Here is a 42,408-nt window from a genome sequence, read left to right on the forward strand (position 1 = left end):
TGGACTGACACCTCTTAGTCATAGTTAAGATTATTATTACTGCTACACTAAGAGACGTCCACTATTAATTCTAAGAGCATTCTTCGACTTATTCCCTTGCGCAGACCTCGGTTATCTCCTGTATGTCGATTTCTTTGACTTATTCCCCTGCGCAGAGCTCGGTTATCTCCTGTATGTCGATTTCTTCGACTTATTCCCTTGCGCATGCCTCGGCTCTCTCCTGTATGTCGATTTCTTCGACTTATTCCCTTGTACAGACCTCGGTTATCTCCTATACGTCGATTTCGTCGACTTATTCTCTTGTGCAGACCTCGGTTATCTCCTGTATGTCGATTTCTTCGACTTATTCGCAGCCTTGTTTTCTGCTCGAGTTAGTCAGGCTATATTACTGCTGCAACGCCCGGTTCTACTTGAGTTAATCCGATTTTCCGACTATCTCACCTCTGCGACGCCCGATTCTACTTGAGTTAATCCGATTTTCCGACTATCTCACCGCTGCGAGGTCCGATTCCGCTTGAGTTAATCCGATTTTCCGACTATCTCACTGCTGCAGACCCGATTCTACTTGAGTTAATCGGATTTTCCGACTATCTTACTGCTTCGAGACCCGGTTCCACTTGAATTAATCGGATTTTCCGACTATCTTACTGCTGCGAGGCCCGGTTCCGCTTGAGATAATCGGATTTTCCGACTATCTCACCGCTGCGGGGCAAGGTTCCTCTCGATAGAGTCGGATTTTCCGACTATCCCTCATTTAAAAGGAGTAAGCCGCGCTTATCCCCAAAAATAAAAAAAGCGACCACTCCCTCACAGGAATGATCGCCTTTCATTATCTTAAAGCAAGCTTCGATTATCCGTGGGATGCCGCGCGCTTTAATAGTGCAATCCCATTCACCGGCAGATCGATTTCTCCTCTTACCGCTTCATTCGTCTCCAAGTGGGTGTAGCTTCTGTCGTCAAGAGAAACGCGTTCCGCTTGTCCACTGAAATTCATGATAAACACATAATCAGATGAACCATCCGTACGCACCTGAGCGGTTACTCCCTGTGGGAGGTCCGTATTCATCGCTCTAACTACGCCAGTTTGCTCAATGATTTTCGTATAAAATGCCTGCAGAAAATCTGCCTTCAATCTTGTCGCCATATGATAAGCTTTCCCTTGGCCAAAATGATTTGCCGTCAGTGCCGGTTGCCCTGCATAAAAGCTGTCCGTATAGACACCCAGCACCTCTGCGCCTTCGGTATGGATCATTTCACAGATCTCATGCGACTCGAAGGTCCCTGTCAACCCGAGTTGGTTATCAGGCGACATCGATAAGCCATTGCGGTCGTAATCATATAATCCCTCAATCTCTTCTGCCCAAATACCAAGCGTTTTCCGAAGTGGTCCTGGGAAGCCACCCAAATGGCATAAGTCATGTTCGTTAACAATGCCTGACCAATAGGTCGTTACCAGCGTTCCACCTTGCGCTACAAAGGTTTCGAGTTTACGCCCCGTTTCCTCTCGGCAAAGATATAACATAGGCGCAACAATGAGCTTATATGCAGATAGATCATCCTCTGATCCAATCACGTCTACCGCGACACCTTGCTCCCAAAATGCTTGGTGATGAGCAAGAACGGTTTCCTCATAATGAATGCCCATATTGCGCGGACCTTGGGCGTCTTTCACGGCCCAGCGGTTATCCCAATCAAACAAAATCGCTGTTTCCACAGGCGTGGTTGTGCCAACCACTTCGGAGATCGTCGATAAAGTCTGACCCAATTCTGCTACATCCTTAAACACACGTGTATGCTCATGCCCCGCATGGTCAACGACGGCACCATGGAACTTCTCACTGGATCCTCTGCTTTTACGCCATTGGAAATATTGCACAGAATCCGACCCATGCGCGATAGCTTGAAGGGAAGACAGTCTATGCATGCCTGGCTGTTTCAGCTTGCTAATTGGCTGCCAGTTCGTAAGGCTTGGCGTACATTCCATAAGTAGGAATGGCTTCTGTTTCAGTGAACGGAACAAATCATGATAAAAGGCAATGGTGGCTCCTAACTTACTGTCCTCCTTAGTATCATGCCAAGTCGGATAAGCATCCCACGAAATAACGTCCAATATATCAGCAAACTTGCGGTAGTCTAAACTTTCAATTAAGTGCATATTGGTCGTGACTGGAAGATTTGGATTCGCTCCGCGAACCGCATCGATCTCATGTTTGCAGAAATCGATCGTCTGATCTGTAACAAATCGGTGCCAATCCAGGTTATGCCCGTGCACCATAGTCTCACCATGTGGTGCAGGTGATTCTACCTGATTCCAATCTGTATAGGTATGCGCCCAGAATGAGGTCCACCACGCTGCGTTGAGAGCATCCAGCGAACCGTACTTCTTCTGCAGCCACGTTCGAAAAGCATCTTGGCAGTAGTCGCAATGGCAATCCCCGCCAAATTCATTAGAAATATGCCAGCCGACAACTGCTGGATGCTGACCATAGCGTTCGGCAAGCTTGTTATTCATAATCGCTGTCTTCTCTCGATAGAGTGGGCTCGTGTAGCAATGATTGTGCCTGAGTCCATGCAGATTGCGTACGCGGTTCGCCCCCACCCTTCTAACCTCAGGATAGCGTTCAGACATCCATGCAGGGCGCGCTCCACTTGGTGTTGCCAGCCATGCATAAATACCATTCTCAGCAAATGTATCTAATAATCGATCCATCCACTCAAAAGTAAAGGTCCCTTCTACTGGCTCCAAAGCAGCCCAGGCAAATATACCAATTGCCATGACATTACAGCCAGCCAGTTTCATGAGTCGAATGTCTTCCTTCAGAACTTCTGGGCTGTGAAGCCACTGGTCTGGATTATAATCAGCGCCGTGCATCAAGACGGGCAGTTTATTGCTAATTGGATTAAATTTATGTGTCATCGTCCTACCATCTCCCCATATCAAAAATCGTCGTATTCTCGTATTCATTTTGATTATAGGACAATCAGGGGCTATACTAGTAGAACAGAAGAAATAAAAAATCGTACAATATGAATATTGGTGGAGATAATCGTATGATGCCATTCCTATTAGCTGAATTTGCGATGTTTGAGAATATACTGCCTCTCTACGTGTATTGTATTGGCAGTCATGAGCAGAAACATCTTCTTAGACCAGACGGGTATCCAGCCCATCAGCTCTTCTTATGTCGAAGCGGCATGGGTATTTTCCGCATTGTTGGCAGTTCAGATTTGGTGATGACGCCCGGAACTATGCTCATTCTGCCAGCAGGCGTGCCTCATGAATATTTTCCTGATCAAAGCGAGGATGCTTGGGAACTAGGCTTTGTGGCTTTTAGCGGCTCCGCATCCGATGCTATTCTCGCACATCTCGGAAACCGCACACCTACGCTATTGAAAAAAAATCAGTTTCATAAACATTGGAACAAACTAGAATCCTTATGGCAGCTTATCAACTTGAACAGAGAAAACGGATTCTGGGAATCGTCTCGCAGTATGTACGACATGCTGCTTTCTGTCCTTGAAGAACAGACCCAGCAAGAAGTTAAGCAGCGAATTAAACCAATCGGGCAGCCTAATACAGCCCTTCAAGAAGCGATCAAGCTGATCCATGATCACTATAACGAACGTTTACATTTATCCAACTTGGCAAGAGCCGTCGGTTACTCCGTACAACATTTTCATCGATTGTTTGTAAGCATATATGGCGTTACACCCATGCTGTATATTCAACAGATCCGAATGCGAAGATCCATCCAACTTTTTCATGAGAATCCAAGTATGACGGTTGAACAAGTCGCACAGCAGCTCGGTATGGAGACAAGTTACTTCATACGCATTTTTAAGCGAACCTATGGTCAGACGCCTAAGCAATTTATGAAATAGTTGATTGAATCCAGTACCCACTTGCAATGTCCCTTACACTACAAGAATTTGTTGCGATATTCGGTCGGTGTCATTCCATACTGCTTCTTAAAGCTCTCTCGGAAATGATCCTGATCGACATACCCGATCCAGTCGCAGACCTCGTAGATTTTAATGGCAGGATCCTTCAGCAGTCGTGCCGCTTCCTCCATACGAAGACGAATGATCGCATGATTGATCGTCATTCCAGTGACTTCTTTAAAGAGCAGATTCAAATATTTATCGCTTAAACCGACTGAAGCAGACACATCGGATAGCGCCAATTCCTTCCGCATATAGGCTTCTTTCACATACTGGATCGCCTGCTCTACTAGCTTCTTCTTTTTCAAACTGCCCGACCATTCCGCGAGCGGCAGCGATTCCGACAAATTCGGAAGTTTGTCCTTCGCAGTTTGTTCCGTGAAAGCCACAGCCTGACGCTCTGCCCGTTCTTTGCGCAGTACCTCCACCGCATTCGCAAAAACGCTTTCAATCTCTCTCGGGTCGATTGGCTTCTGTACGTAATCTAGCACTTGCAGCTTAATGGCTTGCCTTGCATGCTCAAACTCATTCAATCCCGATAAAATAATACAGCGGATATCCGGATTTCGAGCTCGTACGGCTTCTATTAACTCCAAGCCATTCATTTTGGGCATGCCAATATCGGTCAATAGAAGGTCCGGCTCCTCGTGCTCCAGCCAATCTAGGACTTCCTGACCATTCTCAACACCTCCCAACAAATGGATCCCCAAACCCTCCCAGTTGATGGCACGAACCAATGTTTCACGAACGATTTTCACATCTTCTGCAATCAGCAGCTTGAACATGCAATCCCCTCCTTCCTTCATCACGGTTGTTCTGGATGGTACGGCATCACTACTTCAACGCAGGTTCCTGCTTCTACCGCTACATAGCGTAATCCATAGGATTCACCAACATGCAGTTGGATTCTCCGATGTACATTCATCGTTCCGTACCCGCTTCCTATGCTGCTATGCATCATACCACTATGCTTCATGTTGGTATCACGCTCAGGCTGCTCTTGTAGCATTCGGTTCATTGTATTCGCATCGCAGCCTCGCCCATTATCCTCGACGCGCAACACAAGATTATCCCGCTTAACGCGAGCTGTTATCGTAATCCGGCAGCCGGTATGGCGATCGGCAAACCCATGAATGATCGCATTTTCAGCTAGCGGCTGTAAAATCAGATGCACGATATTGGCGGAAAGCAGCTCATCCGATACTAGTATGTCGACCGTCAGATCATCCATCATCATCTTTTGAATGTGGAGATAGGCTTCGACCTGTTTGACTTCGCCTTCTAATGAAATCCAGGTATATCCGCGATTCAATCCGTAACGAAATACATTCGCAAGGGAGCGAACAATCTCGCTCGTTTCCTGGTCTCCCGCCATAATGGCCCGGCAGTTAATTAAATCTAATGTGTTATATAAGAAATGGGGGTTGATCTGGGCATGCAGCAGCTCCAATTGCAGTTGTTGTCGCTCAATCTCCTCCGTAAAAGACTTCTCAATCAAACTATGCAGGGTGACGAGCATCGCAGCGAACTTCTGGTTCAGCTCATCCACTTCATAAATGCCTGTATGTTGATAGGGAAGCGGCATTTTAAATTCCACGACTTCCGGACGCTGGATGGCACTAACCAGTCTAGTGATGGGAACGGTGACCCGCACCACGATTCTTCGGAGCCAGAAGCCAGCAACCAATAAAGCGGCCAACGCTGTAGCAGCACCTAAGGCGGATATAGCGAAGGTGTATCGGCTGAAGTGGCTCTCCGGAACGACCGATAATAACTTCCAGCCGTTCTTTAGTGTTTCGAACATGACCCTGTGGTTCTCTCCGTCAATCCTTGTGAGGAGTGCTCCTTTTGTTCCTTTCAGTGAGCTCACATAGGGAAAATCGCCTGCATGTTCGAGAAATTCATAACGCTCGCTATAGATCACACGGTTCGTTTCATCGAGCAGCAGATGGTAGCCTTTCTCCATATGGGCATTGTCGAACATGCTCTTCAAACTCCGCGTATCCGCACCGATGATCACCGTTCCAAGACTGCGCCCATCCTTGAGACTCGTCTTTTTCCTTGCTGAGTAGATCATAGCAGCATTGATCGGATCTTTCTTTTGCCCCCACCAAACGTTCTGACTCTCCCCGCTGCTCAGTTTATGAAACCATTCTTGCCCCCGCAAATCGCCATTCTTGAAGATGCCCGTTATCGGATAGTAGTCATCTGGCGCCATTTGATAAAGCCCACTCCCCGGTTCTAGTGCAAGAGAGACCACGTAAGATTGCTGTGCAACGTCAGGGGATTCAACGTCATTCAGAAGAGACAATAAGGATAAATTCTGCAGGTTTGTCTCCAGTGTGTAATAATTATCTGCTGCCTCAAAGGTTTCCTGATAGTTGGCCTCGAGCAGATTCTCAATGGATTGATTGCTTAATATAAAGGCCGCAACATTATTCATCGTATCGAACTGATACTGAATATTCCTGTGCAAGAATTTCATCGACTGCTCCGCCATCTGGAGGGTATGGTCGTTCTGAACCCGAATGAGGATATAACTTGCCGCCGTTGTAAATAGCGCGATGAAGGTGACAATTAGCACAAAAATCGGAAGACTGAGCCTAGAAAGTAATCCGGATTTGCTATTCCGTTTTCGTAATTGCATCGTCATCATCCTAAATCCCCATTCCATGTCAGTGACTGTTATGGCTAAAGCCCCGTCAACCGATGCTTATCGGTCGAGGGGCTGCGCTTACTCTTCTAAGGCTTCTTCAAGCAGGCTAATCTTTCCTTCTACTTGCCTGATTTTTTCTTCAGGGATTCTTCAAGCTCAGTCAAAATTTTGGTACCGCCCTGCGACTTCCACTTCTCTGCAAATTCGTCGAACTTCTTAATATCTGCGCCCATGATAATTTGCGTAAAGACAGAATCACGCATCGTGTTCAGCTCCACTAGCTTCGCGAGTTTGGTTGGTGAATCCAGATAGTTGGAAGTATCGGTAATTTGGAACTTATTATTAATGGCAACATCCAGCGCTTGTGATTGACGGAGTGGCAGTGACTCTAAGTAACGAGGCCAGCCCTTCAATCCCGGAGCAAACAGATAGCTTTGAATGCCACGGAAGTTCCCGTTCTTATCTTGTTGGGTCTTAGGATCGATCAGATCCGTAACTACCCGCATCTTACCATTATCGATTTTGTAGTCTTCTCCTTCAATGCCCCATACGGTAAGCATCTGATTCTCTGGCGACAGTGAGTTTTCGATGATAGCCAGCACTTTCTTCGGATCTTTCGTCTTGGCGCTGATAGCATGCATTTGACCGAAAGGAGCACCCGCAGGAGCAACAGCTTTGCCATCAGTACCCACCAGCGATTGGGTCAATGACAAGTATTTATAAGGTTGACTCGACTGATCAGCTAGCTTACCATCTGCTCCAAGTTGACCATTCTTCTTTAACTCGTTGGTTTCCACTTGCATATCGTAATCATTCGGCGTGGACCACCAGCCCATCCAAGATAACAGCTTGCCGCTATACAGCTTCACACGCAGCTGCTCTTCCTTGATCGTCGCGAATTCTTTATCAATGAGCCCTTCTGCATACATTTTTTGCAGGTACAGTAAAGCTTCTCTCATCTTGGGATCGATGTCATAATTGCTAAATTTCCCATCCTTCTCGGTAAAATAACCTGGCGTGACGCCGAACGCACCGAAGATATGGTCAAACGAATTATTCGCATACTTCTGTTGACCAATCTGTGCCGTATAGCCTCCGAGCGGGATAACATCCGGTTTCTCGGCTTTGCTTTTTTTCAAGAGATTGTAGTATTCATCCAAAGTTTTCGGAACCTGAGCGCCCATGCCTTCAACGAAATCCTTACGCAGTACAAGATTCCATCGATAACCAGATCCGGGTCCACCTTGGTAAGGTATACCGTAAATTTTACCATTTACTTTCGCCTGCTCGAAAACCTCTTTCGGCACTTCCTTGAGAATATTCGGTGTGTCTTTTTCATTAATCAGGGACGTAAGATCAGCGAAGGCGCCTTGCTGCGCATATTTTTGGAAATCGTCAGCGAAATCAATGCGTACCACATCGGGAATTTCACCGCTCGACATCTTCAAATTTAACTTTGTTTTGTACTGCTGAACATCAACCATTTCAGGTATGATCTTGATATTCAGCTTTTTCTCAACAGCCTGCTTAACAGCATCTTTCGATGGATCATAAGGCTTGGATATGTCCTGTGCTTTTAACATTTTCAGCTCGTAGGGCTCTTCTGTTTTCGGGGTTGCCGCTACGGTACTTGCTGAAGGCGAAGAAGAAGCTGTAGGTGACTCACTGGACTCATTGGATTTGCTGCACCCCGCAATCGTGACTGTTCCGACTAAAATCGCGGCAAGCACGCCGTTCGACCATACTTTCACTTGATTTGACATCAAAACGACCTCCTTGAATGTTCTTGTTTATAGGTTCACACTAGCCTTTTACAGAGCCAATCAGCATGCCTTGTTCAAAGTACTTTTGAATGAATGGGTAAATGATGAGCATAGGTAACGCCACGATGATAATAGCGGCCATTTGTATCCCTATCGTAGGCGGAGGTGTTGAACCTGCCGCTTCAAGCAGCTCTGGCGGAAGACTGGAGCTTGCAATAATCGTACGAAGTACGAGCTGGACAGGCGCTTTGTGCCAATCTGTCACATAGAGCATCGCATTAAAGAAATCGTTCCAATAGACGACCAGATAGAGCAGTCCGATCGTCGCTATGACGGGTTTGGATAAGGGCAGCACAATCTGCCACAATACTCTGAACTCCGATGCCCCATCGATGGAAGCTGATTCCCGCAAGCTCTCAGGGATGCCTTCGAAAAATGATTTCATAATGATCATGTTAAACGCACTAAAGGCCATCACTAAGATCAGCACATAGTTCGTATTGAGTAATCCTAACTGTTTAATGGTGATATAAGTAGGAATCATTCCGCCTTTGAATAACATGGTGAATATAAAAAACAACATGATGATCCGCCGGCCGGGCAGCTTCTTCTCGGCCAACGAGTAAGACGCTGTTACTGTAAGGAAGAGTGCAAGTAAGACCCCACCCGCCGTATTGCGAACCGTATTGCCGTACGCAGCATAGATAAGGGAACCTTCCTGAAGCAAGTACTTGTAATACTCCAAACTAAAGGAGGTTGGAACAAGAATCAATCCATTTTTCTCGCTGAATATATGGTACGGCGTAACGGATACGGAAATCACATACCAGAATGGCAGCACAACAATCATTGTTAATAACGTGAGTACGATATAATTCGAGGAGACAAAGGCCTTCTCACCTTTCGTAAGCTTCATTGCTTCTCTTCCCTTTCTCAGAAAATGCCGGAATCATTGATACGCTTGGCGAACTGATTGGCGACCAGCATCATCACCAGCCCGATTACGCCCTTGATGACGTCTGCCGCAGCGGCAAGACTGAGATTGAATTGCTCGATACCAACCCGGTAAATATACGTATCCAGGATATCTCCCACTTCAAAGACCATCGGATTGTACAAGTTGATAACCTGATCTAACCCAGCGCTCATGATATATCCGACTCGCAAGATGAAGATGACAATGATTGTGCTCATAATCCCCGGCAACGTGATATGAATAACGCGTCCAAACCGTGTGGCTCCATCCACAATTGCTGCTTCGTACACTTCTGGATTGATTCCCGCTATGGCGGCAATATAGATGATGGCTGCCCAGCCCATCTCTTTCATCGCATCCGTCACAACAAGAATCGTTTGGAAATAAGCGGGTTCGACGAGCAGATAAGTAGGATTGCCACCGAAAAATTCGATGATTTTATTAATGACACCCGTTTCCGGTGAAAGGAGCAGTGTGATAATCCCCCCATAGACGACCCAAGACACAAACCTCGGGAGATAAACGGCTGTTTGCAGCGTCTTTTTGAACCAAGCGACGCGAATTTCATTCAATGCAAGCGCTAACAGTATCGGGCAGAGAAAGCCGCTAATCATTTTGTAAAGGCTAATTAGCAGTGTATTCTTGAAGGCATGAAGGAACATATCGGATTCAAACAACATCCGGAAATATTTGAATCCAACCCACTCACTCCCAGAAAATCCCTTAATCGCATTGTAATCCATGAACGCAATGCTAATGCCATAAAGCGGGAGATAGTCAAAAATGAGAACCCAAGCAATCGCAGGCAGCAGTAAGACATATAACAGCTTATATTTCCATAACCTCCTTGTACGCTTCAGCAGTGGTTTCTTATTTATTTCGGTGATCTTAGCCGTCACCATCTCCATCTCTTTATCCTCCTATCATGCCTCTTGCTGCACCCGTCTAAGAAAGTGTTTACATGATTTAGCTTATCGGAAATCGCTGATAACGAAAACCCGAGTGAAGGACAATAATACAGGGGAAAAGTCCGATCTGTTGAACAGCGAATGCTTCTGTTGGGAACTAACGGGCGTTAGCACAAAACAAAGTAAGAGGCTTCCGGTCTATGCCGGAAGCCTCTTACTTTGTTGCTTAAACCTTAGGGTAATCCACTACAATTACATTTTCAAGAATACCGTCCAGCGATTGCACGAATTCCTGATGAACCGGATGAGGACCATAGGAGCGCAGCGATGCAAGGTCATCAAATGTAACCCGTAATCCGAGCGTGTAGCCATGCACGTTTTCGGTTTCTTCCGTTACATTGATGCCTGCACTAATGTCAACGATCCCTGGGATACGATCCCGAAATGAAAGTAACTGATCTAGCAATTCCTTTTGCTTGACTGGCGTGATATTCGTATTAAACTTAAATACTACGAGATGTTCGAACATGGATATATGGCTCCTTTAAGATCATTATACAGATCTACTAATTTCGATGTTTTACGTCAGTATCCTGTCAAACTATTCATTATTATTTTAACTTGAATCTGAGTAGATGATCGGTCAAATGTTCTCTCTTTAAGATTTCAATTTGCTTGTTCCCTATTAGGTCGAAATGTGGGTATTCATCACGAAGATGTATGTAAGCTGGATTTAAATCATTCGCTATGCACCATTCCTTCAATCGTTCCAGATCACAGCAGCCCACCTTAGTGATCGTCTTCACTCCTGGAAAGCGAGGTTCTACCCAATAATGTGTCAAAAAGGAAATTTCCCCCTGTGAACATTTGCTTTTCCATTCATTCAGTTCCTGTCTGGATATTCCGAAAGCCATGTCATCAATCTCCTTTTCGGTCCAAACGTCCTTAATATGCATTAGTATGAAACTTTTTCCTTGAAAATATCAGGCCGTCCCAGTGCCTCTTTAGATTGTTTTATATAACTATAGTTACCGTAAGCGGAATGATCAAGTCCGCCGACGAAGGTTTGCTTTTTCTTAAAACTTTCGATTGTAATATTGGTTGATGGAAATCCTTGTGAGAAGGATCATGATCAGTACCGCAAACAGAGTGATCGAAATCGTAACGTTAAAGAAGCCGAATACAATCGCTGCCAAAGAGACAGAAAACAAAGTCACATACAAACTCAAAGAATTCGCCTTATCCATGATCAGCTTCTTCCGTTCGTCATGCTCTTCGATGTATAGCTTCTTCAGCAACGATTCGTTTCGCAGCGCGGCACGCCACTTTTTCCCGATCACCAAAATGATGATCTGCATGCCGACAAAAATCCCGACTTGCACTCCGTGTACGAAATCCCCGGCATCGCTTTGGACCTTATACCCATATAGCGCAGTCAAAATAACGATCAGAGAAAACACGCCGGTTGCACCGATTAGCCATTTAAATCTCCGCGTTATAACCGCCCGATACTCTATCATAATCCTTCAACCTCCACATCACTGAAATCAAATACATCTTCAATCCTCAAGTGAAAATATTTCGCAATTTTATAAGCAAGCACGAGCGAGGCAACATACTTCTCGTTCTCGAGCGAGGTTATCGTCTGACGTGTCACGCCGACCGTAAGTGCAAGCTCCTCTTGACTGATCTTGTGCTTTTTACGCAGCTCCTGAATCCTCGTCTTCATGATCTTGATCCTCGTTCCCCCACCAAATGTATAGTTTACTTTACATTTTTAGTATAGTACGCTTTACCAATATTGTAAAGCTGACTTTGCAAAAATCGCACATCTATAGCTTACTCCCTCGAAATCGAATTCCGGAGGAACTCCAAAAAATAAGAAAACACTACTGACACACTGTTGTCAGTAGTGTTTTTCTATAATCGGAGTAAGTATTCGTAAAGGAGTGGGAACAAATGCGAAGTTTATTGGCCCCTATTGATGCGATACCGATTTGTATCATTTATTATAGGAAGGATGTTATTTCATGAATTTTACTTCTGTACGTATCATTACCGACGACGTAGATCGTCTCGTCGAGTTCTATGAGAAAGTCTTGGGGGTTTCGGCGGAACGTCCCGCACCCGTCTTTGCCGAACTCGTTGTGCCATCATGCACACTGGCGATCGGCCATTCCCAGACAGTGCAACTGTTCGGCGCTGGTTCCGCAGTAGCGGCCAACAATCACACTGTCATCATCGAGTTCCGCGTCAACGATGTCGATGCCGAATACGAGCGTTTAAAGCCGTTTATCCACGAGTGGGTAAAAGAACCAACCACGATGCCGTGGGGAAACCGTGCTGTGCTGTTTCGCGATCCCGACGGCAACCTGGTTAACCTCTTCGCGCCAGTGACCGAGGAAGCGATCAAACGATTCAGCGGTAGGCGTTGACGGACTGTTGTGTTCAGTATGTTTGAGAACTGCCTTTAAGATGTAGTTGCGATCAATATTCGGAGGATTGCTTGTACATCATGATATACACTTGTTTGATAAATTCTCGCTCTTCCATGGACAGTGTGTACATCTGTGGCTTCATATCACTAGGCATCTCGTTGAAGCTAAGCCAGGCCTGTTTCATTCCTTTAAGGATTTCTGGATCCCCCTGTGATCGGCGTGCGTTTAGTTCTGTTAAGGACCGTGCTAGGTTTTGAGCTTCCTGGCTACCCGGATCAGCTTTGGCTTCTACGAGCTGTTTGAGCTCAGCTCGGAACTGGGTATATTGGAGAAACGATTCTTCGACGAACTCCTGATCCGCTAGCTTCCTCAGTGCCTCCTGTGAATATGAGTGTACAGCCAGATTACGCATCATCTTCCGTTCGTCGGGGGTCAAATATTTATTGACCCATTCCGGTTTTAATGCCATCTGCATAACCTCCATTATTTTGACGATCGAGTGATAGTCGACCGGGCTACTCTTCTCCATGTTCTGCGTTTCCTCGATTGTAAGTATGATGGAATCGAGCTGCGCCCGTTTTTCCAGCAGCATGTCTTTTTGTGTTTGCAAAGCGGCAGAAAATTGTAATGGTCCCTTTTGAATCAAGATCTTAATTTGGCTGAGTGAGAAACCGAGATACTTCAGAGCCAAAATGTGTTGCATCTTGACGAGATCCTCGTTGGAGTACAATCGATATCCAGCCTGCGTATACTCTGAAGGAGAAAGAATGCCTTTTTTATCATAATATTGAAGCGTACGAACCGTAACGGACGACATTTTGGCAAATTCGTTGGTATGGTAGTATCTTTGATCCAAGCCACATCCTCCTTTCTCCATTAATTTAAAGTATGACGTTGCGTCGTACTCAAGCTTTTTTTATATGTAAGAGACCTGATTCTTTAAGTGATCCTTATCTACAAGTCCCATCTCTGAACCATCACTATGAAAAGTGAAAAGCTACTCACGTCAAACTATTTCGTTTGTTCAACTATCCTGCCAGTGAGTAAAGGCTGCCGATTATGCCGGCAGCCTTTGATCATGTTGCTTATTGAACAAACGTTTCTCGTTAATTTAAGAGTCCAATAACTATTATGGTATTAAATATCAGCTACTGGCACATGTCCCGTCATCCAGTTCAACTCGCTATCCAGCATAAATCGAATATGCCAGCCTTTCTCTGACTTAGGCCATGGATGGAATTGTGTAACACTCTCATATAAAGCCTCAACGTTTTCCTTCGATTTATGTTTCAATACGTTATTCATCCGCAGGACAAGATCATCCGGTTTGTTAGTAACGCCTTCTAGCACTTTCATAAACCATTTATGATAAGGATAGACAACTTCGTTACAGGACAAAATGAGCCTTCCCGCAAATAAAACGAAATTCGTCACCGAGAATTCAATCACATAGGATTCGTTCTTTTTTAAACCTTCGTAGAACATCCATCTCCATCCTTCAAATTGAGCATGAAATTTTTCCAACACTTCATTTTTCCGCTCAATTGGATAGCGTGAAGCCGCTTTTACCAACTCTTCTAGGCCGTTTATTTCGCTATAACTCACTATTGCATCCTTGAAGGCAAACCGAGCTGGTTCGCTGCCAGATTCGGCTACCTTTTTAATGTACGAAACCGAGGTATATTTCCCATCCACATAGCCGCCATCATAAGGCGTTGACTCTGTTTCATGGTAATGAATATCTCCTCTTGCTAATAGCGAAAGATAACCGTCATCCGAAACAACCAGCATAAGGTCTATATCCGAATCTTCTTTTGCAAAACCATGCGCAACGGAGCCGCCTACAATGACAGCCAGTATCTCTTCCTTGGCCTTGAGTTTGTTTGTAACCATGTTAATGGCTGTTTGGTGATGTGGATACATCAGGAATGACTCCTTTAATGATGAGATTATGGTTGTACCTTACGGTTTTTGTAGTAGTACATTTTGTCTTCCTCCGTAATTTGCCGCAGTACTTTGCAAGGACTCCCGACAGCTACTACATTGGGCGGAATATCCTTCGTGACAATGCTTCCTGCGCCTATTACACTGTTCTTACCTATAGTAACACCTGGATTAATGACGGCGCCGCTTCCAATCCATACATTGTCTTCAATAACAACTGGAAATGCATACATTTGCCCTGTTGCCCGCAATTCTGCATCAATAGGATGCCCTGTCGTAGATATCGTAACATTCGGTGCAAATAAGACGCCATTGCCAATCGTAACTGTTGTATCATCCACGATTGTAAGATTGAAGTTTGCATAGACATCATTACCAACAAATGTGTTAGAACCATAAGCAAAGTGAATCGGAGGTTCAATCCAGCAATTTACACCCAAGCTCCCGAAAAGCTGCTTTGCCAATTCTTCACGTTTGGCCACTTCAGACGGTCTTGTTTGGTTAAAGTCATATACTAGCTCTTTCCCCCTAAGCCGTTCCTCTGGCAAGCCTTCCCCCATATCCGTAAACAATAATCCATTCTTTATATTTTCACGCTGTGACATTTCTAACATTCCTTTCTACATAAATGTATTTCTCACTCACATTTGTTAAGTGTAACAAACTAATGTAACTATTCAAAGAATAACTGGTGATCCCCGAATAATATCTGTACCTTGCTATAGTGCCCAATACTTCTATAAGTTCACTCAAGACAAATAGCCGACGGTTCCGCAATACATTACCCTATTCCATTCCCGACTCGAAAAAAACAAAAAATCCAGCGCATCAAAACGCTGGGTTTCCAAAAGAATAATCATTTATTGATGGGTTGTTTTATTTAAATGTTTTCATGTCAATTATTCGCTTTCTTTGCACAATTGTTTGGCAGATTCTTTCAATAAATTTAAAGCATATCCAAAGAAAAAGATTGTTATGTATGACAGCCATTTTATAAGTGGGATACCATCCATGAATCAATGATTTATGGAGTTCATCTATTTCTCCTTTATCATTCAGTAATACAATAGTGTCTTGGTTTTCTTTCACAATCTCATAGATTTTATATGCAGTGAAAATATTTAAATCACTATAGTGTACATCTTGCGCTGGTGTCACATAAGACAAGAATCTGCACATCCTTTTTTTGTATTATCTCAATTGTAATATTCACCTTACTAAAATAGCATATTTATCTAAAATTGTGTATTGGTTCTAGGAATAAAAATTGGGGATCGTTATCCGACCCATTTGCAAAAAAGGCTGCACGCGGCAGCCTTTTTAGGTTTATTCAGCTGTCATCCCTCGTTTAGTCATCTTGCAATCAGACATAATAGCAATACATTAAAGCTACTTATTTCTCCCAAAGCTCGATCAGTCGACCATCAGGATCTTCAATCCAAATAAACTTGCCAAAATCACCAACCTCTTTGTTCTTAGCTAGAGGCACACCCATCTGTTCAAGATGTTTAATAGTCTCGTTAATATCATCTACTTGGAAATTTAACATCACTTGTTGTTCTGTTGGGAAATAACTATCACTCTCCGTAAAGAAGGAAAAGATAGTCTCATTTCCAACTTGGGGTTTAATCACAGTCCCATTCCAATCTTCAATTTGAATCTTCAACACATCACTGTACCATTTGCTTATAACTTCAAGATTCTTCGTTCTCCAAAATATGCCTCCAAAACCCTTTATCATCGTATTTATCTCCTGCCTATCATCTAATTTTAACTATCCGAGTACATATTTCCCTATTTGCAAAATCCGTTGGATTTAGCTCCGTATAACAGGGATACCAGGCGGGAAGCTTTCAGTCCATACCCCGTTCTCATAACGGAGTCGAATCGTACCAGTTGGAACATTTACCTGTAGCGAAAATGACGTCCACGTCGCCGGAAGTTTCGGAGAAAAGGCGATTTCTTCCCACCCTGGCTTCGCAGGCTTCAGACCTATAATATCCTCGATCAGCACCGGAACTGGCCCGCTTGCCCATGGATGGCATAGGCTGGTGTTCCATTTCTGGTCCTTCCCCCATGCTTCAAAACAGGTGGTTGCTCCTTCCTTGAGCATGTTCCCCCACGAATGCTCATCATCGGAGGAGAGTAAGTCATAAATTAAATCATACTCTGCGGCTTCCGCTAGAGCTTTCATGACAAAATAGGAGAAATACACCCCGCATGCGAATCGCTTGGTCCGTATCATGTCGACGATGGCGCTGACAGACTCCTCTGGAGCAATATGGAACAGTAGAGGGAGTACATTAGCATGCAAGGCATGATGCGAACTCTGTTCTGAATCTTTAAACAACGATGTTTTCTCATCATAAAAAGCTTCCAAGAAGCTCCTTTTTAATTTCGGCAGTCGATTATCATACGCAACTCCGAGCAATTCCCGTATCTCATTTACGCTGCTTACACAGCCGAGATATAGGGCATTGATGACGTTATGACAGCCGGGACCGATCGGCTTACTCAGTTCAAAATCATAGTTGTCACGCAATCCCTGCGGCCAATCGACCAGATTCCATTTGTCCGTGACACCTTCAAGCAATCCATCCTCACGCTCAAATTGCTCAAAATGCTGCAGCAAACCTTCCGCATACGGGTACATCTCCTGAAGAAATGCCGTATCCCCACTGTAACGGTAATAGGTCATGACTTGCATCGGCCACTGCAAAGAGAAATCAGCGATTTCCTGCATGAAATGCCCCGGTACGACGGCCATTATACCTCCACAGACGAAAGAACTACGTCCAAATTGCTCAATCGCCTTGCGATACAGCCGTAAATCCCCACTGAGCAGCATATGGGAGTGACCAATAATCGTATTATCCCCCAAATATTGACCTTTCTCTCGGCTGGGACAATCCACGAAATTTTCCTGAGATCCATACCGGACACCATTTTTGCATATGTCAAAAATTTGATTCATCAATTCGTCCGAGCTTTGAAGTAAACAGCTTTGCTCATCAAACGGATAATGCCTAACTACGGCGTGGAATGTTTCCGGTCTCAGCGCTTCCTCGGGTCCCTTCACTTCCACATAACGGAAGGCCTTATAATCATACGTTTCGAAGAAATCTACATCACCGGATAAAGTCCACTGATCATGATAAACACAATTGCAGCGCATTTCATAGCGAACGGCTTGATCTCCAGACATCAGTTCTTCGCCTGACAAAATATGTACTTCTTCTCCCGCATTTCCATGTGCATTCATGGCAAATTGGCCTGTCAGCTCGCCCCCGAAGTCGATCAGGTAATGGCCGGGTGCAAGCCTTTCAATGTGTGAAGGTTGTTTCTTATAAACGTCGACCACCGGAGTTGGCTGCAGAACAAACGTATAATCGATATGCTCCGCAGGCTCTGCATGTGCCCAATCCGAATCGTCATAACCGACTTCAGTCCAGCCCCGCTCTGATTGCCTTGCATCCAAATACTCGGTAAATTGCGTATCATAACCGAACGTTACCCCGGGCCGATTATCATGAACACGTTTCGCTTTCCATGTACGATCCGTCTTGACCAGTAAATTATCGCCTGCCCTTAGTTCTGCTATAAGACCTTGCCGATAGTCAGCGCTGTTATAAGCGCGATTTAGGAGCCCCTGATAGTAGACATGAACGGCAATTACATTTTTCCCAACTTTTAAGTACGAACGTACATCTATACGATTAAAATAGTAATGATTCGCATCACTCTGAGCTGGCCCCTGGGCAACGAACTCACCATTGATATACAGTTTGTAATAATCATCTGCCGTCAGATGAAGCCAGATCTTTTCCTCATTCATTGCCTTGTCATCCAACAAAAATACATTTCTTACATACCAATGGTGATGCTGTAAATTAAGATCATGCGGTTCAATGTCAAACACTTCAAGCTCTTTATGGTAGAGATAGGATTTTTCCACATGCTTAAAAGAACGATCTGTCAGCCATTCTGCCTGCCATTCTTGTGTCAATCTGAGCCTCTCCTCTTCAGCTAATTAGTACTTTTCTTTTCATCTGAGTTATTCGTGAAACCATTAAATTATCCCTTTACTTCATTGAACAAAAAAAGGAGTTGCTACGAGGCAAGTTCCTTCTTTATCGTTTTCAGATATTTTGATCATTTAAAACGGAATAGCCGCCGACCTCGGAGAACTGATCCCTGAGTAAAAGTTCCTTGTGCTTATAATTATAAAAACAAATATTCACTCTCTAGACATGTAGAACTGCATCTGCGTTACAAAAAACAATATAATTACTTATGTTACCTTCTTCAAAAGCATGTTTTCTTGCTTCTCCGTTGCCATGAGGCGGTAATTCTTTATTGAATTTATAAAAACTAATGATATGTTTGACTTCCTTTGAGACAATCTCAATGTTCAATTGACTATCTGTAAGATCAACTCCAACAATAATACTTTCTTTCAGAATTTCTGAAAGATCATCCCACTGGTCCTTTTCATCTGACCATTGAGATATCCAAGGCTGAAATTGTAGGTTATAGGTTAAATGACATTCGAAGACTCTATCGTCCATCATAATATATTGACCAGAAGCCCAGACAGCGTAAGTTAGGTATTCCTTTACACCATCTCTGTCAATAAGTAAACCGAAAAAACCAGGGCCTCCCATGCCATACGTACCAAGGTAATTGCAGTAATTTGTTATTCTAGTTCCTATCAATTTCGCTATCTCTATATCAGCCAATGTCACAGGTTTTCCCAATATTATTGCCTCGTCTTTAACAGGCGCATAGTTAAAATCTCTATAGAACATATCTTCAGCCCACCCTATAGAAACCCACTGTTTCAGTTCCGATCGTCGAATAATCATTGAGTATTCTTTAATTAGCCCCATATTTAGACTACGAAAAGGGTTCTGCTTAATCTTTTTTCTAAATGCCCCAGTAAAATGCCTCATAATCATTTCCTTCCATCGGAATGATTCCCCAATTTTCCGATTACATCTTCAATTTCCCCATCTATCTCATCACTCTGATTTTTTCCATAGACATAGAATATTAACATATTATTTATTTCGAACGCTTTATGTTTTACAAATTCAATAGGTCTATGATAAAAATCCTCACGACCCTTTTCCCGTTCTTTCTCTGTCTTGAAAATATAAAAATAAATGATACCATCCGACAATCTATAAAATTTTGGAATTACCTCATTTATTCCTTGTTGAAATATATTCTCTCTGTTCTCATCTGCTTCAGTGAGTTGTAGACCCTCATTTTGAAAAGCTCCTACTATTTGCTCAAGGGTCAAAGATTGATTGGAATTCGAACACCCTACGATTACCATAAGAAAAAGAAGGATAATGATATGGATCCTCACACAATTCCCCCCTAAAGAGAATGACTACTTACAGATCTGTTATTGTTTCTAAAACGTTTGATGTTGCCAAATTAGTCGTTTTGAATAACAATGCCTATTCTTTCCACCGTACATCGGTCGCGTAAACTGCAAAGTAAAACCTGCCGCTTCTAGATTATTAATACTGGCACGGTTCTCAGGATGTACTGTTGAATATAGGTAGAGATATCCTTTTTCCTTAGCACGTTTTTCTCTCAGCTCATGAAAAAATCTTTGTAAACCAAGCCCACGAACTGATTCTTGAACTATAGTTGAATCCAATACTGCGACATAGGGCAATTCTTTTTCTGGTACGCCAAATTCAGTACCTAGGTTACTCTCGCTTACCCCAGGGAATGCCAGAACTGAATAAGCAACTAATTCCCCCTTATTAAATGCACCGTATACCTCGCCCTTACCATTAATAATTTCTAGAAAGTAATCTTCATCATCCATTGCAAAAAGATCCTGGAAAGGCAGACGCGAAATAACATCCAACATTAGTGCTTGTATTTCCTGTAGATCTAGATGAGATAAACGTCGTATCTCTAATTGTTGACCCTCTTTTGTAAGCAGTGTTAGAGCCCTCCTTTTAAAGCAACTATTAAAATCCAACTAATAACCCTTCTATCATGCTTTTATATAATCCTCAATTATTGTTTTCATGTCATTTTCGATCCAGCGTTTTAAATCAGGTGATTTCAATCGCAAGCTTTTGTTATCATAGTTAATTGTCACTTGATCGCTTACCGAGACTCCCGAAGTCATCACGCCGTTTGAGATTACTATGGATATCGGATCAAATGCATCTATCATCCTAATTACTTTCCCATCTTTGGATTTCATCACGAACTCATTTGGTCCACCGCCATGTGATATGAATTCGTTTTGGGAAGGACCCATATATTCAGCATGTTGCAGCCAATATATGATTTTTGCCACGGTTAACTTTTGCATATTATTATCCAAATCCATTTGAATGGGTTGAATACCTGGTTGTGGTGGTCCTCCAATATTTATGACAGCCGAAACCACATCTTCAATATCAGGAAACTCGATTAGGGGCTCCTTCTTTTTTTGGCTGTCTTGATATACCGCTGCCGCAAAACTCAATGCTAAAAATATTATAATCGAAATAGAGGCGATTTTAGATTTCAGGGTATGCCACTCTTTTCATGTTTACATATTTAAATAGTCACCTTTGTTATTTTCTTACTAAGCTAGCATAAGCCCTTTCGATTATCATAACTCCATTCTTAATTTGTTTTATGTAGTATTTCGTTTCAAGATGATTTTCCAGTTTCAAAAATGTTTGTTCATCCACTATGCAGAAAGGATTTGTTCGCGGCTGTACACCTTTGCTTATCATGCAAAGACTTTCTGGAGCATCTAGTTCGTGATATGTCTGAACAGCATTTAGCTTTTGATTTTCCCATAATTCTACGGAAAGATTAATAAAATAATAAATACGTTCCCCTTTAAATCTCCAGCTTTTATCATTCAAAAGCACATCATCCTCTGGTGTAATCAAATGCAATATGACCTCGTTATCTTCACAACTCCAAAATAATCTAAGATGGTCATGTTCATCGGATTCTAATAGTAGCTGTTTATAGTCATACCTTACATGTTGATCAAAACCGAGCTCAAACTTACGAGTGAGCAGCTCAGAGTTCCAGCTAATTATCTCATCTAATGAATTTTTATCCGCTTCCCAGTATCCTGCTTTGTAGGGGTAGTACTTAAAAAAAAACAGAATATACTTCGCTAACAAAATTATGTGAAACAGAAGAATACGGAAATGAATAATAGACAGAAAAGTATGGCGGCATAGTATGTCTCCTTCTATGAAATCATTCCTTTTAATGGTCTTCCTACATAACCATTACCATATATTGTAACACTCATATGGACGTTCTTAATTCTCAATTGTTTCGCAAGACTTTTCCTTCATACACTGCGGTGCGTCATCAAAAAAATAAAGAACCGCACATGTGCGGCTCTGGGTCACCCTCTTTTGCTTAAGCACTAGTCATCCCTGCCAATTATAGCCGTTGCCGATGCCAGGAAAAGATGATGGTCTAGCCCCATATACCGGATAGGAGCCTTGCGGATGTGGTTCCGCCTGTGGTGGAGCACTGTCAGGCCGCGCCATATGATGCTTTCCGCAATCGGCTGGAGGACCGATCGTCGTCGTACTCTTAATCGGCGCTAGCGCTTGCGCTACCGTCGCTTGATCTAGGCAGTACGTATGGGCGAGCATATCTCGCGGGGCCAGCCTGAGGAAGTCCGATACCGCGATGAATTCCGGTACGGGCGCGTCGAAGATCGCGAGCAGATGCGTATCATCTACACTAGCCATCTCCCAATGGAACCATCCCTGGGGAATATTGGCGACCTGACCAGGCGTAATGTTAAAGTTAAGCACGGTTTTGGTGAACGGATTCAGAATCGACACGATGGCTGCGCCTTGAATGCAATAGACCAGCTCAGAGGCGTTCTGATGAATATGCGGCTCGACGACATTCGCTTTAGATAAATAGATGTCGAGCAGAGATACGTTACCCAGCGTATTCAACTGCTGAATACCCAGAGCGTTAATGAAGTTGTTCCCATCCTTCGTAAAAGTACGATTGTTCCTCAGATCGTAGAAATATTGTACGTTCGGAGAATTGAAATCCATGTAAGATACAGCCATCCGCTCAGCCTCCCGCTTGTGGTTTCATCTTTACTAAGCGTATTCCACTGCGTCTAGAGGCATGACTATTAATAAACTTCTGTGTCTCCCAGTAGGTAAAATTCTAATAATTGCTTCAATGATAAGCCATTTCGATTTAACCAGTCATTTCTCACGTGGAATTGATTGAGTATGTAAGTGAAATTCTCTTTGATATCTATCCCTGCATGGTGCTGGCCGATATAGAAATGAAGTACCGCAATATGATAGACCTGGGTCAATAATTGAAGTTGGTTAATTTCTTGCAACGAACTCTTCCGATAACGAACATACCCCTGAATGAATCCCTCCGCCATCTCCAACGAACCGCTACTCATTTGAAGAATATGATTCAGGCAAATAGCAAACTCCATAAAGCTGGCATCCATCGATGTAAAATCAAAATCTAAGACCCCAACGATCCTGTTATCTTGGGCCAGTAAGTTAAAGATCAACAAGTCGTGATGTACAAGCTGTTGTGGCAGTGCTTTTAACTCATGGATATTCTTATCCAATAATGAAATCATTTCTTGATAAAAAGTTAAGTTCGCTTCCGCAATTGGAAAAGGTGGATTTTCCATAAATGATGTCACCGCAAGCCGATTGGCCAGTGGATGAAGATGATATATTTCCGAGAAAGATATCCCTTGGTATTCTAGTAGTTCAGTATCGTAATTAAGTAAAGTGGAAGAGATTTCTCCGACCACTTGACCATATTCAACAGCCTGCTGGATATCTAATAAGGTGGGCACATCCCCCTCTATAAAGGAAACGATTGCACCTAGCATTCCGTTTGACAATTGTACATACTCTTCTCCTTCTCGAGTACGCAGAAATACAGGTACTTGAAAAGGAAGCTTTTTATTCGTTAGAAATGTTGTTATTTGAGATTCGAATGCAAGACCTGCTGCATGTTTGGTATATGGATTATAGATCCGAATTACGTACTTAGTATCATCAACCGTTATTATTTTTGTAAGGTTTGTCAGACCAAATGGAACCGACGCCATCTTATAATTTAAATCCATGAAATAATGCTGAACTAACTCATCAATGGCATCTTGCATATGTTTCTCCACTTTCCTCTAGTTGATATTGAATTCTCATTGGCCGTTAACCTCTTACTTCTTCATTCATCACTGAACTACACGCTCAAAAATAATTTCATAATCGGTAGGTTTTCCTTGACCATTATAATGAGTTGGTAAAACCTGTACTAATCGCCATCCGTCTTTGGCATGTTCATCAATGGTTTCTCGATGCGTTGCGGATGAGAAGAAGCCGCCTAATGATGTCTCTACATATTTGTACTCGTATTGACTCAGATTAATCATTCCCTTCACTTGTCATGAAATCGATGTCATCTAGCTTCTTCTATTTCCGCCAAAAAGTCGAACAATCGGCCTTATCTACTATATTAAACGTGATCATTTTCTCAAGTAATGAGAAATCAACCGGACTATTCCACTTTATACGTACTAACTCCTTAGTGTGATCATAACCAGCCTGCACAATGTCTTCAGAAAAACGATGAATCCCTACCTTTTCAGGGGCAACCGCCAAATGTTGTTTGGCTACGCTAAAGCCGATAATAAATGTGTCGTGATCGGTAAACATAGGCTGGTTCCACGCAATTTTCGGACTTAAATGAGGGAATTGCTTAGTTACCCACGTCAAAACTTCATCCGTTCGATCCCGATGGTGCGGGTCATCAATACGCGATAAATATTCTTTAAACACTTCCACGTTTTTTCCTCCTAATCGTGCCATACATGCTCTCATTTTTATATTACCATAATTAGGAATTGGAGCATAAGCTCAAGATATCACGTCCATGCCTAGGCATGCATAGCATGTTTCTTAGGAGGCGAAAAAAATGCCAAACTACCGAATTATCGTCGATTTGTCCGATCGTAACCTTTATTTACTTGATGTGAATACGGTTGTCCGGTCTTTCCCGGTAGGGGTCGGCAAGATGCTTACGAAGACACCCAAAGGCGAATATACGATCATCAATAAAGAACCCAATCCCGGCGGTCCCTTCGGAGCCTTCTGGATGGGCTTATCTAAACCACATTACGGCATCCACGGTACGAACGTTCCATCTTCCATCGGAAGAGAAGTTAGTCACGGTTGTATCCGAATGTACAATGAGGATGTCCTGCAGCTCGCAGCGCTCGTTCCCATTCATACGCGAGTTACGATACGGCCTTAATTGCGATAGGATTCCTTCTGAACACTCCGGCCAACTTTGGCTGGGGTGTTTGTTTCTACTTCTGCCATAAAATTTTGTTATCATCAGATGACAATTCGTCTAAATGGGAGTATCGTTCAAGAGAGAGGTTGACCTGGGATTAAGGAGTGTGAACGATGGGTTTGGGTTTTATGAAAAAGTACGTCAGCAAGCACTGGAAGCTGTTTCTGGTAGCTGTCTTTTTTGTCAGTATGGAAGCGCTCGCGGATTTGCTTCAGCCTACGATCATGTCCCACATTCTAGATGTAGGTGTTGCGGAGAAACGACTTGATTATGTGCTTCGCATGGGTGGCTTGATGCTGATCATCACGGCACTCGGGGCTGTCGCAGCATCGCTTCGCAATATTGTAGCCAGCCATGTTTCGCAGAAATTCGGCACGGAGCTTAGAGCGGATTTGTTTGAAAAGATCCAGTCACTCTCGTTCACGAATATTGAGCGATTCGAACGCGCATCGTTAATTACACGTTTAACGAATGACGTGACACAGGTTCAAAATTTTGTGAATGGTCTTATGCGCATTTTTGTAAAGGCCCCCCTCCTCTGTATCGGGAGTTTGATCATGGCTGTGCGGCTCAATCCGCATTTGGCAGTCGTCCTGCTTATCGTGGTTCCGATCGTCGGTGTACTGGTGGCATTGAACTTGAAAGTTGGTTTCACCCGATTCGTAGGCGTGCAGAAGGCACTGGACGGTGTCAACCGGGTCATTCGCGAATACTTGTCAGGCGTTCGTGTCGTCAAAGCGTTCAATCGGTTCGACCATGAAGCCGGTAAGTTTCAAGAAGCCAATACCGATTACCAAAATAAATCGATTCAGGTGACGAGGCTGTTGGCTATTTTTAACCCTTCCATCCTGCTAACTGTCAATTTCGGCATTGTCGCTGTGCTATGGCTTGGTGCCTGGCGGGTTAATCAGCATCAAATGCAAGTCGGTCATATCGTCGCGTTTGTCAACTACATGACGCAAATTTTGTTTGCGTTGATGACCATTTCCCTGGTGTTCAACATGTTCGTTCGGGCGAAAGCATCCGCTAATCGAATCGGTGAAGTTTTCACTCAGGTCAATGAAATGACGTGGGAGGACTCGGCTGCATTGCCTGCACATCGTCCAGGGGGCCGAATTGATTTTGAGAATGTTTCGTTTGGTTATGAAGGATCTGCAGGGGAACCTGTGCTGAAAAATATCAATATGACGTGCCTTCCCGGGGAAACGATCGGCATTATCGGCTCCACTGGCTCTGGTAAAAGCAGTCTCGTAAGCCTCGTCCCCCGTTTCTATGATACGAGTTCAGGCTCGATCTGTGTAGATGGCGTGGACATTCGTCAGTTAGACCCTGCCAAACTACGAGATCGCATCGCCATCGTCCCGCAGAAAACAATTCTATTCAGCGGCACGATTGAAGAGAATTTACGATGGGGCCATGAGCAGGCAACGAACGATGAGATTGTACACGCTGCGAACATGGCAGAAGCGCATAGTTTCATAGCTGCGTGCCCCGAAGGTTATGAAACCAGGCTTGGCCAACGGGGCGTGAACTTGTCCGGCGGTCAGAAGCAGCGATTGTCGATCGCCCGCGCCCTTGTTCGGAAGCCGGATATTCTGATTCTCGATGACTGTACGAGCGCGCTGGACACTGCCACGGAAACGAAAATTAAACAATCACTTAAGGCCTTCGCAGCTGATGTCACTTGTTTGATCATTGCGCAGCGCATTACTTCCGTCATGGATGCAGATAAAGTCGTGGTCATGGACGATGGCGAAATTGTCGGCATCGGCACCCATGAGACGTTAATGAAGAGCTGCCGTGTCTATGTTGAAATATGCCAGTCCCAATTCGGAAAGGAGCTGCCTCATGTCAAAGCCGAATGAAGGATCGCGTCAGCAAGCACCCGACGTCCCCATCATCACGGGACCACTTGCACGGGGCGGGCGTACGCAAGCCGTAAAGCCCAAAAATTTCAAAGGCACCCTGCGCCGTCTATGGTCCTATTTAGATACTGAACGAAAATGGCTGTCTATCGTCTTTCTATTTATTGTCATCGACTCTGCTTTGACGCTGGCAGGCCCCTATCTCATTGGTGTAGCCGTTGACGCGATGGCGGGAGGCCAAGTCAATTATAGCGTCCTCGATGTGACGATGATTGTTCTCATTTCCACCTACATCGCGGATGGCGGGCTTACTTTCCTGCAAAGCTGGGTCATGGCTGGCCTGGCCCAGCGTGTCGTGAAGCGGCTTCGGCAAGCGATGTTCGCGAAGCTGCAGAAGCTGCCGCTTGCTTTCTTCGACGGGCGCTCGCATGGCGATATCATGAGCCGGCTGTCGAACGATATCGACAACGTGAGCAACTCGATCTCGCAGTCGACAACACAGCTCATGTCAGGCTCCATTGCCATTGTCGGTTCCTTAGTCATGATGCTGGTACTAAGTCCTACGCTAACCCTAGCGAGTCTGATTACCGTTCCACTCGTATACTTCCTTGCGAGAACGATTACCAAGCGGACGAGTGTGCTTTTCAAAGACCAACAAGCGCAGCTCGGCAAGTTGAATGGTCATATCGAGGAGACGATCTCCGGACTTCTCGTTGTCAAAGCTTTTAATCGCGAGAAGAAAGCCATTGACGAGTTCAATCGTGTAAACGGCCGATTGTACGAGGTTGGCTTGAAGGCGCAAATCTGGTCTGGATTTCTGATGCCGCTACTAAGTGTTATCAATAATATCGGCTTTTCGTCTGTTGCCATCGTCGGCGGGGTACTGGCTGTCAAAGGGCATATCACAGTCGGTGTCATTGCGAGCTTCTTGAGCTATTCCCGCCAATTCGTGAGGCCATTGAATGATATTGCCAACACTTATAACGTCTTGCAATCTGGTGTTGCAGGAGCAGAACGTGCCTTTGAGGTGTTGGATCAAGCGGAGGAAGTCGAGGATGAGCCTGGAGCTATCGAGCTCCAGAAACCAGTTGGACACGTCACCTTCCAGGACGTAACGTTCAGGTATCGGCCGGACCTGCCGATTCTCAAGCAAGTCAGCTTCGAGGCGCCTGCAGGCAGCAGCCTTGCGCTCGTCGGACCGACTGGCGCTGGTAAAACGACGATCGTCAATTTGGTGACCCGCTTCTACGATGCGACAAGCGGCACGATCTTGATTGACGGCCGGGATATCAAATCCTATACCCGCGACAGTTTGCGCCGCAGCTTTGGCATCGTGCTGCAGGATACGTATTTGTTCTCCGGCACCATCAAGGAGAACATCAAATACGGCAAGCCTGATGCGACGGATGCGGAAGTATCAGCTGCGGCTAAGCTAGCCAATGCCGACGCCTTCATCAGCCGGCTGCCTAAGCGTTACGATACCCCGCTCTCCGAGAACGGCGGGAATTTGAGTCAAGGGCAGCGCCAATTGCTTGCCATCGCGCGCGTCATCTTAGCCGATCCATCTATTCTCATTCTGGATGAGGCGACGAGCAGCATTGACACGCGGACTGAACTTCATATTCAGGAGGCCCTTCTTTCCATTATGAAGGGGCGCACCAGCTTCATCATTGCGCATCGGCTGAATACGATTCGAGATGCCGATACGATTATGGTCATTGACCGCGGCGAGATCGCCGAGCAAGGTAATCACAGCTCGCTGATGAGCCAAGAGGGCACATATTTCCGGATGTTTTCCAATCAATTTAAGAATCTAGAGAGTGCTTTAGAATAAGTAGATGTAACCTATAGCACGTTCAAATATCTACAAACAAGAGACGCTCGGCAACCTGCCGCGGGTCTCTTTTTGCTGCTTACATTTAAGCGTCTATGTTCACTTTGCGATACTCACCTAGGGCACATATCTGAAGAGGAATCTGGTCTGTTACTTAAGTCCAAAGAGGACAATAAGGACATACCCCATCACCGATAGTAAGACAGATCCAATGAAACCCGCAGCAAATGACTTCATTCCCGATCGTCGGAACGTGCCCACATCAACATGAAGTCCAAGACCTGCCATGGCCATCGCAATCAATAAATAAGCTGCAACGATGATTTGGTTCGTCCAATGACTCGGAATGATTCCCAACGTATTTACACCACTCATCACAAGGAAACCTAGAATAAACCATGGAATCGGAATGGATCTCCAGTTCGCTTTTTGAACATTGGCGTCATGCTTACGTTCGAGGCGATTTGTCCAGATGCCCAGGACAATTGCCACCGGTACCAAAAAGGCAACTCGTGTTAATTTGACAATAACAGCCAGATCTACTGCCTCTTTACCTCCGGGAGCCGCCGCTGCTATGACATGCGCAACTTCATGAAGGGTTGCCCCTGAGAAGATCCCATATCCTTGTGCGGTTAAGCCCAGAACTGGATATAGAAGCGTGTAGAGGAGTGTGAAAATGGTGCCCAAAATCGCGACGGTCGCGGCACTAATCGCCGTCGCATCCTCATTCGCCTTAATCTGAGGCGATATCGCGACAACGGCAGCTGCCCCGCAAATAGCGGTACCGCAAGCTGTCAACATGCCTAAACGATTGTCTACCTTGAACAATTTGGCTAGGCCATAAACAACAACGATCGTAAAAAGGATATTTATACTCACAATGGCCAATACCTTAGGACCCGCATGAACGATATCCACCAAGTTCAATCTCATGCCCAACAAGATAATGCCGTATCGTAGAAGTCTTTTGCTCGAGAAAGAGACACCTTCCCTTGCATCATGAGGGACCCCAATAACGCCTCTCCAAATCATACCGAGTACGATCGCGATCACCAGCTGGCCCATAATACTGAGAAATGGAAATGCCGCAAAGTACTTGGCAACGACTGCTAGAGCGAATGTTAAGCTTATTCCTTGTGCGTATCCGAAACGTTTATTTGGCTTCACCGGTAAGACATATACGTTGTCCATCATCCTCACGCTTCCCCTCAAGTTGATCTTCGTTGTTCTTTATAATCTTCACTATAAGGCCAGTTGAATAATAAGTGAAATACCGATATACTATCTTTATCATGAGAAAAACTTATGATTAGGTTATCGTTCTCCCAAAGGATTTGTACAATGTAAGTCTAGGAGGTTTGGGAATGATCGTTGATGCACTTCGTGTTTTTGTCACTGTAGCAGAGCAGAAAAATTTTTCTAGAGCAGGAGCCTTGTTAAACTTGTCCCAACCTGCCGTTTCCTTGCAGATTCGAAATTTAGAGAACGAAATGAATGCCAAACTGATGCATCGTTCCCCAAAGCTTGTTGTTCTTACTGATGCAGGGGAAATTTTATACCGGCAGGCTAAGCAAATCCTCTCCCTTTATGAACAAGGTAAACAAGACATTCAATTACTACATCAAAAAGTAACAGGATCTATTCAAATTGGGGCTAGTTTTACCATTGGTGAATATATTTTACCGCGGCTGCTGGCGGAGTTTGCCTATCAATTTCCAGAGGTGAACATGTCGTTGACCATTGCCAATACAGAGGAGATTGCTTTCGGGTTAAAAGCCAACAAACTGGATCTGGGTTTAGTTGAGGGAGAAATATCGCAGAATGGGATTGAAATGACGGCCTATATGAAAGATGAAATGATCCTCATAGCCTCACCAAATCATCCTTTGCGCACAAAAAAGACCGTGAAGTCGGATATGCTCCATGATTGCACCTGGATTCTCAGGGAACATGGTTCCGGTACGCGGTCTTATAGCGACACATTTATTCATACAACCGGTTTGCGAATCAAACAGTCGTATGTATTTACAAGCAGCCAAGGAGTGAAAGAAGCCGTTGCTGCAGGACTCGGTATCTCCATTTTGTCACGTTGGATTGTTCGCAAAGAGTTGGAAGCTGGAGAGGTTGTCGCGATCCCTCTTAGCCCCAAGTTAACCGAGCGCGATTTCTGGATCATTCAAAATAAGGACGATTCTTCCTCCATGGCTATCCAAATGTTCATCCAAAAACTGTTAGAGCACACACCCCTTTAATCGACATAAACGCGTATTTGATGAATGGCGTTATATCCATAGCCCTTTGTGTTCGAATCGGCCGTTTCTGACTGAACATTTCCTGCGGCATCTGTAGCTCGAACACGAATGTCATAAGTGCCGGGTGTTCTTGCCGTCCATTTCAGGTACCATCGCCTCCACGAATAGGATTCGTGCGGATCTAACCAAGGCGCAAGCTGCCATGACATGCCATTATCCATGCTGATCTCAACAAACGCAACGGGATGCTCACCCGAAATAGCTGTTCCTATTAACCAATGCTCCCCTCTGGCTAACACTTCCTGATCGGAGGGCCTGGCAATGGTTGAGTTAAGTCTGATTTTGGTTACCGGCTCAGATACAGGCTCGATATGACGTTCGTATACATAATCTACACGTTGATAGGGGCCCTGGAACGGCTGATCAATAATATTAATTCGATGCAGCCATTTGACCGAAGCCATTCCATACCAGCCTGGAACGATAAGTCTAGCAGGATAACCGTGTCGGAAAGGAAGCGGTTCCCCATTCATGTAAAGAGCAATTAAAACATCAGGATGCAGCGCCACTTCGATAGGTAAACTTCTGATAAAAGCAAACACACCCGGCATATCTGTTCTTGTTCCTTGATCCATGCCTTCAAACGTTACTTCGATCGCATTGGATTGGATACCTGCGGCATGTAAAAGATCGACAAGCCGAACTCCGGTCCAAACAGCATGGCTGCTTGCCCCTAACTCCCACTGCTCTCCGCGCTTTTTGGGATGAAATAAACCTCTCTTTTCTCCAGCACATTCAAGCGTCACAGGAATAGAAACTTGATGCATCTGTATGAGCTCTGGATATCGGATACAGAGCGGTCTATCCACATAACCGCCGATCTGCAACTCCCACGTACGCATATCAACAGCTGGATAAGGACAATGATTTCGTCTATAAAACAGATGATCTGGCGTAATCCGACTAGATAACGATAATATTGGGAACTCCTGATTCTCAGGAATGATTTTCCGAGTAGTCAAGTGAGGTTCATACAACACGAATCATCCATCCTTCCCTAGGAAAGCCCTCATCTAGGGTATGATTCGCGTTATTTATTTAAAACATTTATTTGCTTAAATCGTATTATAACTGACGAATTCCCCAACAGGTTTACGGTAGCCCCGCGGCCGCTGGCTGGACGTGTCTTCTTTGCCAATCGTGAGGAGCAGCGCAGGCACATACCCATCTGGGATCTGCAGAGACGCTTGCAACGCTTCCGTATCAAAACCGATCATCGGGCACGTATCCCAGCCCTTTTCTTTCGCGGCCAGCATGAAAGTCATTGCGGATAGACTCGCGTTACGAATCGCTTCCTCCCGCATAAAGCCCTCGCCTCTGCTTTCGTAGAAATTGACCACGGATTCCACTGTCATGTCATACTCCTGCTTACTGATTGCACCTAAATGTAACAAGCCCTCATTCAATCGGCCTACATCTTTATAAGCATCCATCTTTCCTAAAACAACAATCGCAGCAGACGCGGACTGCACCTTATACTGCTTAAAACTTGCTTCATATACATGTTGTTTAAGATCAGGATCTTTCACAACCAGATAGTGCACATGTTGCAAATTAAAAGCGGAAGGCGCATATTTCACCAATTGAAAAATCTCATCAAGCTCTTCATTTGAAATATCCACGCCGGGTAGGAATTTATTAGCAGATCTGCGCGCTTTAAGTAAGGTAACAAAGTCGGTTTGTTGTTGAATCATTGTGAGTCCCCCTGTGAATGAGTGTATGTAATGATTAATTTAGTTACTTTTTGTTAGTTATTATATTTTATATATTAAATACCGTCAAGATATTAAGTTCCTCAACCGACGATAGAAGCTTGGCTAAACTTCTTACACGCCTGGCAACAACTCGGGAATACTGTTCCTGCCGACATCAATAACGTACTTACTTAATTCTGAGACGAGTTCTTTGTCAGTTACTTTGTACACCTTCTTGGCAATTACAAAATACCCTGTACTGTAATATGTCTTATCACTTGAAAACTCCAATGTGAAATTCTGCCCAACTTCAGCAGGACCACTGACCTTTGTATAAGGCATGGCTTTTAATTTTTTTATGATTAATTCTTCCATCAACCTATCATCTAGCTGTATTGTGTGGCCATCACCGTAATGAACGACGATTGGTTCACTAGTTGTAAACAATTCCGTTACATTTTTTTCACTCTGCTGCGTAACAACTTCCTGTTTCCCACAGGCAGTTGTGCCACTTAATATTAGAAGGGCAGCACAGGTTGAGATGATCCAAGTCTTCATTTATAGCACCTCTATTAAGTTTTGAAATAGAAAAAGCCGCAACTACGCGGCTTTTAAGTTGATTCAGTTCAACAACCAGTCATACAATTCTTGATTGTTAAAAGTCTTTTCCATCACGGTATGGCTGTGCCCTAATTCAGAGTAGTACGTCGCTTTGATGTTCCCACCTATATTTGTTATTGCTTCTACCATTTCTTCTGTTCCTGATACGCGGACAACATCATCGTCAACACAATGAAAAGCCCAAATTCGTACATCCTTAAGCAGATTAGCTTTCTCGGGTTCATACCATCCTGAAATGGGTACGATTGCCGAGAAAAGTTCAGGTGACCTAGCCGCAATGTCCCATGTTCCGTTTCCGCCCATACTGAATCCAGTTAAATACATTCTCTCCGTATCCACAGGATAACTCGTCGTGATTTCATTTATTAAGGCTATGACCGATTGATATACATGTGTCCAATTAGAATCTGCAGGGCATTGTGGTGTAACCACTATAAAAGGGAAGTCTGGTTTACTTTCTGCAATCCAAGTCAGACCATACTTATTTAATACACTGATGTCATCGCCGCGTTTCTTAATTCCATGTAAAAACACAAATAAGGGATACTGTTGTTCACTTTTTAATTCAAAATCATGCGGCACAAACAATTGATAGTTCAGACTACTGTTAGGAGGTATGTCTTGGCAAAATCTATGGCTGGTTACAGGCATTCCTATCCCTCCATTTCATGCTCATTCGAGTATTGATTTGTAATATTTTCCACATTAAGATGGCAGAATCCTGCCATACACATTACATTATACGGCTTTTAAAAAGCTCTTTATTTCATTCCATGCGCCCTCGCTCGAGAATATAAAAAAGTGGTCACCACGGGGAATCGTCTTCATTGTCTTTTCTCCTCCCCATTTAGCTACAAGGTTTTTAGAATATATGATAGGTACATTTTTATCTAAATCCCCTGCTAAGCATAATAATGGCGTTTTAATGGAAGGTGCCTTTTTAATGGAATTAAAGGATTCTCCAACAAAATAAGAAAGTGGAAACAAGTTATGAAGCTGTAACGTGTTCGATATCTTTTTGTCCAATAAATTAGCATTATTATCATAGGGGGAAACGAGGATTGTCCTTATGGTAGAACGTTCACTTGATAGGTTCACAGCGATTCCCGTTCCTAGGCTATATCACATCGAAACTATTTTCTTATTATCAATATCACTTCTTTTTGAAAAATAATCATAAATGGCATTAGCATCCTGATTTAAACTATTCTTACTTGGTTCTCCTTCGCTCAGTCCATACGATCTATAGTTAATTAGTGCTACAGACCATCCATCTAAACCCTCAAAAATCGATAGTATATCCGATACTTCTTCCCCAGAACCGCCGAAGTAAATCAGAAGTGGTGCCTTTTCAGCACTCGTATTTTTTATTAGCCATCCATTTAATTTGATATTGTCAGATGTACGGAGTTCAATGTCTTCAATATTCGTATAGAGTAAGCTAGTCTTATCTGCGATAGACTGATCGATCTTCTTCGGTTGATAAACAAGATGATTCAATTTAATAATTCCGTCTAGATTATAATAAATAAAGAGGCAAAGGAATACATAGGAGCCAATTCCAACAGATAAAAATAAGCTTAGTACTGCTTTTATTTTTCTTGTTTTTCCTGGAACGAATCGTATGGAGAAAAGCGTGGTAAGAACAACTAGAATTATGGCACATACTGCGAAAATGTTTATCGTTAGGGAATACCTCTTAAACATTTCTAAATCGCCTAATTGTATTTGGTCAATATTCTTAACCCAAGCTGTTACTTTATATGAGAGGATCAAACTTGTTACGACCAGAATACCCAACAATGTGGAAATGATTTTAATGATAAGCAATCCCTTCTTACCCATTTTCATTTTCAACCTCCATTCTGATTAATTTATTGATTATCATACAGATTATAAATGTTATATTTTGGAAATGTAACTCACTATTTTTATCTATTCTTTGAAATTATTGACCATAATTTTTATGGCTTATAACAAAAAAAGGGCAGCATGAGCTGCCCTTTCGTTTCAAGCCTCGGTACGATTAACCTATTCGGCCCGTTCACCTTTTTCGAAAGACATGTGGATGATTGTCATTTTGTTCGACACTGCTACATCTCGATATATACATTCCCCTGATCCACTGACAAATCAAACGTTTCTACTACAACATCGTAGGTTTTGGTACGGACCTTATTGTCTACAATTAGTACACCGGTTTTAATGTCAAATTCCCAATGGTGCCATGGACATCGAACGATCTCCCCTTCTTGTTCGTAAATAAATTGCCCGGGCAGCGGCGATGTGACCCATGAAGTGACTGGTCCTTTGCATAGACTAGCCCCCTGATGAGGACAGTAATTAAGAATGGCATGAAGCTTTCCGGATATTTTATAAATGCCTACACTCCGCCCTTTTACATCAACAATTCTTGGTTCGCCGTCCGTGAACTCATCAACTGTTCCCAAATAATGTAACGCCATCGCTATTCCTCCATATTGTCCTGAATAGACAGGCCATAGAACTTAGCAGCATTATAGTAAAACACATTGTCTGTCGTTTCTTTGTCCATCTTTGGGAAAACGAGCTTCGGTGAGTCGAAATCCCAATGCGGATAATCGCTGCAGAAGAGCAACTTGTCCTTAGCGTGCATAGCCTCAAACAGCGTATCGAACGCTTGACGGTTCGGCGTTTCTTCAATAGGTTGGGATCCGATGTACATGTTGGTAAGAAAATATTCACTTGGTTTTTTCTTCACCCAAGGCGTCTGTTCTCGCAGTGCTCTCCAATCCTGATCAAGACGCCACAAGTAAGGAGCAACCCAGAAGACACCGCCTTCGATAAACGCCACCTGCAGCTCGGGAAATATTTCGAATACACCTTCAAAGATAAAGCTGGCCATATGGGCCATGTAAGCTTGCGTACGGGCAGCGCGGTATTCAATATAGTAAGATGGATAGCCGACATTTGTAGCGGGTGCGTTCATCCCATCGCCGATAGCTCCTACATGCATGGTGAACTTGATTCCATGCTTCAAGCAAGCCTCATAGATCGGATGATACATCTTGTTTCCGTAAGGATGATGCGAGCCCGAAGGAACATAAGCCTGAACCATTCCGGGATGAGAGCCGAGTCGTTCGATTTCCCGAACTGATGCTGCGACATCGTGAATCGGCAAGTAGATGGAGCCTCTGAACCGAGGCTCCTTATCAAGCCAATGTTCAATCGTATAATCGTTGAAAGCGGAACACAATGCGGCCGAGTAATACGTATCGGCAGTGTTCGTGCACGCTATAAATTCGCCTGTCAAAATTCCGTAGCGAATGTCGAAAGGATCCAACAGCTGATCAATCATAAAATTTAAATCCGAACCAGCAGGAGCGCCGTCTGGAGGAAAGGAATCGGCTCTCTTTCCGATGTTGCCTCCGTTCATCGTACCTGGCCCCCCGCCAAAATTCGCTCCCCACAATTCAATACGCTCCCTGTATTTTCGCGGCAAGTAAGGGAACAGCTGCTTGATGTCCTGAAACGTATGATGGATATCGCAATCAATAACTCCTACGCCTTTGCGTCCCTTTGTCTTCTTGGCCGTTGCTTCTAATAAACTCATGTTATCATCTCCCCTTCTTCGTTTATGCACGAATAGCAAGTTCAGGTTTTACATCTCTATCATAAAACTTGAACTGCCCAGCCGAAAATAGTATTTCGCAATTACCATTTGTCATTTTGTAAGGTCAATGCTATACTTCATTCTACTATTAGCAGACCATTTGAAAGGGGGTGCGAACGAAAACATGGGCAAACGGCAGCATCCTGACACATACGAGGAATCACGCCATTATGTTGTAGACGATTTGGCCTTAACCGGTGGCTTATGGCCAATCCGGATGGGACGTCTTAAAGCAGGACCGGAACATCGTTTTCCGCAACGTATGATTGATTATTACGCTTTGCATTTTGTTATAAACGGAAAGGTTCGTCATCGCTATGGAGATCAGCAGATCGAGCTATCCCAGGGCGATGTTTTTTGTGCATATCCGGGTGTCGTATACCACCATTTCATTGTTCCGTCCGACCAGCCCTTGGAAATGATTTGGGTTTCCATCGGTGGCGGGCAGACGCCGCTGCTGCTCGAGAAAGCCGGCTTCCGTCCGTCTGTCCCCTTTGTCCCCGGTGTAATCGGTAAAGAGCTCGAAACATCGCTCGTCCATCTGTTCAGTCAACAGGAAGATAACAGCAGTCAGAGACAAGTCGAATTGATAGCGTCTATCTATCGTATATTTGGTCTTATGATTCCGAAAAATAGCACCGACAAGTCAGATGCAGGACCTGCTAGCTGGATCCCTCGAAGCATAGAGTATATGAATATGCATTACACCGAAAATATTAACGTGCAAGACGTCGCTGCGTATATTTCGGTTCACCGGGCTTATTTTTCAAAAATATTCGCGGAACAGACTGGAATAACGCCTATCCACTATTTGCAAAAGCTCCGCATGGAGAGAGCACTTCAGCTTCTGCAGCAAACACGGCATTCCATCTCGGAAATCGCCATGACGCTCGGATATCCTGATTTATATTCTTTCAGCCGGGCATTCAGCAAACATTATAAAGCATCTCCGAGTAAGCTACGCGAACTTGCAGCAAGTCCAGTAGTTATCTGCTAGTGACTACACATCAAATGATAATAGGGAGCAACTGCCTTAGCAGTGCTCCCTTATTGACGGTGCCATTATAACGAACGAGGCTACCGATTAATGCCGGCAGCCTCGTATTGGTTTCTTATTTACCATTGAATCTTAAAGCGGATAAACGCTCTTCTAAAATCACTCGCAATTCATCAGGAATCCGCTCATACTCGACCTCTTTTCCCAAAAACAAAAGCCAATCTGCGTAATACGCCAGCGACTCTACATCTGTCACATCTAACTGAGTATTGAAAATCCCGCTCGACTGAAACATCCCGGTTAAAGACAAAATGATCCCAGGCGGGTGCATACGCTTAAAGCGCTGAATCCCAATCGTATCAAGTTTCACAACAAGGTTGGATTCACGTGCACGAAGCAGTTTCTTGTTTAAAATCTCTTGTTTAGAGCACTTCATCTCCTGCTCAGAAATTGCCGAATCCCGCAGCAGCTCAACAGGCAGATAACGAAACTCATCCGTATCAAAATCGTAAACCTCGACCAGCCACTGAGCGTTCGAGTTAAAGATATGCAGCAAAAAAACGTCCAGTAACTGTGGCCAGCCAAGACTCAGCTCATATGTCATACGCAAATGCTTATCCCTCACAGCAAGCGAAATCAGCTGGTTTAGCTCAGCAGGTGCAGCATCATCGAGCTCCAATAGATGCGGATTTGCGGGATTTGTATTTTCGAAAAGCAAGATATTATTCAACTCAATCAGCTCATCTTGCTGGGTTTGCGATGCGATGCCGATAAGTTTTTCCGTGATGGAGCGGCGATTATGCAAATAAGGCAGCTGCGAATTTTTCGAAGCGATAAAGCTGATAAAAATCGCCTTCAACTCTTCGGGTGTGAAACGGGCCGCAGGCAGATATTGATTTTGCAGGACATTGTATCCGCCACCGCGCCCAAGCTCGGACGACAGCGGAAAGCCCATCGCCTGAATCTCGTCTATGTCGCGGATCGCCGTCGCGCGGGAAATTCTGAACTCTCTCTGAATCTCGGCAATCGTAAAATGCGCGCGGTTATTGATGTAACGCATGATCAGGTTCACTCGTTCTGTTTTCTTCATGAATATATTATATCAAAAATGTAGCATAAAATGTCAGCACTGACGGATTTACAAATATTTGCTACCAAATAAAAGGTATCATTTTTTGATACATTTGACGAATAGAATCAGTCTTGTAAAGATTAAATCACACAAAGGAGAGAACAATATGACTACCTATTCCATTAAAACAATCTCAGAAAACTACAAAATGACTGCTTTCGGTGTTTCATTTGACGACTACAACGACTGGGCAGGTAATGCTGCAAAAACGGCAGCAAAGAAAGCTGAAATCACTGAAAACGGCCAGCTTGCTGAACTTCTCGCACTCGCAGATGGGCAAGAATATCAAATCAACTACAACCTGGACGGCAAGCCATGGCGAGGCTTCGGCGTAATGGGTGAGTTCAACGTAGAAGGCGCGGTTGTCCTCGATTTTCTTGCTGGTGATTACCTTGTCGTGCCTGGAACAGGCGCTGACAAAGACCGCCTTGCTGACGAAATCACAGGCAAAGTTTTCGGCGGCCTTATTCAAGAAATTACAGAATACAAATACGTTGGACCTGGTAACTCAACGTTCGTTAAAGCAAATGAAACAGGTGAATTCTACGGCGAAATGTGGCTTCGTGTAATTAAAGTCGAAAAAAACTAACACTTATAAAATATGACCAATATTTGTACCAATAAAAGGAGCATGCACATGGCAGAATATACGCTTGAACACAAAAAATCATTCACATTGACCGCTTATGGTTTTTCAATCCAGTCGAATTTTCAAGACATGCCAGCTATGCAAAAAGAAAAAACCGAATTTTGGGACAAACTCAAAGCTGACGGGCGTTTTAATAAGCTCAAAGGCGCCGCAAAAGATGATCGCGAATGGTCAGTCAATGAGGTTTATCAAGGAAAACCGTGGAATTATTTCGCTGTAGAAGCTGGCAAATCAGTGACAGACGCAACGCGCATCATCGAGTTTCCAGAGAGCGAGTACATCGTGGTCGCAGGAGATGGCGACAAGGAAACGTTGTTTGATAAGCTGACTTACCGTGCTTTTGGCGAAGTCTTGGCCCAAGTCACTGATTATGCTTACATTGGTGGCCCAAATGCGACTTATCGCAAAGATAACGGCGACGGCACTTTCTATGGCGAATTTTGGGTGCCTGTAGTTAAGAAATAACCGTATTCGGAAGACAAATAGAGAGATGATCGAGTAGAATCTCATAAATCTCAAGGATTCTTTAGTAAAACAGGCAGCCATCATTTTCGTTGGCTGCCTGTTGTTTTTTATTAACCTTTGATAAAGATTTTTTATTTTATATTCCTCACATCTGCATTCGTATTAGGAAGGAGGTGTAAGTCATCGAACTGCACGACACATCCATCACCAACTGGACTCTGGGCAACTACACCGACTTTTAAACTATGAATATTACTCATTCCAAAATACCGCACTAATGCCCATTCAATACCATCAAGCGAGTAATGAAAAGCTAAACAGTTATCATATCGAGATACTCTTAAAAAAGGGTTTGTATTCCCGACATCGTCTCCGATACAATCATCCGAAGTATCTTTCGTTACAACACTAACAATGGAAGGTCGGCCTCTAAAATCCTCATAACATAACTTGGCCCAGTTATTCTCGTCTGCCATTACCATAAGGCATCCGGAGTCATTCCGGTCACGTATGTCTACGCTGACCCGCGTCGTTAAAATAAAATTTTCTTTTGTTGTCGTGTATAGGAATGGAGCAGAATTTTTTCTACTTTCCTCTGTTGGGCTATGAAAGAAGTCTGCACGAGGTGGCGCGGTAATCTTAAGTGAATGTTGTTCAGAAAATTCCCATTCAAGTGGTTCATTCATCCATTTAAGAGAAGAATTTAAGCTCTTCCCCACGCAGTTATTAAAAAGACTCATATTTAACCGTTGCCACCCATCCATATAATATAAATAATATAGTGCTTGTGTGATTATAACATAGCAGCAGTTAAGATAATCCGTTCGTTAGAGCAGAATAATATTGGGAATGATTCACTAATTGATTCATTAAAAGCTGCTTCCGCTTCGTCGAGAAAATACGATGAGAGGGGGATTTTTAAGCTGTAGTGGCAAGTTTTTAGATGGATAATTACTTCGCCTAAGCTGTATGGGTGCTTGTCGAGCATGCTCCTACAAACTAAGGACATAACAGAAAAAGCAGTCATCACAGAGGATACTCTGCAACAACTGCTTTCCCAGTTAGAAATCACATCGAAAAGCGAAACATTCCGATATCAAGAGTGCGCTAGCCTTTACTTCAAGCCATCTAACAGTATTTTTAATTGAGGGTCAAGTTTTAGTACATTCAAAATCACTGTAAGAGCCTCTGCGCGGGTGGTATTACCCTGCGGATCAAATTCGCCGTCATTCTTGCCAGTGATAATACCAGCTTCTGCTGCATCTTTAATTGCATTCAACGCATAGGAACTTGCACGGGATATATCTTTAAATTTACCTTTGGAAGTATCTTTGTTTACATTGTCCAAGTTTACAATTCTGGTTAAAATGATGACGATTTCTTCGCGACTGATCGTTTGGTCAGGCTTGAATGTTCCATCTCCATATCCGCCAAGTACACCTGCACTCACTAGTTTCTCAATAGCATCTGCAGCCCAGTGATTGCTTACATCACTCAGAGAAACGGAATGATTCGTTCCGCCACTAATATTGAATATGCGAGAAATGAGTGCTGCGAACTCCGCACGGGTAATATTACCGTTAGGTTTGAACTGCCCATCCCCATAACCATTGATTGCGTGCAGCTTCATGAACGTATCGATCGTCTTTTCAGCCCAGTGACCTTTCGTGTCGGTTGATTTAGTGAACTGATTCGTTTTATTCGCTTCGGCTACCATGGACTCGATAGCTTTAATTAAGTTTACTTCATTCACAACACTGCTTTTGAATACATCAACTTTAGGTTTCGTAGGTTCAGGAGTTGGCGTCTGTGTTGGCGTTGAAGTTGAAGTCTGCGTTGGTGCTGATGATACGGATACCGTCACTGTGTAATCTTGTGTCGTACTGTTCGCCGCTACAACCGTATACGTTACTGGAGCAGTGAAATTCTGCGGTGTTGTTCCGCTCACTTGTGCCGTACTTCCCACCTTCACGCTAGCTCCCGTTGTTGTAAACGTTGGGACTAACGCCGTTACATTCGTCCCATAGGGCACGGTCAATGCGATGGTCTTATTCGATTCATTAACCGTTCCCGTTACCGCTGGACTCAATCCTGCAAAACCAAATGCTGTGATAGCCTTCGCAGGATTCGCTGCTACCGTCACCGTTACCGTGTAATCTTGCGTCGCATTGTTCGCCGCTACAACGGTGTATGTC

The 42,408-nt window shown here is 43.9% G+C and carries 45 protein-coding genes; 9 read left to right on the forward strand and 36 right to left on the reverse strand.

Features of this window, described 5'->3' with window-relative positions:
- Nucleotides 1-850: 850 nt before the first annotated feature.
- On the reverse strand, nt 851-2,917 hold the full coding sequence (locus tag A8709_RS00005; RefSeq protein WP_065850181.1) for a beta-galactosidase: 2,067 nt from the start codon (nt 2,915-2,917) through the stop codon (nt 851-853).
- 134 nt (nt 2,918-3,051) lie between these two features.
- On the opposite strand from A8709_RS00005, the gene A8709_RS00010 reads away from it, so the two are divergent.
- The gene (locus tag A8709_RS00010) at nt 3,052-3,882 is read left to right on the forward strand and encodes an AraC family transcriptional regulator (protein ID WP_065850182.1); all 831 of its coding nucleotides are present in this window, start codon (nt 3,052-3,054) and stop codon (nt 3,880-3,882) included.
- A gap of 38 nt (nt 3,883-3,920) precedes the next feature.
- On the opposite strand, the gene A8709_RS00015 is transcribed toward A8709_RS00010, so the two are convergent.
- From A8709_RS00015 to A8709_RS00055, 9 genes are all read right to left on the reverse strand, one after another.
- Nucleotides 3,921-4,727: a response regulator transcription factor gene (locus A8709_RS00015; protein ID WP_065850183.1), complete on the reverse strand. Its 807-nt coding sequence runs from the start codon at nt 4,725-4,727 to the stop codon at nt 3,921-3,923.
- A 20-nt stretch (nt 4,728-4,747) separates the two neighbouring features.
- Nucleotides 4,748-6,589 carry a cache domain-containing sensor histidine kinase gene (locus tag A8709_RS00020; RefSeq protein WP_167356962.1) on the reverse strand — a complete coding sequence of 614 codons (1,842 nt, stop codon included), beginning with the start codon at nt 6,587-6,589 and terminating at the stop codon, nt 4,748-4,750.
- A gap of 128 nt (nt 6,590-6,717) precedes the next feature.
- Nucleotides 6,718-8,361 (reverse strand): extracellular solute-binding protein, encoded by a 1,644-nt coding sequence (locus A8709_RS00025; protein ID WP_065850185.1) that lies wholly within the window; start codon nt 8,359-8,361, stop codon nt 6,718-6,720.
- Nucleotides 8,362-8,401: 40 nt separating this feature from the next.
- Nucleotides 8,402-9,277, reverse strand: coding sequence for a carbohydrate ABC transporter permease (locus A8709_RS00030; RefSeq protein ID WP_065850186.1), 876 nt, complete (start codon nt 9,275-9,277; stop codon nt 8,402-8,404).
- A 17-nt stretch (nt 9,278-9,294) separates the two neighbouring features.
- The gene (locus A8709_RS00035) at nt 9,295-10,245 is read right to left on the reverse strand and encodes an ABC transporter permease (RefSeq protein WP_065850187.1); all 951 of its coding nucleotides are present in this window, start codon (nt 10,243-10,245) and stop codon (nt 9,295-9,297) included.
- 226 nt (nt 10,246-10,471) lie between these two features.
- Entirely contained in the window at nt 10,472-10,774 is a 303-nt protein-coding gene (locus tag A8709_RS00040) for a Dabb family protein (protein WP_244163051.1), read from the reverse strand.
- 82 nt (nt 10,775-10,856) lie between these two features.
- A complete protein-coding gene (locus A8709_RS35015) occupies nt 10,857-11,159 on the reverse strand; it encodes a hypothetical protein (RefSeq protein ID WP_065850220.1) in 303 nt (100 codons plus the stop codon).
- A gap of 162 nt (nt 11,160-11,321) precedes the next feature.
- Nucleotides 11,322-11,765 carry a hypothetical protein gene (locus A8709_RS00050; RefSeq protein WP_065850189.1) on the reverse strand — a complete coding sequence of 148 codons (444 nt, stop codon included), beginning with the start codon at nt 11,763-11,765 and terminating at the stop codon, nt 11,322-11,324.
- Entirely contained in the window at nt 11,762-11,974 is a 213-nt protein-coding gene (locus A8709_RS00055) for a helix-turn-helix transcriptional regulator (RefSeq protein ID WP_065850190.1), read from the reverse strand. The genes A8709_RS00050 and A8709_RS00055 overlap by 4 nt, the downstream gene beginning before the upstream one ends.
- A 301-nt stretch (nt 11,975-12,275) precedes the next feature.
- On the opposite strand from A8709_RS00055, the gene A8709_RS00060 reads away from it, so the two are divergent.
- Nucleotides 12,276-12,680 carry a VOC family protein gene (locus tag A8709_RS00060; RefSeq protein WP_065850191.1) on the forward strand — a complete coding sequence of 135 codons (405 nt, stop codon included), beginning with the start codon at nt 12,276-12,278 and terminating at the stop codon, nt 12,678-12,680.
- Between the two features lie 52 nt (nt 12,681-12,732).
- Here A8709_RS00060 and A8709_RS00065 read toward each other — a convergent pair whose 3' ends face one another.
- The 15 genes from A8709_RS00065 to A8709_RS00135 form a co-directional block, all read right to left on the reverse strand.
- Nucleotides 12,733-13,539, reverse strand: a complete 807-nt coding sequence (locus A8709_RS00065; protein WP_065850192.1) for a MerR family transcriptional regulator — start codon at nt 13,537-13,539, stop codon at nt 12,733-12,735.
- Between the two features lie 281 nt (nt 13,540-13,820).
- The gene (locus A8709_RS00070; protein WP_065850193.1) at nt 13,821-14,606 is read right to left on the reverse strand and encodes a nucleotidyltransferase domain-containing protein; all 786 of its coding nucleotides are present in this window, start codon (nt 14,604-14,606) and stop codon (nt 13,821-13,823) included.
- A gap of 26 nt (nt 14,607-14,632) precedes the next feature.
- Nucleotides 14,633-15,232: a maltose acetyltransferase domain-containing protein gene (locus A8709_RS00075; protein ID WP_208607617.1), complete on the reverse strand. Its 600-nt coding sequence runs from the start codon at nt 15,230-15,232 to the stop codon at nt 14,633-14,635.
- 271 nt (nt 15,233-15,503) lie between these two features.
- The gene (locus A8709_RS00080; RefSeq protein ID WP_065850195.1) at nt 15,504-15,794 is read right to left on the reverse strand and encodes a hypothetical protein; all 291 of its coding nucleotides are present in this window, start codon (nt 15,792-15,794) and stop codon (nt 15,504-15,506) included.
- Between the two features lie 226 nt (nt 15,795-16,020).
- On the reverse strand, nt 16,021-16,368 hold the full coding sequence (locus A8709_RS00085; RefSeq protein WP_065850196.1) for a VOC family protein: 348 nt from the start codon (nt 16,366-16,368) through the stop codon (nt 16,021-16,023).
- Between the two features lie 75 nt (nt 16,369-16,443).
- Nucleotides 16,444-18,633, reverse strand: coding sequence for a family 78 glycoside hydrolase catalytic domain (locus A8709_RS00090; protein WP_065850197.1), 2,190 nt, complete (start codon nt 18,631-18,633; stop codon nt 16,444-16,446).
- 238 nt (nt 18,634-18,871) lie between these two features.
- Nucleotides 18,872-19,516: a hypothetical protein gene (locus tag A8709_RS00095; RefSeq protein WP_141692368.1), complete on the reverse strand. Its 645-nt coding sequence runs from the start codon at nt 19,514-19,516 to the stop codon at nt 18,872-18,874.
- 65 nt (nt 19,517-19,581) lie between these two features.
- Entirely contained in the window at nt 19,582-20,001 is a 420-nt protein-coding gene (locus tag A8709_RS00100) for a hypothetical protein (protein ID WP_065850199.1), read from the reverse strand.
- Between the two features lie 48 nt (nt 20,002-20,049).
- Nucleotides 20,050-20,634 (reverse strand): GNAT family N-acetyltransferase, encoded by a 585-nt coding sequence (locus A8709_RS00105; RefSeq protein ID WP_244163052.1) that lies wholly within the window; start codon nt 20,632-20,634, stop codon nt 20,050-20,052.
- Nucleotides 20,635-20,649: 15 nt separating this feature from the next.
- A complete protein-coding gene (locus A8709_RS00110; protein WP_141692369.1) occupies nt 20,650-21,132 on the reverse strand; it encodes a hypothetical protein in 483 nt (160 codons plus the stop codon).
- Between the two features lie 91 nt (nt 21,133-21,223).
- Nucleotides 21,224-21,550 (reverse strand): hypothetical protein, encoded by a 327-nt coding sequence (locus A8709_RS35020; protein ID WP_244163053.1) that lies wholly within the window; start codon nt 21,548-21,550, stop codon nt 21,224-21,226.
- Between the two features lie 501 nt (nt 21,551-22,051).
- The gene (locus A8709_RS00120; RefSeq protein WP_065850201.1) at nt 22,052-22,717 is read right to left on the reverse strand and encodes a cupin domain-containing protein; all 666 of its coding nucleotides are present in this window, start codon (nt 22,715-22,717) and stop codon (nt 22,052-22,054) included.
- A 68-nt stretch (nt 22,718-22,785) separates the two neighbouring features.
- A complete protein-coding gene (locus A8709_RS00125) occupies nt 22,786-23,802 on the reverse strand; it encodes a phosphotransferase (RefSeq protein WP_065850202.1) in 1,017 nt (338 codons plus the stop codon).
- Between the two features lie 69 nt (nt 23,803-23,871).
- Nucleotides 23,872-24,069, reverse strand: a complete 198-nt coding sequence (locus A8709_RS00130; RefSeq protein ID WP_065850203.1) for a DUF4177 domain-containing protein — start codon at nt 24,067-24,069, stop codon at nt 23,872-23,874.
- Nucleotides 24,070-24,109: 40 nt separating this feature from the next.
- Nucleotides 24,110-24,481, reverse strand: coding sequence for an iron chaperone (locus tag A8709_RS00135; protein WP_065850204.1), 372 nt, complete (start codon nt 24,479-24,481; stop codon nt 24,110-24,112).
- Between the two features lie 130 nt (nt 24,482-24,611).
- Here A8709_RS00135 and A8709_RS00140 point away from each other — a divergent pair, with 130 nt between their 5' ends.
- The 3 genes from A8709_RS00140 to A8709_RS00150 all read left to right on the forward strand — a co-directional run bounded on the left by A8709_RS00140 (nt 24,612) and on the right by A8709_RS00150 (nt 28,691).
- Nucleotides 24,612-24,950, forward strand: coding sequence for a L,D-transpeptidase (locus tag A8709_RS00140; protein WP_065850205.1), 339 nt, complete (start codon nt 24,612-24,614; stop codon nt 24,948-24,950).
- A gap of 161 nt (nt 24,951-25,111) precedes the next feature.
- Nucleotides 25,112-26,857: an ABC transporter ATP-binding protein gene (locus A8709_RS00145; RefSeq protein ID WP_065850222.1), complete on the forward strand. Its 1,746-nt coding sequence runs from the start codon at nt 25,112-25,114 to the stop codon at nt 26,855-26,857.
- A complete protein-coding gene (locus tag A8709_RS00150) occupies nt 26,841-28,691 on the forward strand; it encodes an ABC transporter ATP-binding protein (RefSeq protein ID WP_084224571.1) in 1,851 nt (616 codons plus the stop codon). Before A8709_RS00145 ends, A8709_RS00150 begins: the two co-directional genes overlap by 17 nt.
- 150 nt (nt 28,692-28,841) lie before the next feature.
- On the opposite strand, the gene A8709_RS00155 is transcribed toward A8709_RS00150, so the two are convergent.
- Nucleotides 28,842-29,882, reverse strand: a complete 1,041-nt coding sequence (locus A8709_RS00155; protein WP_065850224.1) for a YeiH family protein — start codon at nt 29,880-29,882, stop codon at nt 28,842-28,844.
- A gap of 173 nt (nt 29,883-30,055) precedes the next feature.
- Here A8709_RS00155 and A8709_RS00160 point away from each other — a divergent pair, with 173 nt between their 5' ends.
- Nucleotides 30,056-30,943: a LysR family transcriptional regulator gene (locus A8709_RS00160; RefSeq protein WP_065850206.1), complete on the forward strand. Its 888-nt coding sequence runs from the start codon at nt 30,056-30,058 to the stop codon at nt 30,941-30,943.
- Here the strand turns inward: A8709_RS00160 and A8709_RS00165 are convergent.
- From A8709_RS00165 to A8709_RS00200, 7 genes are all read right to left on the reverse strand, one after another.
- Entirely contained in the window at nt 30,940-31,965 is a 1,026-nt protein-coding gene (locus tag A8709_RS00165; protein ID WP_141692370.1) for a sulfite oxidase, read from the reverse strand. The two genes, A8709_RS00160 and A8709_RS00165, sit on opposite strands and share 4 nt — an antisense overlap.
- A 93-nt stretch (nt 31,966-32,058) precedes the next feature.
- Complete coding sequence (locus A8709_RS00170; RefSeq protein WP_065850208.1) at nt 32,059-32,697, reverse strand: nitroreductase family protein; 639 nt, start codon at nt 32,695-32,697, stop codon at nt 32,059-32,061.
- A 132-nt stretch (nt 32,698-32,829) separates the two neighbouring features.
- Nucleotides 32,830-33,255 (reverse strand): hypothetical protein, encoded by a 426-nt coding sequence (locus A8709_RS00175; RefSeq protein ID WP_065850209.1) that lies wholly within the window; start codon nt 33,253-33,255, stop codon nt 32,830-32,832.
- A gap of 63 nt (nt 33,256-33,318) precedes the next feature.
- Nucleotides 33,319-33,969: a carboxylesterase family protein gene (locus A8709_RS00180; protein WP_065850210.1), complete on the reverse strand. Its 651-nt coding sequence runs from the start codon at nt 33,967-33,969 to the stop codon at nt 33,319-33,321.
- Between the two features lie 471 nt (nt 33,970-34,440).
- Nucleotides 34,441-35,169, reverse strand: a complete 729-nt coding sequence (locus A8709_RS00190; RefSeq protein WP_065850212.1) for an alpha/beta hydrolase — start codon at nt 35,167-35,169, stop codon at nt 34,441-34,443.
- Between the two features lie 242 nt (nt 35,170-35,411).
- Entirely contained in the window at nt 35,412-35,783 is a 372-nt protein-coding gene (locus tag A8709_RS00195) for a Rieske (2Fe-2S) protein (protein ID WP_065850213.1), read from the reverse strand.
- Nucleotides 35,784-35,785: 2 nt separating this feature from the next.
- Complete coding sequence (locus A8709_RS00200) at nt 35,786-36,910, reverse strand: amidohydrolase family protein (protein ID WP_065850214.1); 1,125 nt, start codon at nt 36,908-36,910, stop codon at nt 35,786-35,788.
- A 184-nt stretch (nt 36,911-37,094) separates the two neighbouring features.
- On the opposite strand from A8709_RS00200, the gene A8709_RS00205 reads away from it, so the two are divergent.
- Nucleotides 37,095-37,967, forward strand: coding sequence for a helix-turn-helix transcriptional regulator (locus A8709_RS00205; protein ID WP_065850215.1), 873 nt, complete (start codon nt 37,095-37,097; stop codon nt 37,965-37,967).
- Nucleotides 37,968-38,082: 115 nt separating this feature from the next.
- Here the strand turns inward: A8709_RS00205 and A8709_RS00210 are convergent, their stop codons facing one another.
- On the reverse strand, nt 38,083-39,057 hold the full coding sequence (locus tag A8709_RS00210) for a helix-turn-helix transcriptional regulator (RefSeq protein ID WP_065850216.1): 975 nt from the start codon (nt 39,055-39,057) through the stop codon (nt 38,083-38,085).
- A 148-nt stretch (nt 39,058-39,205) separates the two neighbouring features.
- On the opposite strand from A8709_RS00210, the gene A8709_RS00215 reads away from it, so the two are divergent.
- The gene (locus A8709_RS00215; protein ID WP_065850217.1) at nt 39,206-39,688 is read left to right on the forward strand and encodes a hypothetical protein; all 483 of its coding nucleotides are present in this window, start codon (nt 39,206-39,208) and stop codon (nt 39,686-39,688) included.
- A 48-nt stretch (nt 39,689-39,736) separates the two neighbouring features.
- The gene (locus A8709_RS00220; RefSeq protein ID WP_065850218.1) at nt 39,737-40,213 is read left to right on the forward strand and encodes a GyrI-like domain-containing protein; all 477 of its coding nucleotides are present in this window, start codon (nt 39,737-39,739) and stop codon (nt 40,211-40,213) included.
- Nucleotides 40,214-40,344: 131 nt separating this feature from the next.
- Here A8709_RS00220 and A8709_RS00225 read toward each other — a convergent pair whose 3' ends face one another.
- Together A8709_RS00225 and A8709_RS00230 are read right to left on the reverse strand one after the other, a co-directional pair.
- Nucleotides 40,345-40,899, reverse strand: coding sequence for a DUF1349 domain-containing protein (locus A8709_RS00225; RefSeq protein WP_244163055.1), 555 nt, complete (start codon nt 40,897-40,899; stop codon nt 40,345-40,347).
- 428 nt (nt 40,900-41,327) lie between these two features.
- Nucleotides 41,328-42,408, reverse strand: a 1,081-nt coding sequence (locus A8709_RS00230; protein WP_208607618.1) for an S-layer homology domain-containing protein, incomplete at its 5' end; no start/stop codon positions are given.

It is taken from the genome of Paenibacillus pectinilyticus, from assembly GCF_001700435.1.
In the GTDB taxonomy this organism is placed as follows: domain Bacteria; phylum Bacillota; class Bacilli; order Paenibacillales; family NBRC-103111; genus Paenibacillus_E; species Paenibacillus_E pectinilyticus.

What these genes read in the sequence shown, in the direction of transcription:
- A8709_RS00015 (WP_065850183.1), bottom strand. Translation starts at nt 4,727, where the DNA reads ATGTTCAAGCTGCTGATTGCAGAAGATGTGAAAATCGTTCGTGAAACA.
- A8709_RS00055 (WP_065850190.1), bottom strand. Translation starts at nt 11,974, where the DNA reads ATGAAGACGAGGATTCAGGAGCTGCGTAAAAAGCACAAGATCAGTCAA.
- A8709_RS00095 (WP_141692368.1), bottom strand. Translation starts at nt 19,516, where the DNA reads ATGGGGCTAATTAAAGAATACTCAATGATTATTCGACGATCGGAACTG.
- A8709_RS00120 (WP_065850201.1), bottom strand. Translation starts at nt 22,717, where the DNA reads ATGGCTGTATCTTACATGGATTTCAATTCTCCGAACGTACAATATTTC.
- A8709_RS00075 (WP_208607617.1), bottom strand. Translation starts at nt 15,232, where the DNA reads ATGTCACAGCGTGAAAATATAAAGAATGGATTATTGTTTACGGATATG.
- A8709_RS00130 (WP_065850203.1), bottom strand. Translation starts at nt 24,069, where the DNA reads ATGATTAATCTGAGTCAATACGAGTACAAATATGTAGAGACATCATTA.
- A8709_RS00125 (WP_065850202.1), bottom strand. Translation starts at nt 23,802, where the DNA reads ATGCAAGATGCCATTGATGAGTTAGTTCAGCATTATTTCATGGATTTA.
- A8709_RS00205 (WP_065850215.1), top strand. Translation starts at nt 37,095, where the DNA reads ATGGGCAAACGGCAGCATCCTGACACATACGAGGAATCACGCCATTAT.
- A8709_RS00035 (WP_065850187.1), bottom strand. Translation starts at nt 10,245, where the DNA reads ATGGAGATGGTGACGGCTAAGATCACCGAAATAAATAAGAAACCACTG.
- A8709_RS00140 (WP_065850205.1), top strand. Translation starts at nt 24,612, where the DNA reads ATGCCAAACTACCGAATTATCGTCGATTTGTCCGATCGTAACCTTTAT.
- A8709_RS00020 (WP_167356962.1), bottom strand. Translation starts at nt 6,589, where the DNA reads ATGCAATTACGAAAACGGAATAGCAAATCCGGATTACTTTCTAGGCTC.
- A8709_RS00030 (WP_065850186.1), bottom strand. Translation starts at nt 9,277, where the DNA reads ATGAAGCTTACGAAAGGTGAGAAGGCCTTTGTCTCCTCGAATTATATC.
- A8709_RS00025 (WP_065850185.1), bottom strand. Translation starts at nt 8,361, where the DNA reads ATGTCAAATCAAGTGAAAGTATGGTCGAACGGCGTGCTTGCCGCGATT.
- A8709_RS00195 (WP_065850213.1), bottom strand. Translation starts at nt 35,783, where the DNA reads ATGGCGTTACATTATTTGGGAACAGTTGATGAGTTCACGGACGGCGAA.
- A8709_RS00175 (WP_065850209.1), bottom strand. Translation starts at nt 33,255, where the DNA reads ATGAAGACTTGGATCATCTCAACCTGTGCTGCCCTTCTAATATTAAGT.
- A8709_RS00220 (WP_065850218.1), top strand. Translation starts at nt 39,737, where the DNA reads ATGGCAGAATATACGCTTGAACACAAAAAATCATTCACATTGACCGCT.
- A8709_RS00040 (WP_244163051.1), bottom strand. Translation starts at nt 10,774, where the DNA reads ATGTTCGAACATCTCGTAGTATTTAAGTTTAATACGAATATCACGCCA.
- A8709_RS00160 (WP_065850206.1), top strand. Translation starts at nt 30,056, where the DNA reads ATGATCGTTGATGCACTTCGTGTTTTTGTCACTGTAGCAGAGCAGAAA.
- A8709_RS00005 (WP_065850181.1), bottom strand. Translation starts at nt 2,917, where the DNA reads ATGACACATAAATTTAATCCAATTAGCAATAAACTGCCCGTCTTGATG.
- A8709_RS00050 (WP_065850189.1), bottom strand. Translation starts at nt 11,765, where the DNA reads ATGATAGAGTATCGGGCGGTTATAACGCGGAGATTTAAATGGCTAATC.
- A8709_RS00085 (WP_065850196.1), bottom strand. Translation starts at nt 16,368, where the DNA reads ATGATAAAGGGTTTTGGAGGCATATTTTGGAGAACGAAGAATCTTGAA.
- A8709_RS35015 (WP_065850220.1), bottom strand. Translation starts at nt 11,159, where the DNA reads ATGGCTTTCGGAATATCCAGACAGGAACTGAATGAATGGAAAAGCAAA.
- A8709_RS00180 (WP_065850210.1), bottom strand. Translation starts at nt 33,969, where the DNA reads ATGCCTGTAACCAGCCATAGATTTTGCCAAGACATACCTCCTAACAGT.
- A8709_RS00070 (WP_065850193.1), bottom strand. Translation starts at nt 14,606, where the DNA reads ATGTATCCACATCACCAAACAGCCATTAACATGGTTACAAACAAACTC.
- A8709_RS00215 (WP_065850217.1), top strand. Translation starts at nt 39,206, where the DNA reads ATGACTACCTATTCCATTAAAACAATCTCAGAAAACTACAAAATGACT.
- A8709_RS00150 (WP_084224571.1), top strand. Translation starts at nt 26,841, where the DNA reads ATGTCAAAGCCGAATGAAGGATCGCGTCAGCAAGCACCCGACGTCCCC.
- A8709_RS00200 (WP_065850214.1), bottom strand. Translation starts at nt 36,910, where the DNA reads ATGAGTTTATTAGAAGCAACGGCCAAGAAGACAAAGGGACGCAAAGGC.
- A8709_RS00210 (WP_065850216.1), bottom strand. Translation starts at nt 39,057, where the DNA reads ATGAAGAAAACAGAACGAGTGAACCTGATCATGCGTTACATCAATAAC.
- A8709_RS00010 (WP_065850182.1), top strand. Translation starts at nt 3,052, where the DNA reads ATGATGCCATTCCTATTAGCTGAATTTGCGATGTTTGAGAATATACTG.
- A8709_RS00155 (WP_065850224.1), bottom strand. Translation starts at nt 29,882, where the DNA reads ATGGACAACGTATATGTCTTACCGGTGAAGCCAAATAAACGTTTCGGA.
- A8709_RS00225 (WP_244163055.1), bottom strand. Translation starts at nt 40,899, where the DNA reads ATGAATGAACCACTTGAATGGGAATTTTCTGAACAACATTCACTTAAG.
- A8709_RS00060 (WP_065850191.1), top strand. Translation starts at nt 12,276, where the DNA reads ATGAATTTTACTTCTGTACGTATCATTACCGACGACGTAGATCGTCTC.
- A8709_RS00190 (WP_065850212.1), bottom strand. Translation starts at nt 35,169, where the DNA reads ATGAAAATGGGTAAGAAGGGATTGCTTATCATTAAAATCATTTCCACA.
- A8709_RS00170 (WP_065850208.1), bottom strand. Translation starts at nt 32,697, where the DNA reads ATGATTCAACAACAAACCGACTTTGTTACCTTACTTAAAGCGCGCAGA.